Genomic DNA, 57,671 nt, shown 5'->3' on the forward strand with positions numbered 1-57,671 from the left:
CCAGCTTTTGGAAGCCCTTGAAAAAGGGTGACCTTAAGTGAGCTTTCATTGCTCTTTGCAACTTTTTCACGCAGCTCCACTTTGGTTTCGTTTTTATCTATAGTCTCAATTCTACCTAAATAATCCTGTCCTTTGAGATCATTTATAAGGATTTCATCCTGTTCTTTCAGTCTGAGCACACGGCTGAGATGTTTATGGTCATCTCCTCTGATATAGGCAAAAACATCATCCAGTTCCTCCGTGAAGAACTTATGCATGAGACACCTCCGCAATGATGCAGACCCACTCTCCTTCATATCTTACTTCTTTCACCATGAATCCATTTTCCTTCAGGCCATTTCTGACCATCTCTTCTTTTTCACGGATTATTCCTGAAGATATGAACACACCATCTGCGTGAAGCTTCTTCTTCACATCGGGAATCAGCACTAAAATAATCTCTGCGATGATATTTGCTACGATGATGTCTGCTGTTCCATCCACCACATCCATAAGATTACCATGAAGAATTTCCACATTGCCAAGGGAATTGTATCCCACGTTTTCCTTGGCAGAATCTACCGCCACAATATCAAGATCCACCCCTACCACTTTCGAAGCACCAAGTTTGGAAGCTCCGATGGCTAAAATACCCGATCCTGTACCGATGTCAAAGACTGTAGTATCTTTTTTCATATAGTCTTCTACGGCTTCCAGACACATTCTGGTTGTCTCATGGGTCCCTGTACCAAACGCCATGCCAGGATCCATATGCAGGATGATTTCATCTCCCTTAGGCTCGTACTCTTCCCAGAGTGGTTTCACAACAAAACGTTCTCCGATCTTCGTAGGTTTATAATATTTCTTCCATTCATTCGCCCAGTCATTCTCATTGACTTCTTCTGAGAAAATTTCATACTCATGGAACTCTACGCCATAAGATTTGGCTTCCTGAACTTTCTCTTCAATCTCTCTCACAATTTCAGCGACATCCACATCTATGTTGAAATAAGCCCGGACCACCGCTTTGTCTTTTCCATACTCAAAAATATTGATGTCTGCAAAGTCCCAGGTCAGAGGACCTTGTTCCCTGCCTAAAATATCACTGGGGTCTTCGATGGATACCCCTTTTACATCCATTGTGTAAAGAACCCCTTGAATAAACTCCAGATCTTCTTCCTGAAGAACAATTTTGATTTCATTCCATGTACTCATTCTATTCTCCTATCGCATTACGCTCGCTCTATTCACCCGAAAGTTTTTTCAAATCCAAAAAAGACTTTCGGGTGCAGTACTTTACTTCTTCAATCTATTATATTACATTCTCACAGAATGAAAAGAAACACCTCAAAAAAAGCCCCAGGTTTTCCTGAGACTTTTCTGTTTCCGATGATCCTGACTAGAATATACCGAATTTCTTCTTGTCTTTTTTATCTTTTTTATCTTCTCTATTCTCACGGTCCACAATCTGGCCGGATGCTTCCAGGAACTGGTAGAGAGCTTCTTTTTGTGCATCATTGAGTTTCTTCGGCACATCCACAATGACATTCACATACTGATCTCCTCGTGCTCCACTTCTGGAGTTTACCATCGTTACTCCTTTGCCTTTCAGCCTGAAGAGAGTTCCTGATTGAGTTCCAGATGGAATATCATAGGATACATCACCGTCAATCGTTGGAACACGCACTTCTTTTCCAAGTGCTGCCTCCGCAATATTGATGTGTGTGTCCACATAAATATCATCCCCTTTACGGATAAAGAATTTATGTGGTTTCACTTGGATGACAACATGAAGATCCCCTGAAGGACCTCCCTTTGCTCCCTTGTCCCCTTGCCCTCTTAACGGCATCACATTCCCTGTGTCTACTCCTGCAGGTACTTTTACACTGATTTTCCGTTTCTGACGAACTTGACCCTTTCCACGGCACTGTTCGCAAGGTTCAGTGATGATTTCGCCGGTACCGCCACAAGTTTGGCATGGAGCTTCCTGAATCATATTACCGAAGAGTGTCTGTCTCTGTACTCGGACAGTTCCCTGCCCATGACAGGTTTTACAGGTTTCTTTGGATGTTCCTTGCTTCGCCCCGCTGCCATGACAGACATCGCAGTCCTCGGTTCTTGTGATGTGTATATCTTTTTCCACACCGAAAACAGCTTCTTCAAAGCTGAGATCCATACGGTATTCGAGATCCGCACCACGTCTTGGTCCTGTCCTTCTTCTTTGTCCACCGCCAAATCCTCCACCAAAGAACGATTCGAAGATGTCTCCAAAATCTCCAAAGTCCTGAGCATTGTATCCAGCTCCAGCTCCACCAGCATTAAAGTCAGTTGTACCGAACTGATCATATTGCGCTTTTTTCTGAGGATCAGAAAGAATCTGATACGCCTCGTTTATTTCTTTGAACTTTTCTTCCGCTTCCTTGTCCCCTGGATTTTTATCTGGATGATATTTAATCGCAAGTTTTCTGAAAGCACTCTTAATCTGTTTTTCATCGGCACCTTTTTGAAGCCCAAGGACTTCATACAAGTCTTTTTTCGCCATTCTTACACCACCTATTAGTATGCACTGCCTTCAGCCAAGGCATAGAATACGGATTACAGCTGAATAAGGGAAGAGCAGCATGTGCCCACCCCTCATCCAAGTACTAGAGTATTATACCCTCTTTATTTGTCATCCTCAACCTTGAAATCTGCATCTACCACATTATCTCCCTGAGGACCAGCCTGTCCTTGCTCTTCGGCACCAGGGGCTCCCTGATTCTGAGCTGCTTCTGCCTGATAAATCTTGGAAGAAACTGCATAGAACTCATTGGTCAGTTCTTCTGTAGCTTTCTTGATGGCATCCATATCGCTGCCATCTTTGATGTTCTTCAGCACTTCAAGCTTTTCAGTGATCTTTGCCTTATCTTCTTCACTGATCTTCTCTTTCAGTTCTTCCAGAGTCTGTTCAGTCTGATAAACGGCCTGATCCGCATTGTTCTTGATTTCTACTTCTTCTTTCTTCTTCTTGTCTTCTTCAGCAAATCTTTCTGCTTCCTTCACTGCCTTATCGATTTCATCATCGGACAGATTCGTTGATGCAGTAATGGTGATATTGGCTTCTTTATTTGTTGCCTTATCTAGAGCAGTTACCTTTACGATACCATTGGCATCAATGTCGAAGGTAACTTCAATCTGTGGAATCCCTCTCTTTGCAGGTGCAATTCCTGAAAGTGTGAATCTTCCAAGAGTCTTGTTGTCTGCTGCCATCTGTCTTTCCCCCTGCACAACGTGAACTTCCACAGAAGTCTGTCCATCTGCAGCAGTGGTGAAGATCTGGCTCTTCTTGGTAGGTATTGTAGTATTTCTTTCAATGATTGGTGTAGCAACACCACCATAGGTTTCAAGACCAAGAGTCAGTGGAGTGACATCAAGAAGAAGGATATCCTTCACCTCTCCAGTAAGAACACCAGCCTGAATCGCAGCACCTAGTGCAACAACCTCATCAGCATTTACTCCCTTAGAAGGCTCTTTTCCTGTGAAATCCTTAATGGCATCAATAACTGCAGGAATTCTTGTGGATCCACCTACTAGTATTACCTTATCGATATCGTTCAGTGTAAGTCCTGCATCATTCAGGGATTTCTTCATAGGCTCGATGGTAGCCTTTACAAGGTCTGCTGTCAGCTCATTGAACTTCGCTCTTGTCAGAGTCATATCGATATGCTTTGGACCTGTTGCATCCGCTGTGATAAATGGCAGATTGATGGAAGTGGTCATGGAAGAGGAAAGTTCTACCTTTGCCTTCTCTGCAGCTTCCTTCAGTCTCTGAAGCGCCATTTTGTCAGATCTTAAATCGATGCCATTGCTCTTTTTGAACTCATCGGCAATATGATTCATGACTCTTTCATCAAAGTCATCTCCGCCAAGCTTTGTGTTACCGTTGGTGGAAAGAACTTCGAACACGCCATCTCCAAGATCCAGGATAGAAACGTCGAAGGTTCCGCCTCCCAGGTCATAGACAAGAATCTTATGAGCTTCATCCACTTTATCCAAACCATATGCTAAAGATGCAGCAGTTGGCTCGTTGATGATTCTAAGGACTTCAAGGCCTGCAATCTTACCCGCATCTTTGGTAGCCTGTCTCTGGGAGTCATTGAAGTACGCTGGTACTGTAATGACAGCCTGAGTTACTTTTTCGCCCAGGTACGCTTCAGCGTCCGCTTTCAGCTTTCCAAGGACCATAGCAGAGATTTCCTGTGGTGTGTAATCTTTACCATCAATGTTGAACTTCTTATCGGTTCCCATGTATCTTTTTGCTGAAGCAATGGTCTTATCTGGATTTGTGATTGCCTGTCTCTTCGCAACCTGACCCACAAGTCTCTCTCCATTGGCCTGGAAAGATACTACAGATGGTGTTGTTCTTCCACCTTCTGAACTTGTGATGATCACTGGATCTCCACCTTCCATCACTGCAACTACTGAGTTTGTTGTTCCTAAGTCAATGCCTATTACTTTTGCCATTTTATATTTCCTCCTAATTTGCGACCTTAACGACGCTGTATCTAATTATTTTTTCTTCTCTCTGATATCCCTTTAAGAAAACATCAACAATTTCTTTCTCTGAATAGCTTGGATCCTCCACATGCATCACTGCCTCATGAAGGTTTGGATCAAATGGAGTTTCCGTAGAAATCTCTGTGACCTTAAGTTTCAGAAGTGAATCCTGAAACTGAGTCAATGTCATCGAAACACCTTTTTTCAGTGCTTCCACATCCTGAGCCTCTACTTTAAGGGACATTTCCAGATTATCCAGAACTGGAAGAAGCTCTTTCACAACATCTACGATGCTGTCTGCATAAATCCCTTCCTTCTCTTTCTGAGTTCTCTTTCTATAGTTGTCATATTCAGCACTGATTCTTGCAAGCCTGTCTTTCAATGCACTGTTTTCATTTTCCAGTTTCTTGATGCTTTCCAGCATTTCTTTTTTCTTTCTGAACAGTTCTTTCATATCTATCGTATTCTCAACTTTTTCTTCAGTAGGCTGTTCACTGGATTCCGCTTCATTTGCTTCCTCCTCTAAAGTTTCCGTGGGATTCTCCTCATGAACTGCTTCCTCTGTCTTCAAATCCTCAGGAATCTTATTCTTATCCTCCGTCATTTACATCCTCCTCATTGAGCTTCTTTTTGAGCTCTTTCTTCACATTATTTATGATAGACACAACCTTCTGATAATCGAGCCTTCTCGGGCCGATCAGATTGATGGTGCCAACATTTTCATCATTGATTCGATAACTTGTGGTGATGATTGTAAAATCTTTTGCTTCAGGAAGCGCCAGCTCATCGCCTAAGGTAATCATCATTTCCTCATCCAGATCTTCCATATCATGAAAGAGAAGCTCTGGCTGCTCCAGAAGTCCCAGAAAATCCTTCATTTTGTTGATGTCTGAAAACTCAGGATAGTTCAGAATTTTTGAAGTTCCATCCACAAAATACTGATCTTCAGAAGCTTCTTCGTTCAGACTGTCATACACAGCAGACAAAATCGACAGAAACAGCTCATCATATCCTTCCAGATCATTTTTCAAGCTGTTGACAATATGAAGATTGATGTCTTCTATGGTCATATCTTTCAGCTTCAGATTCAGGAGATTACAGATGTTTGTCAGCACTTCCGGTTCTGGTGTGTGATTCAGCTTGATGAGCTTGTGTGTGATGGATCCATGGTCCACCATGATCACCGCAAGAATTGTATTTTTCTCCACTTGGATCAGCTGAATATTTTTCACATGTGCTTTTGAAAGGCTGGGCTTCTTCGCAACAACTGCCAGATTCGTCAGTTCTGAGAGCATCATCGCTGTCTGCTTCATAATCTTATCCATTTCAAAGGCAGCCATGGTGATGATTTTATCTTCAATAAAACGCACCTCATCAGGACTTAAAGATTCCAATGTCATGAGCTTGTCAATATACATTCGGTAGCCCTTTGCAGAGGGAACTCTGCCAGAAGAAGAGTGCAATTGGTCCAAATACCCCAGTTCTTCCAAATCTGCCATCTCATTTCGGATGGTGGCGGAACTGATACCTAACTTATATTTTTTCTCTAAGGTTCTAGAACCCACAGGCTCTCCGGTCATAATATAATCTGTGACAATCGCCTTCAGTATTTCTAGTTTTCTTCGATCCACTTCTGTTGACACTCTAACTCCCCTCCTTTTATTAGCACTCATAAGAGTCGAGTGCTAACAGGTACGTTATTAAAATACCACCTCCTTGGAGATTTGTAAATACCTTTTGCTAATTTTAACTTAGTTTTAATGTGCTTTGTGGGCTGTCCTCTTTCCAAGACGTGCTAAAAAAGCTCCCTGTCGAGGCCATCACCATAGTGAATCCCTGCAGAGAGCTTTTTTTAAATTTTCCTGTCTTTTTTGTTTTTGATGACTTTCTGCCTTGTGAACTCTTCGCGTTCCTTTTCTTCCAAAGCTTCTGTAATAAACTTGATATTCTGCTGAAATTCAGGAATCACGATATTTTTCAGTGCATTCGCACGCTTCTGTGATTTTCTGATTGCATTCGCTAATCGGTAGACTGAGTTTTCAATATCAGCAAGTCTTACGGATAACTCCTTCACTTCTTGAAACATTCTATACGCATAGTCGAACTTTGTATTCGCTCTTTCCATACCATAAGTGAGCTTCATTTGTGGCTTCTCGTGAGAAACCATAGGTATTTCAACCCCCATGACACTTCGGTAGGTAACAGATATACCATCATCTATAGGTACCATTTCAGCGAGATCAGAGATGATACCAAGTGTAGTGTTGGCCTCTTGCAATGCGATATAGGCTTTGTTGAACGTAACTGAAATCTGGTCTCTCAAACTCTTTATTTCATCCAGATGAATCATGATCTCCCTGATGAGAATATTTCGTTTTCGATCCATGAGTTCATATCCCAGTTCTGCCAGAGAACTGGATTTCTTCAGTGCGATGAGATTTCCCTTTGTTGGAAAAACCTGATTATTAGCCATAATTATTCACCATCCATTGCTAGTTCACGGATGATAGACCTTTCAGCAATCTTAAATCTTTTCATGCTCCGTTCTCGATTATAATACTGATCGAGGACTTCAGAATCAATTCTATCCAGCTCCTGTTTAGGAAGCATCGAAAGCAGATCCCATCCAAGCTCCAGAGTTTCTAAAATATCTCTGTTTGTATTCATTCCCTGGTTAAGGAACTGGCCTTCAAAGAGTTTACCAAACTCCATATACTGCTTATCCAGATCACTTAACTCATCTTCACCAATAACAGATGCTAGGCTTCGTGCATCTTGTACTTTCGCATAACATGCAAAGAGCTGGTTTGCAACAGAAGAGTGATCTTTCCTGGTATAGCCATCACCTATGCCGTCCTTCATCAGTCTGGATAGAGAAGGCAGAACGCCTACAGGCGGGTAAATCCCCAGCTGATTCAAATCTCGATCCAATACAATCTGACCTTCAGTAATATACCCTGTTAAGTCTGGAATTGGATGGGTAATATCATCATTCGGCATCGTTAGGATCGGAATCTGGGTTACAGATCCTTTCGCATTTTCAATAATCCCCGCTCTCTCATAAAGAGATGATAAATCTGAGTACAGATATCCCGGATATCCTTTTCTTCCTGGAATCTCTCCTTTACTGTTGGAGAACTCACGAAGAGCCTCACTATAAGAAGTAATATCCGTTAAGATAACCAGGATGTGCATATCATGCTCATAAGCAAGATATTCAGCTGCAGTAAGAGCACAACGAGGTGCAAGAATACGTTCTATGATTGGATCATTGGAAAGATTCAGGAACATCACCACATTTTCCATTACACCGGCTTCTTCCAATGACCGTTTGAAGTAATCCGCAACATCATTCTTCACACCCATGGCCGCGAAAACAACCGCGAAGTTTTTTCCATCTCCTTCGGATATTTTCGCCTGTTTCACAATCTGAACAGCCAGCTCATTATGAGGCATTCCTGAACCTGTGAAAATCGGCAGTTTCTGTCCACGGATAAGAGTGGTGAGAGCGTCAATGCTGCTGATTCCTGTATTGATATAGTTTCTTGGATAGATTCTAGATACAGGATTTAGTGGCAAGCCATTAATATCCATCATTTTATCGGCAAAAATCTTACCAAGGCCATCAATAGGCTTACCCGATCCATTAAACACTCTACCAAGAATCTCCTTAGATAAAGGCAGTTCCATCGGTTTACCTGTGAACCTTGAAGTGGTATTTTTCAAAGAGAGACCATTGGTCCCTTCAAAAACCTGGACAACCACACGTTGCCCATCTATCTGAACGACACGGCCTGTTTTCACCGTACCATCCTTCATTGTAATTTCTACTAATTCTTCATAACCAACATCCTTCACATTGTCTAACACAATGAGAGGACCGTTGATTTCGCTAAGTCCCAAATACTGAAGGCTCAACTGCTTTCCTCCTTTCGACTGCTATGCTTTAGCGACAGCTTTGTCAATGATACCGTAGTACTCATCAAGTTTTCCAAGATTATCGTTCGGCACATCATATTTCATTCGCGTTACATTTTCAAAGATACCCGTCTGTATCAGCATATTCAATGATTTATCTGAGCTGATGAATTCTTTGGCTTTTCTGTTCAGATAAAGGATTACTTCCATCATCTTCAGCTGTTTTTCTAAAGGTACGTAAGTATCATCTTTATGGAACGCATTCTGCTGAAGGAATCCAACTCTAATCACCTTAGAAATTTCAATAATCAGTTTCTGATCATCCGGAAGAACATCACTACCAATGAGCTTTACAATCTCCATAAGTTTGTTTTCTTCCGCAAGAAGAGTCATAATTTCATTCCTAAATGTAAGAAACTTCGGTCCAAGGTTTTTATTGTACCATCTGGACAAATCCCCCGCATATTCGGAATAAGACAAATTCCAATTGATTGCAGAATAATGTCGAATATAGGCGAGCTGCTTATCAAGAGCCCAGAAGCATCTGACAAACCTTTTTGTATTCTGAGTTACAGGTTCTGAAAAATCGGCACCCTGAGGAGATACTGCCCCAATGATGGATACAGACCCTTCAGAGTAATTTGTATTTTTCACATACCCAGCTCTTTCATAGAACTGTGAGATTCTGCTTGGCAAATATGCAGGGAATCCTTCCTCTGCAGGCATTTCTTCAAGTCTTCCGCTGATTTCACGAAGCGCTTCTGCCCAACGTGAAGTAGAATCCGCCATCATTGCCACATGATATCCCATATCTCTGTAGTATTCCGCCAAAGTGATTCCAGTATAGATACTTGCTTCACGAGCGGCCACTGGCATGTTTGATGTGTTGGCAATGAGGACTGTTCTCTCCAAAAGAGGTCTGTTGGATTTAGGGTCAATCAGTTCTGAGAACTCTTCAAGAACTTGAGTCATCTCATTTCCTCTTTCACCACATCCCACATAAACAATAATATCTGCATCACACCACTTTGCCAGCTGATGCTGTGTCATAGTTTTTCCTGTTCCGAAACCACCTGGTACCGCAGCTGTTCCGCCTTTAGCGATGGGAAACAGAGTATCAATGACTCTCTGTCCTGTAATCAGCGGTATCGATATTGGAAGTCTCTCTTTTACAGGTCTAGGAGTTTTGATTGGCCACTTTTGAACTAGTGTCAGTTCATGAACAGTGCCAGTTTCATCCTTAAGCTTCAGTATGCAGTCATGGATCTTTCGCTTACCATTCTCTGCCACATAAACTGCAGTTCCATAGAGATGTGGTGGTATCATGAGCCTATGTTCAATCAGGTTTGTTTCAGGCACGGTCGCAAAAATCTGACCCGGACTAAGTTCTTCCCCTTCTTGAATCTTCATGGTAACATCCCATTCTCTATGGGTATCCAGCGACTCCACATTGCTTCCCGGTTCAATAAAAGCACCGGACAGCTGAGAAATATCCTTCAGTGGTCTTTCTATACCATCAAAGATATTCTTAATAATACCAGGTCCCAATGTTACAGATATCGGCATCCCCGTTGGAAAAACAGGCTCACCTGGTTTTAGACTGGTTGTACTCTCATACACCTGAATCGTCGTGAATTTATTAGTAATGGAAATTACTTCTCCCATAAGTTTCTTATGGCCAACATAAACCATTTCCAACATTTCAAAATCAGAAGAATCTTTCACAGTGATTACAGGTCCATTAATTGAATATATTAGATTTTCACTCACTTAATCACCTCTTTGCATTACATGCAACACCTACATATCAGTTTAGAATCAGTTCAGAATTTGCATAGAACTTATTATGCTGCTCTTTGAGCTTTGCATCATAGGTTTCATCAATGAATATATTTTCTTCATAGAACTCAATGATGAAGCCACCGATTTCAATATCTTTCTTCGCCTTCACCTGAGCTTCTCCTTTAAAGCATGCAATAAGTTCTTCCGCATACTTCATGTCTTTTTCTGATATCAGCAGATTTGCTTTTGAACCATGTTCTGCACTGACCGCCTCGATCTTAGCCTTCATCTTGCTAAGATACTCTTCAGTAGCTGTATATTCCTTCAATTTTGACTTTAGTTCGCCAAACAGCTCACCAATCAGCTCATTTCTCACACGCATCAGCTTTCTCTGATTCTCATCAATGAGTTTACTGATGGCAATCGCATGTTCACTTTCTATACTCTTAACTTCATGCTCCAAATACACTTCAGTATTCTTCGCTTCATAATCCTCAATTTGCTTTATGCTTCTATTCTTGATCTTTTGAATCTCATTTCTGGCATCATCCATTTCCTTTTGAGATAATCTACCGATTTCATTTCTAAAATAGGTTTCCAGCTCTGCGATTGTATTATATTTCATATTCTTCACCTCATAGTTTCACACCAATTGCATCACTAACATACTTGTCTATGGTTTCTCCAATCTTGTGTTGGCCATGACGGTCTGGTATTTCAACGATCAATGGTTTGAGCTGTCTTAGTTTTAATTCAGAAATAACATCTGCGCAGGTTTCAATGAGTTTCGTTGTAATAAGGACTATGGCAATATCATCCTGATGCATTGCCTTTTCCAGCTCTTCAAGCACTTCACGACGTTCGTGAACGACAACACCTTCAATTCCTGCCATCCGCATCCCCATTTGAGTATCAATATTGTCACTTATTAGAAAAAATCTCATGAAAACCTCCTTATCTTACAGCTTGTTAATAATAAGAATAGAGATCAACAATCCGTAAATCGCAACACCTTCACCAAGGGCAACGAAAATCAGAGATTTACCAAAGTTCTTTTCATTTTCAGAGAATGCACCGATAGCCGCTGGTGCTGCTGCAGCAACTGCGATACCAGCGCCAAGAGCGGACATTCCTGTAGCAAGTGCAGCACTGATAAAACCTAATCCCTGTGCGATGGTTCCTGTGATGGATTCGCCAGCGGCTGCGGTTTCTTCAGCTGCAAGTACGGAAAAATCTCCTACGGAGAAAAGCACTGAGCCAATCACTACAACAAAGAACATCACAATATGGGTAATCAGCCTGGTCTTCGCGGACTGAGCATTCAGATTGCCTTTAAACACCTTGATTAAAGGAAGAGAGATTAACACAATAAGTACCATTGGAACTAACAATTCGATCATATTTAACATTTTTTATCCTCCACTATAAATATTCTTTCAAAGTTTTAAACGGAATTCCATCACCAGTATAGTATCTGGAGAACATTTCATAAAACTCCAGTCTTAGCACCTGAATACCTACAATGAGGCCCTCCAGCGCCATTACGAAAATATTACCAAAAATAAACACAATAGGTCCCGCATTTCCAGTCATTTCCATAAGGCTTGATACAACCAGCATCATACCTGCATGGGAAAGCACAAATCCAGCTACTCTCATATAAGACATAGTGTTTGTGATATAGGAGAGCAGAATTTCAAAGAGCTCAAAAAACGCTTCTGTGAAAAATCCGCCAAATCCAGTTGGGAACATGGCTTCTCCATGCACCTTTCTTTCAATTGCTTCCTTCAGGAACATAAGCAGTAACGGTACCCCTACAAATAGAATCAACGTTACGGTATTAAACGGATTTGCTATACCACCAAGCATCAAGCCTGCTCCGATGATCACAAAGCTATAAAATACCAGTCCAGCCACACCATTATGCGACAGGAACATTTCCACTGTATGCTTTTTCTTATAATTCACATAGATATTAATACCTATGGTAGAAATAATCAGAACAGAACCAATTGCGATAGCAGAAAGCAGCAGTGTCATTGTAAAACCAGGATCCATGGTATGGATTGGTTTTCCTGGCAGACCCAGTACATTGATAAAGAACGGATCTAATAGATGTTCATTACCAAATACAGACCCATACAGTAATCCGAATACCGCAGAAGAAATACCAATACGTATACCCACAGCACCCAATTTCATGCCCTTGAACTTATACATGACCCATCCAAGGAGAGAAAGCACAAGCCCTTGTCCGACATCACCAAACATAATTCCGAAAAGCAAAGTGTACGTCAGTGCAACAAACGGGGTAGGATCTATCCCTTTATAATCTGCAACTCCATACATCTCAACAAACATGCCAAAGGGCTCTGAAAACCAGCCATTCTTTAACTTGGTTGGTGGAGTAAGTCTTTTATCATTGTTTGCTGGCCGTACTTCAATCTCAACAGAAGGTATACTCTCAAACAACTTATGAAGATGATCCAGGTCATCTTTGGCCATAAACCCAGTGATAGAAAATCTTCCGCCTAAGCCCACCACAAACCTTCTTGCTTCAAAAATCATACTGACTTTCGTAAGCACTGCAGTGAATAGCGAATACCTGTCTCTTGTTCTTTCAATAAGCTCTTGTTCACTATCTTTAAGTTTCAGCAAATCCTTATTTAAACTTTCGATTTCCTTCAGTAAATTCTCCTCAGCCTCTTCAGGTGTTCCATGTACAAAATCAGGTATATGGATTCTGTCAAAGTATAAAGAAGAAAATACGTTGTCCACCTCACGTTCAAACTCATTGGTTGTAATGTAAATACCCCAGCTGTAATTGCTGTCCTTACTGAATGAATTCCAAATAAATGGTCTGTTATCATAAAACTTCAGCTTTTCTTCACTGTCTAGAGGCAGTCTCCCGACTCTACTTATGAGATAACGGCATGAAAACAAATCATCAAGTGAAATATCCAATGATTTGATGTTTCTGACTTGTTTTAATGCATCTTGGTCTTCCTGAATCAGCTGTTTGATTTCATTTTCATTCGAGGTAATCTCCTCAAACTTATGGTATGTTTTTTCAATAAACCGCTCAATTCTGCTTAAATCGCACTCCTGTACATCTACTTGTTTCGGCTCGATTTCAAGATGCATCTTGTCGACAATTTCGTTGATTCTGTTCAACATCTTTAAATATGGATTGTCATAGTACATTGATGTCAAACCATGCACAGCTCCTACTAGCTTAGAAGCAGGCTCTGGATGAAAATTGTCAAGTTCAATGAATTTTGCAAGAACTTCATCTAAATGCTCATTATCCGCAAAAATATTGACCAGTTTCATTTTAGCAATTGCCATACTTTTTCCTCCTTCCTTAGTAAATCAGCAGACTTTCTACTTCACTCCTTTGAGTTCCATATCTAACTGCCTCAATAATATTCGTTATATTTGAGATTTCCAATTCCATTAATATCACATAAACGGTATAGATGACTGGAGAGTCTATGGAGAATCTCATATATCTTTTCGCCAAATGATATTTTATTTGATCCGAGTAATACTCTATGTAAGTATACTCTTTGTCATCAACATACATATTGTACTTTGATGACTCTAAAACTCTCAGCACACTTTCTGCATCAGGCTGAGCAATGAGATGTTTTATAAACGTATCACTCATTCTGGATTTCATTCGAACCATCGTTTTTTCAATATACTCATTGGAAACCTTGAAGAATTTCTTCATTCGGTATATTTTGACAATATTCATCAGTTCGATCTGCGTTTTATAAATATCCAACAGCTCTTTTTTTACTCTTCCACTGAAGTTCTTCTCAATGATTTTAAATACACTCTGATAATATGCGCTGAAAAGCTCTTGTTCGATCGCAGGTAAGTCCAGCTTCTCTTCCTTCTTATCGATGTATTTTTTAAGCACGGCTCGGTATGGAGTCCCCTGTAATATATCTAGAATATCCTCAAATGAAGATGTTTCAGATATTTTATCTATATCATAGGAAAAATAATCCGAAAGAGCCAATGGAATCTCTGAAATGAGTGTGGTATATTGAACATCCTCATGTTCTTCATCCTGAATGATTGCTCGAAGTATCAACAGGATGACTTCAATCTCTCGTTTCATAATATTCAATCTATAAAACTCATGATTTGTCAGCATAGAGAACTTGAGAAGTCTTTCAATCTTTTCATACATGTTCTGTCTGATCAGCTGTTCCAGCTGTCCGCGATGTATACGATTTTCATAGATATCCCGCATCGTCGAACCATACTCTGTCTCATTTTTGAGGTAACCCGCTATTTCAGGCACTGTGCTTTTCCTAAGGAGTTCATCATAATCTTCTTTCTTCAGTCTGTGCCCATACATTGATTTTGCTTTAGCGGCAAGAGCAGGACTATTCACAATCCCCATGTTTTTTCTCCCTCCTCCTCATCAGCTAGCCGTCAATACAGTTTTCAAATATCTCCTTCAGCCATCGCTCCCGGTTATATTTATACTGATTCCTAAGTTTCTCTAAAGATTTTTCGTACTTCACCGATGTCTGAATCACTTTATCATTATACTCAGCCTGCAACTTTTCTTTTAGTTCCATCAAATGCTGCTCAGTATTTCTTTTGTATTTTTCCTCAATTAAAGGTCTCTGGTTTGCAACATACGCAGGAACCTCATCCAACTCTTCTTTGATCTGCTGAAGTTCATTTCTTGCTGCTTTATCCAGTTCCACGATATCCTTAATGAGTTTCTTCATGATTTCCCTCCTTCCCTAAGACTAGTCTGATAATTAACAAATTATCATTTCTTCAACTTTTTAACTGGCTGCTCAAACAAAAGTCTAACTAATACAATGTGCCACAATTTATTTTCAAAGTCAATTTTCATAAAAATCATATTTATTTTATTTATTGCAGTTTATAAAAAGAAAACGTTTAGAAAAAGCATCTTTTTCACAAACTTCTCGCTTTTTTTTATGTTGTAACTCACAACTGTTAAAAATTATTTTATTTTACTAGTTTTTCAATCCATAACGCTCTGAAATACTCCTACACTCATTTCAGCCGTGAAACTTCTTTAAATCCTTTTGTTTTTAAGAAATCCACTTCATGCCTGAACTCAATGAGCGCCTCAAAAGGATGAATATCTTCAAAATTGATCTTATACAATGTTTCCCTGTCCAGAAGGACAGAGAGAATGAGCTCTTCCGATTTAAGTCCTGAAACACTATTCATTCTCATTTCGTGTACGTGCAGAAGTATCTCCTCTTGAGAAACCAGATGAAACACATTTCTTCCAGTACGCAATGCCAGAGCAGCAACAAATTGGCTGACAATACTATAGTAGTCCGTTTTTGAGTATTCTCTTCTCGAGAGTTTTCCCGTTGGAGTTAAGGTAATGTACTCCTTAGGCACCACAGACTCTGGATTGATGGTGATATCCACATTCAAGCGTCCATCCGAATCCAGAGAGCAGTCCAGATCTTCAATAAACTCCATGTCCTTTTCCAGCTCTATCTTTTTTAGAACTTCAACTGGAGAAGCCTCTTTCATATTCAACAGTTCACTGGATATCCTCTTATTTCTCTCCCATTTTGAAAGAAGGTCCTTGTCTGCAGTCTCTGCATGATTTAGTATCTCTTCCGAATCGTACCGATATTGTTTCCCGGAAAAAATCCTCTTAAAAAACCCTGGCTTGTTCTCTTTAATAATCCTCTTGGCTTCTCTTACATACGGTCCATCTTCTCCTGGTTCAAAGAGCTTGCTCTCTCCTGAACTGAGATTTCTTCCGATATCTATTGGATAATCCGCCTCATGATGCAATGTGACAATATATTCAAGATCTTCGTTGAACTGTCTGACTTCCTCTTCGTAGGAGAAGTTTCGTGATGCGGTATTCAGTTTTTTCTTGTCTCCTGCAGTGTTTATCAGTTTCTTTGCATTAATTGTTTTGCTGTAGGATAGTCCTGTACCAGGAATACCGATTGTTGTTCTAGCCTGACCTTTTGTATTGAAGCTCTGTCTAAACCCTCTTCTTCCTGCAGAAAGACTCACTCCTGACTTACCGATGTTTAAGCTGAGAAATTTCCCAATACGTATTCTCTTTCTGAAATTAAATCCCATATTCCACCTCGCCATAATAAAATAACACGTTTCTTTATCTCCATACCTGTAAGAACTCTATCGTATTCAAAAAAAACCATGAAAATCCTAGAAGGATTACATCATGGCTCTTCACACTCTTACATTCATCATCCGTTAAGATGAATATCCTAATTCCTCTTTTTGTCCTTTAAATGGATGGTTGCTCTCATCCTTTTCCAGTTCTATCTGCTCTTCAAGAAGAGCTTTTAATGCAAGCTTCTCCATTTTTTCTCTTTGCAGCTTTTCTTCAAGAATCAGCACATCATCCATGGTCACACTTTCCCACCGATTCATGATGTTGAAAAGATTCACTACATCTTCTTCATTATATTTTAGAATCTTTTCCACTTTCTCTAGAGGCATTCGATCGAAATACCCCTGGTCTTTGATGATTTTCGAGAATGTTTTAGCAAGAGTCATCCCTGAGATCAGTTCTCCACCACGGTCTATCTGATGGAGTTTTTCAAGATTCTTCAACCCAATATTCTTCTGGAATTTGTGTTCATATTCCTTCTGAAGATCAATAAGTTCGAACTCATCTTCAAAACTGTATAAAATATCATACTTCTGATACAAATGGTTGATCACTAAAAAATCATTATTTCCGGAAAAAGTTACCAGATACTGTTTCCCATTATTTTTCTGATTGATAAAATATTCTTTTGTCAGTTCCAGGATAGCTCTGGCATCTCTTTTGTTCTCAATCATATACTGGGTGGTTATGACAGCTTTTTCTGCTTCGTCATAGACCGCTGCCCCAAATACACCAATGGCAATGGGCTCTTTGTATAAATAATGTTCAAGATCAAAAAATATGGCGTTTCTAATAATTTCTTTACCATGAAATTTCAACGTCTGTTCACTGCCTTGCACTGCCACTGGAATGACTTCCTGCTGTTTCAGCAATGTGCATCCCTCATTTCTTAGTCTAATACAAGTTCCTCAATCTTTACCCGATAAATCAGGTCTTTTCTCTCCACTGCGACCTCCGCCTTGTGTTTCACCTCTGAATCGTTCAGAACCAGATTCACAAGCTCCTTGGTCGGATTCACTAAAACGGGATGTCCTACCAGCTGAAACATGGAGAAATCTCCAGCTGTGTCTCCATAGGCATAGGAGGCATCCAGATCAATATCATACTTTTCCTTGAAATCATAAATGGCCTTCTGCTTTGATTTGCTGTCCCACATGGGAATGACTTCTCCCGTATAACGCTCTTTGTCATCCATGGGATAGATGGAACCTCTGTAATCATCGAAATCATGAAGCTTTGCCATTTCTTTTACAAGCTCAATCGGACTTCCTGAGATTGTCAGCACTTTGTGCCCTTGGCTCTTGTGCCATTTGATGCGGTTTCTGGTGAAGAGATAGTTTCTTAAGCCCATATCCCGCACCACATTATGAATGATATGCTCAATAAAACTCCGATGGTATCCCTTGATGGCCTCGGTATAAATCGTCGCCATACGAAGAAGATAATCATCATAGGAACCCACCCTGCGGTCATACTGGTCGTAATAAGGCTTGACCTCTTTATACCACTCCTCTTCCCGGATAATCTCGCTCCGGATCATTCTTTTGAACAACTCTTTCATAAATACTTCTCGATATAAGGTTCCGTCAATATCAAAAAATGCTGCTGTTTGCATATCATTGACCATCCTTTCACTAAAAGATTAGAATCTCAGTATCGCTTCTGTCAGACCCTCCAGGCTGCTGACCCACTTATCCGCCTCAAGAATCGGTCTCTCACTCACTGCCACAACCCTCATTCCTGCTCTTTTTCCTGATAACACTCCTGCTTTTGAATCTTCAAATACTGCACACTCTGCTGGGGACAGTTTAAGTTCACCAGCAGTTTCCAGGTAAACTTCAGGATCTGGTTTTGGTGCTCTAACCCGGTGTCCGTCAATGACCACATCAAAGTATTTCTTCAAACCTGTCAGCTCCAGAATAATAGATGTGTTGTCACTGGTTGAAGCGATTGCAGTAATAAGACCTTTGAATTTCAGAAGCTCCAGGAACTCTTCCACACCAGGAAGAATATCAGAATCATCAATATCCGTCACATGCTCCAGATAAAGATTGTTCTTTTTACGGAGTATCCGCATTTTCTCCACTTCGCTCATCTCGATATTTTTCATTTTCAGCAGAATTTCCAGGGCTCTAAATCTGGCCACCCCTTTTATCTGCTCATTATCTTCTGCTGTAAAGTCTTTCCCTAAATCCTGCAGCACTTTTTTCCATGCAAGATAATGGAATCTGTCCGTGTCGACCAAAACTCCATCCAGGTCAAAAACGACAGCCTTGATCCCCATAATGTACCTCCAAAATAGTAGAATTCCGCGGTAAAATCACCGTTTTATATAACTTTAATCATACCACAATCTTTTATGAATTACACTATAGGGTTGTTTTGTCAATGCTCTTTCACCCTTTTCCTGGTCTTATGGTCAGGAGCTATGTATCGCTGCAACACTTGACTGGTTTTATGATAAAATGAAGTAACAGACTGAACAGGAGGAACTTTTCATGAAAAGTCTTTTGACCTTCTCTAGAGAAACAGGCAGTATGGGAGATCAGATTGCAAAAGGGCTGGCTCATGATCTTGATATTTCTTATTTCAACCGAGAGTATGCTCTACGGAACTGGCTGCCTGAGATTGCGACAAAACATGAACTCCATATGCTGGAAGAAAGCCCTGGTTATTTTCTGAAATCCTCTGCCTCCGGCATAACGTTTCAAGAATTCATAGAAAGAAAACTGAACTCTGCAGTTTCTGAAACTCCTGCCATCATCAGCGGACTTGGCGCTCAGATTATTTTTCGCAAGCACACCTCAGCAGGACATATTAAAATCCATGGAAGTATAGCTAGAAGAACTCAACGGCTTATGAAGGAACATAATCTTATTGAGGATGATGCAAAACGAATCTTGGAGCTTACAGACAGGAGGCATAAGAAATATATCCATCTTCTCTACCATGAAGACTGGTCCAATTCTCTTCTTTATGATCTGATCCTAAATACAGACAATATCACATTGGAAGAATCTCTCTCCATCTTGAAAAATTACTATCATCTGGATCAGCCTGCTCCTGAATCATTAAAAAATGGTACAGTGATATTCAAGAACACCTCCGAGGAGGAGTTTGCCAAGGTTTTGGATCTTTACGACTTTGAATGGGACTATGAGCCTCGAACCTTCCCCTTGGAGTGGGATATTGAAGGCAATATCACCAAAGCATTTTCTCCAGATTTTTACCTGCCCAAATTTGATACCTATATCGAACTCACCGTTATGAACCAGAAATATACCCAGGACAAAAAGAAAAAACTCAGTCTTATGAAGAAGCTTTATCCTAAAATCAATGTCAGCATCGTCTATAAGAATGATTTTCACAATCTCTTAGAAAGATTTGCCAAATGGGAGGCAATTGATGAGTAAGTTAGGAAAAATCCTCTATACAGAGGATGAAATTGAAAAGAGAATCAAAGAAATGGCATGGATCATTCAGGAGGAATATCCACCAGAAGAAGACCTGGTTGTTCTGGCCATATTAAAAGGATCTGTCTACTTTCTGAGTGATTTCACCAGAGCACTCAAAAGACCGGTCCTCCTTGACTTTTTATCCATTGGAGTGAAAAGAGATACCGAAAGAAATCGAATCATCACCTATGTAAAAGACCTTTCCATTCCCATCAAAGGAAAACATGTGCTGCTCTTGGAAGATGTCATCGGAACTGGCCTTACTTTGGGTACGATACTGCAGCATATCGAATCTTTTTCTCCAAAAAGCCTGAAAGTGCTCACCCTGCTTGATAACCCCAAGAAGCGGCTATTGAACGTTACGGTGCACTACAGCCTATTTACCATGCCTGATACGTTTGTGGTAGGTTATGGACTGGACTATGAAGAGAAGTACCGAAATCTTCCTGATATCTATGAATTAAAGATGCGTTAGGCAGAAATAAAAGAGAACTCCCGATTGAAAGGAGTTCTCTTTTTAATTCAATGGAAAAGCTCCAACGAACCTTTCTCAACGTTCATCTTTCTTTCCACCATTTTCTTTGTTTCCTAAAAGTGGTTCCTGCTTAATGATTTCATCTGCTAAGGTACTTGTTACTTAAATCTACTAATGGTCTTTTTCATCTCTGCATGCAATTCACTTAGATTTTTTGGTTCTATGTGTATTTGGCTTCAATGTATTGGACTAATGGTAAGTCTATGGTCTCTTTCTCTTTTCAGGTATAGCAGATTAACGATCTACGGTGATTAAGCGGATTCTTTTATTCTGTTTCTAAAGATGGGTTCCATTGGATGTCTGTTTTAGGTATTCCTTGGAGCTCATCTTTATATTAACAGAATTTACCGAAAAAACAAAACCCCGCCATCTTCAAAGAAGTCTTTTGTTCTTACTCAATCTCTTTCTCTCTTAATCAGACCTCTGTTTTCGCATTTTTAATCTTTTTCATGCATTATTATACATCACTCTGCCGCTTTTACAGCGCGCAGCAGTTCACCCACACTCCAGGCCTGAGCGAAACATCCTTTGGATTCATTAGGTTCCAGACCATTGAATATTTCCGCAATCTGGCCTAAGCATCCTTCCTGAAGCGTTCCTTTCAAAAGCACCAGATCCCGTCTGACTTTTGCTTTTGCCTCTTCACTGAACGCATACACCTTCAGATAAGATAGGTAATACGCCCCCAATGGAAACGCCCAGACCGTTCCTTGATGGTAGGCCATATCTCTGTTCCATAAGGAACCGCCATAGGATGATTTAAACTCAGGATCTTTTGGTGAAAGCGAGCGAAGTCCATAGGGGGTATATAGTTCTGCATAGACTTTTTCTACCACTAGTTTTTCTTTATCTTTAGGTAAGATGCTGTATGGTAAAGAAACAGCCCAAATCTGATTCAGCCTGACTTGCTCATCGGCAGAAGTCCCGGATAGAACATCTTTGAGGCACTGCTCTTTCTCATTCCAGAACTGACTTAAAAAAGATTCCTTCACTTTCTCTGAAAGATCTTCGTAGGCAGTGTCCTCATCCAGTTGCAGTAATCTGGAGAAAGAAGCTAAAATCTTCAGTGCATTATACCAGTAGGCATTAATCTCTACAGGTTTCCCGTGCCTTGGAGTCGGTAGAACGTCTTGGATTCTGATGTCCATCCAGGTCACCTGTTCCAGATTCTTGCCTGCAGAAATCAGTCCGTCTTCCTCCATTCTGATATGGAAATCAGTGCCTTTTTTATACCATTCGACAATCTCTTTCATTTCTGGATATGCTTCCCGCACAAAGTCCAGATCAGCAAACTGGTCATAGTACATTTGAACAGCATAAATAAAGAGCAGGGAGGCATCCACCGTATTGTACATAGGTGCTTCATCCCCTTCTGGGAACATATTGGGCATAATTCCTTTTCTCATATACTTCATGAAAGAACGGAATATATTTTCTGTGTCCTCTTTTCTTCCTGTGGCAATGCAGCATCCCATGACGGCAATCATCGTATCTCGGCCCCAATCGCCGAAGAATGGATATCCCGCTAGAATGGTTTTCCCGCCAGTTGAATCTCGGTCTACAACAAAAGCATCCGCTGCAAGAACAAGTTCCTCTGCCAAGGCTGAACGCACATTGGCTTTTTTCAGCAGCTTTTTTTTTCTTTCGATCTCTTTTCCCATGATTTCCGAAGGTGACTCATGGATCTTTTGCAGCCCGTACATCACATAAGCTTCCCGGACTTCTCCCGGCATGAGCTCATAGACATAGGAGTGCGTAGAAAATGCGCTTCCTACAGATTCCCTTTCATCTTTTGCATCATCTTCAAAATACAGGTCTTTTTGCCAGGAAAGCTCCTCCAGCTGTACCTGGCCGTCTGTTTTATACATCAGGCTGTAACCATTACTTGACATATAGCCCTCTTTCATCTCGAGAGTCTGCCCCTGTAAAGGCATGTCGCCTTTTTTAGTGAACCTGAACCATGGTTTCAGACGGATTTTGACAGGTTTCTCACTGCGATTCACAATACTGTAGGAAAGCAGCAAAAGATTCTCTTCATGTTTCATGACAACTCTCTTCTCAAGCTCCACTCCAAAAACCCGATACCGATAGGTTGGAAAATCAGCCATCTCAAAACTGTCCTGATATCTGAACCCTTCTGAATTTTTCGTGTAACCAACAAACTCCTGGGAAAGAAGGCTGCACTCTTGTTCTTGGACTGTAACAATCTCTTCCATATTGGAGATGAACTGAACCCAATGATTGGGAGCTTTCACTGATGCCATCAGAAGCACCTGCTCATTCCTTGAAGCTGAGCCTGAAATGGACAAAGAAGAATACCCTCCTCTCTGGTTCGTCAAGAGATAATATTTTTCTTGAGCCCTTCTAAGACTGCTAAACTGACTTTTTCCATAAAAATAATTCACAAAACGCCTCCTGTAATGGGTTATTTTTAAATCCACAACTAGATTTATTATATCAGAGCTTTATAAACGACAAAAGAAGAAAGGAATGCTGTTCCTCTCTTCTTCTGCACCTTGTATCAGAACGGATCCGTTCTGTTATAAAATCATTTGAAAATCTTTTGGACTCATCATGAGCATTCTGCTGATGAACTGCTCCTTTTTATCCACAACAATGTCTTTAAATTCTACTCCATGTTCCATGAGCCAATGGGTGCGCTGAATCACAAAAGCATCACTGCCCACGAGGTAAAAAATGGGGGACTCATTTGAAAGCACATTTTCAAGAACCTCATCCAGCCCATTTCTGCCTTTCAGCCACGTATGCTTGACACTGTCATCAGCCATGGATTCAAATTCCTTCTGATAAAGGAAACTTCCACCAGCATCCACATTGATCTGATATACTTCTTTGATCCCCATTGGATTGAAGTGGTGCTGCAAAATAAGCGGCCTCATGGTTGCTATGCCTACCCCCATGGAAAGAAGAACCAGAGGACGGTTTTCACGTCTCAGTGCCATTCTGGACCCAGGTTTAAACACAAGAAGTTCCTGTCCTTCTTTCATATTGAACAGTGTCTCTTTAAACACAGAAAGCTCTCCGCGTTTTCTGGTGGTGAACCCTATCTTCCCTTCTTCAGGTAACGTCATGATGGACATATGCCTGACAAACGTACCTTTTGGGGCATTAAAATCATACCCCTCAATGCCAATATGTGCATGGGAACCTTCCTCCCAGTTAAAATCCTCCGGCATTTCCAAGAGAAATGTCCATGTATCTTCCGATTCTATCAGGATATCGGTAATTTTCAGTCTATACTTTACCATTCTGCTCTTCCTTTTACGTTATTTGATTGTATGCAATCTAATTTCTCAACTTTTATTATACAACTCATATCTCACACTGTCAAAACTTAACAAAGTCCATGAGCGAAATTCATATGGCGCATTCTCGATCTCATGCAGAATTACATCAAATACCATCCTGGGATTTTTTTCACAAATAGAATGGCGTAGAAAAACAGCCCCCTGACGACAGGAGGCTGCTTTTCTATTGAAGATCCAGCAGGTTTTCTTTGTATTCTTTATAGGCAAGTCTCAATTCATCCATCTTGTCGTACATCAGCTTTTGGGTCTCGGAAAGTGTGTCCCACTCTTTTTGCTCCACTGCCTGACGCATATAGTTGAATACGCCTTTTCCTTTGTCCGTGTTTTTCATCAGTGAAATCTTCAATCTCTCCACTTTATCCCAGTTGGCCCGGTCATCAAGGAAAACTCCATCTTTATGGAACTTCTTGAAACTTCGGATCTCCTGTATGAAGGTTGGAATAATCCTATGATCTATTTCTGTATACCATTTATATAATAGACCATCAATGTAGCTGTCTATGATTTTTTCACTGAACACATTCTCAGCTTTTAGTATTTGTGTTTTTTCTGGATACTGGAAAAATCCCTTGATGTTTTCATATACAGTTTCAGGAGCAACACCAAAATATCTCTCTCTTTCTTCATCCGTAAAATCATCAAAGACATCTTTTTCCGTTCTGTAAGCCCTTCCTTTTCCTAAGTAGTCAAAGGACTCTTCCGGTGTTTTGGATAGTTCTTTCAGCAGCTCTTCAGGCTCTTTCAGAACAGCATAGCTGATACCATCTTTCATGGCCATAAACATGGAAGCCATGCAGAGATATGTGTTGGTATGGGGATTTGGTGCTCTTAGTTCAAATCTTGTGGCAAGAGGATTTTTCTCATCTCGGATAAGACCGATCAGAATCGTTCTGTTTCTTGAGGGCACCGCAGGTTCATATCCCAGGGAGCAAACGATACTGATGGGGGCTTCGTATCCTTTTTTCAGTCTCTTGAAAGCTTCATTGGATGAGGTCACAAAGGGATTGATGACCTCATAATTTTTCAATACGCCCATGATGGCTCCATACCCGATGGAACTTAGAAAATCTTCTCGTGTACTGTGGAAAAGATTCACTCTTTTTCCGTCTTTCAGCTTTACCGCAGCACTGAAATGGGTGTGTTCTCCACTGCCCGCAATTTTATCAAGAGGTTTGGCCAGAAAGGTGACTTCCAGACCGTATCTGATGAAAACTTCCCGCACCAGATTCTTGACAAAGAGCTCGTAGTCGGCAGTCTGTTTTGGTGAAGAGAACTTCCAGTCGATCTCAAGCTGCTCTAAAACCCCTTCAAATCGTCCATGATCATTCAACTTCGCTCGCACACCTCCCACTTCCTTATGTCCCATTTCAGGTTCAATCCCATATCTGTCCATAAGAATCAATGTTTCCTCAAGAGCACTCCTCACTGCACCTCTTGTTTTGCTCCAGTACTGTTCCTTCAGTTCCTGTGAAGTGCTGAGGGCTTCAATGTCTCCAGATGTGTTGGGCGACTTCACCCAAAACTCCAGCTCTGTGGCTGTGGTGAGGCAGACTTCATCGATATCCTCGGCGGTGAACCCGAATTCTTTCTGGAGTGAGGGCGATTGAAACGCTTCCAGGATATCCTTCTTCATGACAGTTTCAGCTTCCTGCAGTATATGTCTCGAGTCAACCGCAACTCCATCATGATAGAGGAAGCACGGGATTTTCAGAGTGCCCACAGGCTTTCCAGTTTCAAGATCCATAAGAGTTTCATTATACTCAACGAACCAGTTGACAGATGGATCTGCTTTCATATCAACTTTCGCATTGTTCAGTGTGGCAATCTTCGGAAGAAATACAGAGGACCCGTCTGTCTGAGCGGCAAAACCGTAGAGAAATGTGTCCAGATCTTCCAGAAATAAACGCACCGGTATTTTTGTATCTGTTTCATGTCCAATCAGGTCAACGGCTGCCAAAGAAACAAACTGCACCTCTGGATGGCTGTTGAGGGTTCTTGTCAGATGCTCCTTGGTCAGTTCATGAGGTTTTAGTGTATAGAGCAGGTCTTTTCTCATATTTCACTCTCCTAGCAAAAAATTTAACAACGTGGTTATCTTATCACAGTAAAACCAGCGTGGTAAATAATCTGAGCGCAATTGTGAAGAACGAAAGAATAATAGCACCTTTGACTTTATATTCGTCAGAATAGAACGATTTCAGCATTATAAAAAAAAGTGAGAAGCGCTCCATATCTGTCGCTTCTCACGGATTCTGTCCAGTATGTCCATTCTTGTATTGCTCTTTCTTCAAGATCCTGAACTTTCGTATTTGGTTAGACCCTTCAGCCAGATCTGATACGCCACCAGGATGCTGAGGATGCTGACGAGGATCGTCATACCGATGCCTTGCATAAAACCAGCCTTCCCTAAAAAATAGGCCCCTGGATAGTATCCTGTAAAAGCAAAGGGAATCACAAAAGTCAGAAGTCCACGAATCACTTTGGGATAAATGGTCATGGGGTATTTCGTAAATGTGGACATCTGGTATGTCATATAGAGATACGACTGGGCAAACTTGATCCAGAAGGAAATGCTCGAGACCGCAAGTTTGATGGCCGTGTAAATAATGGTGGCAAAGAACACAGCAATGATAAAGAGGATGACTTTCTCCAGTGTGACTTCCATGCCAAGATGCACACCACTGTATCCGACCAGGAAGCTTCCTATGATAATCTCACCGAATCCATCTGGCTGAAAGCGTTCAGACAGCAAGTGAAACAAAGGATTGATGGGTCTGAGTAGATATTTGTCAAATCCACCTTCCAGAAGAATCCGCCCACTTAATATCCATAGATTATCCGTGAAAACATGATCGATGCCCCTGGGAATCTGAGCAAATCCATAAATAAAGAGCACCTCATGAAAGGTCCATCCAGATAAAGCAGGAATACTTCTGAAAATCAGCTGAATAAAGACCACACCTGAAAACTGAACCAGAATAAACCCAACCAGGCCAAAAATAAAGTCAGCACGATACTCGATCAATACCTTGATGTACTGCTTCAGAAACTGCAGATAAAGTTTACTATATCTTCTCATTTCAACCTCCTAGTATGGTTAAAGACTTAACCACCGCTTTCCAGACAGTCCTGGACAGCAGCACCATAGCCATCAGCCAGAACAGCTGCAGGAGGATGAAATAGACTGTATTCTCTAAAGAGAGCTTTCCCAGATAAATCATCACTGGTGTGTAGATGATAGAGCTGAAAGGAAGAACCTGGATTATTTTTTGAACCAGTTCAGGGAAAAACACCAAAGGAATCAGCGCACCGGAGAGGAGCTGTGACAAAGCACCCATGATCTGACTGACTCCCCACATATTGGTCACCTTGAATGAAAGAAGACCAAAGGTATAGCTGAAATAAAAATTGATCATCAGACCAATACCAAGACTCAGCGCAAAGAGAGGCAGCTGTTGTATGTAGAGTATTCCAGTCGACTGATAAAGCAGAACATTGACCACCAGAAAAGCTGCAACAAAAATCACGATGAAATTGTACAGCACTCCTCCCAGCGCCTGGAAAAGCATCCTCATCTCATAGCTGATGGGTCTGATGAGATTGATGGCAATGGTACCGTCTTTCACTTCCCTGGAGATGTCAAAAGAAATATCGACCGATGTCATCAGCCCTGTTAAAAACGAAAACATAATATAGGCATACATTTCCTCCAAGGTAAACCCATTGAGAATCTGATCCGGTGAGCTGGCAAAGATCGCTTTCCAAAGAAAGAAACTCACCATAAGCATCAGCCATTCCCCCATCATGAAGATGATCACATTGGCTTTGTAGCTGAGAAGCATCTGGAATGTATTGAATGTAAAAGGGAGATACATCTTAAGCTTCTTCACCTCTACACCTCATTCCTGTATATTCTTTTCACGATATCTTCTATGGATACTTCCTTGATTTTAAAGTCTGTCACATCCAACGTCCCCATTACATCTTTCAGTATCTCAGTGCTGGACAATTGGTTTTTATTGTATTTAATGTTCAAGCGGTTTTCTTCCGCTGTTACAGCACATCCTTTTCTTTCCAGCTGTGAAGCCATGGACAGCTTTTCCAGCTGGATGACCTCTTTGGTGATGAGCTCTATTTCAGCCTGTGAGCCAAAAGTTTCCTTGATATGTTCAAGATTGCCGTCATAAAGCATCCTGCCACGGTCAATGATGATGATTCTGCTGGAGAGCTCTTCAATATCCATCAGATCATGGGTTGTGAGTATGATGGTTGTCCCGTATACTTCATTGATCTTCTTGATGGCTTTTCTGACATTTTCCTTCACCACCACATCGAGACCGATGGTGGGTTCATCCAAATAGATGACTTTCGGATTGTGAATCAGTGCTGCAGCCAGATCTCCTCTCATTCTCTGTCCCAGAGAAAGGGTTCTCACTGGCTGCAGCATAAAGTCATTCAGCTCCAGCACTTCACTGAGAAATGTCATCTGCTTCTTGTACTCTTCATCCGGAACTTCATAAATATCCTTTAGCAATGTAAACGTCTCTGATAGAGGAAGATCCCACCACAGCTGCGTCTTCTGTCCAAAAACCACACCAATATCTCTTGCGTTAATCTGCCGGTTCTCATAAGGCACTCGTCCGTTGACAGTCACAGTACCTGCTGTAGGCGTAAGAATCCCAGTCATCATCTTGATTGTGGTTGATTTACCTGCCCCATTTGCACCAATATATCCGACGATTTCTCCTTTGTTTATTGTAAAACTGATATCATCTACAGCTTTGGTCACGGTATATTCTCTAGAAAAAAAGGATTTAATGGCGCCTTTGAACCCAGGATACTTCTTATTGATCTTAAACTCTTTTGTCAAATTTTCTACGGTGATCATATCTTTCACCCCTTTCTCAAATGTCAGGAACTGAATCTATTGTATTTAAAATCTGTGGTTAACTGTCTGAAAATAGGAGCCATCTAAAGCAGCCCTTCGCTGAAGAAACCGTCAAAGAAGACACAGCTTTAAAAAGCTGTGCCTATCTTATCTTTTATTACATCTCTTCTACGGTTTCAATACCAAGAAGCGCCAGAGCATTCTTGATGACTACCGTTGTAGCTTCCACCAGCTGGAGTCTTGCATTTTTAACACTGGTCTCTGCTGAATTTATTGGACAGTTGTTATAGAACTTATTGAAATCCTTGGCTACCTGAAGCACATATCTCGTTATGACAGAAGGCTCGTATTTTTCCATAGCCAGGGTTACTGCATTGGAAAAAGATGCTAGGGTTTTAGACAGTTCAAACTCTTCTGTGCCCGTTAGCACAGTTAAATCCGCATCATGACCCGTGTCATTTTTTCTTAGAATACTCTTTGCTCTTGCGTAGGTATACTGAACATATGGTCCGGTCTCCCCATCAAAAGAAAGTATTTCATCCCAATCAAATATGATATCCTTCTCTCTGCCGTTTTTCAGGTAGGTGAAGATGATGGCTCCAATGCCGACTTTACGCGCAACATCTTCCTTCTCTTTCAGATTCGGATTTTTATCAAGAATAATCTTCTCCGCTGTAACCACAGCTTCTTTCAGGAGATCATCCAGCAGAACCACATCCCCCTTTCGGGAAGACATCATTTTACCTGGAAACTTCACCAGACCAAACCCTACATGCACACAATCCTTAGCCCATTCAAACCCTGCAAGTTCAAGTGTTTTGAAAACCTGTCTGAAATGAAGGGACTGTGGTGTGCCAACAACATAAATATTCTTATGAAAATCATAGGTTCTTTTTCTGTATATAGCCGCAGCAAGATCTCTTGTAGCATAGATGGTGGCTCCATCCGCTTTTTTGATGATGGTAGGCGGCATATTATACTCATCCAGCATAACCACCTGAGCTCCGTTGCTTTCTGTAAGAATTCCTTTTTTTTCCAGAATATCCACAACCTCATCCATTTTATCCCCATAAAAACTCTCGCCAGCATATGAATCGAACTCGACGCCCAGTTCTTTATAGACTCTTTCAAAAACCATCAGTGAAAGTTCTCTGAACTCCTTCCAGAGTTTTACCTCATACTCTTTTCCGTCTTCCAGATTCTTGAAATGGGCTCTGGCTTCATCATTCAGGCTTGGCTCTTTTTCCGCTTCTTCATGAAACTTCACATAGATTCTGTTCAGCTCTTCAATCGGCATCTCTTTCAGTTTTTCAAGATCCACCCATCGTTCGTACCCTGAGATCAGTTTTCCGAACTGTGTGCCCCAGTCCCCCAGATGATTGATTCTCTCGGTCTTATATCCTTGAGATTTAAAGATTCTGGAAAGAGAGTTTCCGATTACTGTCGTAAAAAGATGCCCTACATGAAATGGCTTCGCAATATTTGGAGAGGAGTACTCTACAAGAACCGTTTTTCCCTCCCCTGTGTCCGAGTGTCCATACGCTTCACGTTTTGAGAGAATTTCGCTTACAGCGCCTGACAAAAACTCGGTTTTATCCAGGAAAAAATTCAGATACGGTCCTAAAACCTCAATACGTTCCACTTCTTTAATCTGAAGCTGATCCTTCAGTTCGCTGGCAATGGCATTCGGTGCTTTTCTTAAGGTCTTTGCCAGGGAGAAACACGGAAAAGCATAGTCTCCCATCTCTGGTCTCGGTGGAATCTCCAAAAGTCTCATGACATCTTCCTGCCCGATATTCAGCACACTGCTGATCTTGTTTGCTATGACTGCTTTGTAATCCATCGTTCTTCCTCCTTGTTGGTCCCAAAGGGACGCTCTGACTTCTATATCCATCTATATCTTATCCATTTTACTACAGTACGCTTCATTCGTCCATACTCTGGGTACTGGCCACTGAAAAGAAGTCCGGATTCTTGCCTTGCGTCTTCTGTAAAATTTACACAGAACTGCTTCTTGTAAAATCTATTGTAGTATAATGAGTACACTAGAAAAAAGCGAGGGAAAAGAAATGGAAAAATTCGCATTGATTTATATAGGTGGAAATACAATCCGTTATGCTCTTTGGCAGATTAAAGCTGATCAAAGCTACATGCTTCTTGAATCCTATAGAGAAGATCTGAAACTAGGACAAAACACCCATGTAGAGAATGTCATAAAACAAGAAAAAATAGAACACCTGCTCACCATACTGAAGCACTTCAAGGAATTTTCGGACTCCGTATCAGCAGATAAAATCCTGATTGTCTTTTCAGAATTTTTCCAGAGAATTGAGAACACGTCTGACATCCAGCAAAGAATCATTGAAGAGATTGGGGAGGAGATCGTCAGCTTAACCTGTGAAGAGGAGCTTCATTATGATTATCTGGCGCTAACTCATTCTATGAACCTTACCAGATCTCTCATTGTGGATATCAGCGGAGTTTCCACTCAGATCGGATTTGTGGAAGACGGTATTCTAAAAGATCGGTACCATATTCCTGTTGGACCCGTTTCATTGACCGAAAAATTCAGCCTGGAGAATCATATTCTAAAAGAAAACCATATCGGACTGGAAAGACATCTCATTGAAGAGATCCGGAAAATACCTTGGTTGAAACGCTATACTTATGAGGATATGGTCATTGTCGGAGGATCCGCCAGAGCAATCTCTAAGATTGACCGAAAAAAACGAAGATATCCCTTGGATATCATTCACGAATACACCCTGGAAAATCAGGATATCCATTGGCATTACAAATCTCTTATGTCTAAAAATCTGTCTCAGAGAATTCAAGTGCCTGGTCTGGATAAAGATCGAGCAGATATCCTGCCCTCCGCTTTAGCCATCGTCGACTTGCTGCTTCAGGAAACCGGCATTGAAAAGATCCGTGTCAGCGGATCAGGAATCCGCGAGGGGTTCCTGCTGGAACATATTCAAAAGAGGTTTGGCATGCTGTCCCCTATGCTGGAGCAGTCCATCTCCAATATCCTCAGCAGACATTCCGTTAACAAAACAAAGTCAAAGAATCTGTTTGCACTCACTTCAGAGCTCTATGAGTCTTTAAATGGTGTGCGCAAGGATTGGAAGGATGCACAGGACATACTGTTGGTAAGCTCCAGACTTCGGGATGTTGGTCTTTCTGTAAGATACTACAATCATGATAAGCACAACTTCTACATCATTATAAACTCTGAACTTAGAGGCCTCGATCACCGTCAGATCATTCTTTGTGGACTTACCGCCACTTTCACCAATGGCATCCATAAAGAAGCTCCTCTCCTTCAGTACGGTCAGATCATCAATAGAATGGACCTGGAAATGGTTTATGATATCGGCATCTGCTTAAGCCTCGCAGAAAGATTGCTGCAGTCTGACCAAAAGGAGCTCCATCTCAAAAAATGCAGCATTCTCGAAGATACCATTGAGATACTGCTGTCGGCCTCAGATGACATACACTTTGAGCTCCATGACGCATCAAAGCTCAGCTCCGTATTTTATGAGCTTTATAAAAAAAATCTGATCTTGTCATATGAAAAAAATAGTAAGTATCATGCTGATTAAGGAGTTTTTCATGGATTTTTTACCATTGACATTAGATGCAAAGAATATTTGGGACAAGTTTTTAGACCCGTTCCCTTATAGAAATTCAAGTTATCAGTTCACGAACCTTTATCTGTGGCGTAAATTTAATAATACAATGTACTTCGCTTCAGAGAACTATCTTTTCATCAAAAAAGGTACCGAAGAGCCCTATTTTATGGCTCCAGTCTATAAAGACGTTCTCCATGCAAAAGAAGCCTACGATATGCTCTTTACACACATGGAACAGAATGGTCATGATAAGGTATTAAGAGATGTGGAAAAGTCACAGCTGGAAGATCTCAAGACGATGCCCTTCACCTTCACCTATGAACTTCATAGGGATCAGCAGGAATATATTTATAGTGTCGAACAACTAAGAACATATCAGGGAAAAGCACTTCATAAAAAGAAAAATCACTTTAACCAATTTATAAGAAATCACGAGTACACTATAAAACATATAGAAGATTCAGTCAAAGAATGTATCGAGCTTGCAGAAAAGTGGTTTGAAGAAAATGAGTATTCTCCTCAACTGTACCACGAACTTCTTGGCATCCGTGATCTGTTACAGAACATGGCTTCTTTCGACCTGAAGGGAATATCCGTGTTTATTGATGGTATATGCCAGGGGTTCACGATTCTTGAAGTGATTCAAGATGAGGTGATACTAAACCATATTGAAAAAGCGCAGAAAACCTTCAACGGTCTTTATGCCTTTCTTGCGAAAACTGCTCTGGAAGAGTTTGGAGATGGAATCCTCTACACCAACCGAGAACAGGATTTAGGCATTCCTGGACTAAGAAAATCCAAAGAATCCTATATGCCTCTGTTTTTGGAAGAAAAATATATTGTGCGATTTACGTAATCATGTTAAACGAGGAGTGATTTTCATGAAAGTAACATTTGGTGGAAACGAAGTCCATCTTTATGGCACACAGCTCAAAGAAGGCGATCTATTGCCTGACTTTATGCTGACTGATTTATCGCTGAAAGATGTGGACTCCAGAGACCTCAGTGGTCCTAAAATAGTACTGACTTTCCCTTCTGTGGATACTTCAGTCTGTTCTCTGGAATTATTGACTTTCAATGACCAGCTGGAGAATCTGCCTTCTTACAAAGTATTCGCCGTTTCCATGGACCTCCCCTTTACCCTGAAAAGATGGGTCAAGGAGAATGCAGGCGACTATATTACCATGCTCTCGGACCATAAGTTCAGAGTTTTTGGTGAAGTCACAGGAACCTATGTGGAAGAGCTGGGCATCCTGGCCAGAGCTGCATTTGTTCTAGATGAAGAGAACCGTGTAATCTACGCTGAGTATCTGCAGGAAATTGGTCATGAACCCAATTATTCAAAGATTCTGGAAGAAGCGAAAAGAGTATTTGAATCATAATAGAAACACCCTGATGTGATTTTTCACACCAGGGTGTTTCTATTGTAGCAGCATTTTCGTTTCATACTCTTCCAGTTTTCCTGGTAGTTTTTCAACCATCTCTTCTAAATACCTGCTGAGCAGATAATAAACAGCTGCATTCGAAGCGGTGAGATCGAAAGAGGATTTGCCGAAAAAGATTCCGTCTTCATCGATGCGTAAATACACCGCATCGATACGTGCCAAATCCTTCTCTGTCTCAGCAGTTGCTTCTGTAAACATCTTCTCATTGTCTTCATAAAACAGCTTTACATACTTTCTTTCTGCTTCATCCAGAACCAGACGAAGCTCCAGAACCTTTCCAGGTACATCAAGATATTCAATGAATGCGTTCTTATAATATCCCTTTAGAAATCGATCCAGATCTTCTCTTATTTCTTCAACACTCATCATTCTTTTGCTCCTCCTGAAGCTTGAAAATGCCGAACTTGATTTTCACTCCAAAAGAGCTGAACTTCTCTTCATATTCTGTTTTTATATTCTCATTGAATCCAGACTCCTCGAGATCAAAGGTCCGGTACATCTCACGAAATCCCTCTTCATTAAAGTAGTCCAGAGAAGCCGCAAACAGATCATCATCATCGGTTTTAAACCAGACTTCTGTACCAGGCCTGATAAAGCCCTTATACTTTTTAAGAAATCTCGGATGCGTCAGCCTTCTTTTATTGTGGCTGGCTTTAGGCCACGGATTGCAGAAATTGATATAGAGTTTCGAAACTTCATTTTCAGTGAAAATTTCATCTATCCTTTCAATAAACATTGGGATGATCCTAACATTGGTCAACCCAAGCTCATTGATTTTCCGTAACACGAACACCAGCACCTCATCTTTTAAATCGATGGCAATGTAATTGATGTCAGGGTTTTCCTTGGCAAGTGTGCTGATGAACTGTCCTTTACCACAGCCAAGCTCCACATGAATCGGATGATCATTGCCAAATATTTCCTTCCATTTTCCCTTCTGTTCAAAGGGGTTGAGAATGGACTTCTCATCTTCTGCCATTTCTGGTCTGGCCCACCATTTTTTTCTTAATCTCATTTCATCACCTATCTAATTTTATTCCTTAGTGAAGTATACCCTACTTTCAGCATAATTTCATTATTTTGTTCGCATTCACTTACGTATCTATTATTCATGAAATTTGATATCCATCATTTTTCTATTGCACTCTTGCCGGTATACTGGATACAGAACAACATTTCAGGAGGTTAAAATGAAAGAAAAACTTGCTCCCATTCATTTCATCCAGCACCAGAGAATTCACCTTCAGGAACAGCTAGAATCTTACCTTGCTGGAAAATTCGGTATGGAAAAGAAACTGAATGACCTGGAAAACCATCATGGTACTCCTTCAACTGATGTAATGCTCTCAGATCAGATTGATCATGACAATATCCATGGCTGGCTGGAGGGCCATCTGATTGCTAATGAAAAAAGACTCAGTGAACTGCTGGCTGAAATAATGAACGATACAAATCTGTCCGCATTACATGAGGCATATAACGGCTTTGGACACAATCTGGGAGCCACTTTAAAACCTAGTGTTTCTGTACAAAACGGAGAGGAGCTGTATCAGCTGCTCCAGTCTGTTTTGTTGGACGGAATGCCCTGTGACAAAGTAAATAAGCTCGTAGATGCCAGTGAGCATCATCTGGTCTTTTCGAGCCTCAAGGATCTTCATGCTCCCTATTATGAAAATGCTGGACTTTCCCCCGCCCTTTACCATGAACTACGTAAAAGCTTTCTAGATGGTTTTCTAAAAGAGCTCAACCTTGGTACATACTCCTATTCTCTAGAGGAAGGCGCCATCATCCATAAAGTGGTTTTATCGTAAAAAAACTTTATCCTTAACAAACAATGCATCTCCTCCATGTGTACCATAGGTGGGAGATGCATTGTTTTTGGATTTAATGTATCCATTTGGATATAGTGAAGGGAACCATACCATATAAAATAACAAGAAAAGGATGCTTCTAATTTTACCTGTTCTTCTTTGCTTCCTGCCATCAGGCAGTATTCTCCCTGCTTTATGAAGAAGTCAGCACCTCTATGCATTCTTCTTTACTTAGGAATCTTTTGTTCTATCGACTACAAAAGAGTGGAATTTATAGAAAATCCTCTCTCATCGGGCTGAATACATCCAGAAGCACACCATCTTCCAGCGCTACTGTCCCATGAGGCACACCCGCAGGCATGAGTAAGCTGTCACCTTTATACACTACGCTTTTTTCCTCACCAATGGTAAACTCAAAAACTCCGTCCAGGACGTATGTTGTTTGTGTATGGGGGTGCGAGTGCATTTCTCCTACTGCACCTTTTGAAAAGGTGATTTCACACATCATCATCTCCTGATTGTAGGCTAGAACCTTTCGTCTGATTCCTTCACCGCAGACTACTTCCTTGACTTGATCGTTCTTTATAAACATCACATACTCCTCCTCAAAATCTATACTTCATTATACCGTGTATCATCATCACATTACAGTGGACTTCTACATTTGAAGTTATTGAAAACGGACAAAATCTTTGGACGATTTATGCAAATCTTCATTCAACGAAATCGTTGTCATGTAATCGTTTTGAAAATGCTCCATTTAGCTTCAATCCCTTTCAAACCCTTTGAAATGAACGTTTATACACATAATTGCATAAAGATTTTTATCCCAAATTAATGGTAATATAAAAACTTCTGATATATAATGAATTGTAATTACACGGAGGTGTTCATATGAAAATTGAAATCATTGGGTTTCCAATGTTTTATGGTTGTGACCGACCTGGCGTTGAATTTGGGCCAGACAAATTAAGAGAAGTAGGCCTTGTAGACCTCTTTAAAAAGAACAATGAGTACGTAATAGACAGAGGAAATATCGAAGTAGATCAGGTGGATCCTTCAAAGAAGTATGCTTCACATACATCCATGAAGTATCTGACTGAAGTCGTATCTGGAAACGAAAGACTCGCTGAGACCGTTCAAAATGCGATTCAGGAAGGAAATCTTCCCTTTGTTGTCGGAGGAGATCACTCCTTGGGATTAGGTTCCTTGGCTGGCGTCAAGTCTGCTACAGAAGAGGATTTTGCAGTGATTTGGATCGACGCGCATGCAGACCTCAACATCACTGAGACAAGTCCATCCGGGAATATCCACGGAATGCCTTTAGGTGCTTCTGCAGGACTCGGCGATGAACTGCTCACAGAACTCTATGTGAAAGGTCAGAAAGTAAAACCTGAAAATATTTATATCCTCGGCCTGAGAAGCGTAGATGAAGGGGAAGAGGTCATCATTAAAGAACATGGGATTCACACCTGGAGAATGACCGACATCAGAGAGAGAGGCATGGAAAAAGCCATCCAAGAACTGCTGCATAAAATTTCAGAGAGCGGAATCCAGCACATCCATCTGTCTTACGATATTGATTCCCTGGATGCTCGACACGTTCCCGGAACAGGAACCCCTGTGGAGGACGGTTTAGAATTCGAAGAGAGCAAACAGCTGGTCTCCTCCATCATTGGAACAGGCCTTGTAAAAAGCATCGATTTTGTGGAGTTCAATCCAATCACAGACCGAAACAACCTTACATTGAACTCATCAGTCAGTATGCTCGAGACTTTCTCAGAAGCTCTTGGCAGAATAAATTCATAAAAAAAGAAGCTCTTGGGATAAATGCCCAAGAGCTTTTCTTTACGCTTTATACAACACGATGAATCCACTTCTTGCTTTTATAGCGAGGCAAACATATCAGAAGTTTGACCATTTCCTCAAAAAAGCTCAAAACGAACACTCTTTCTACTGGCAGCTTCAGCACCAGAGCTGCCAATGATACCAGCGGAACCCCAACAAGCCACAAACTCGCCGTTTCTGCAAAAAGAGAATACCTGGTATCTCCCCCGCCACGGAAAAGTCCCACTACAAAAAGAACATTTAAAAATCTGACAGGAACAATAAAAGAAATATAAGTCAGCAGCTTGTATGTCGTGTCCCTCGTGCCTTCTTCCAGTCGATAGAGCGAGAGAATTGGATTTTTGGACACCGTTAAGAGAAGTGATGTGATTATCCCGATCAGGAATGTAAGCCTGATAATTTTACTTGCATATACCTTTAACCGCTCCACATCGCCTTTCCCAATAAGATTTCCCGTTATTATCGCTGCCGCATTGCAGATACCAAAAGAAAACACATAGAAAAGCTGGGTTATCGTATTCTGAATCTGAATTGCAGCAAATGAAGATACCCCCAGTTTTGAATAGGAATAATTGTAGACCACAATGCCAAGGGACCAGAATGTCTCATTCAATAGAACAGGTGCAGCAACCCTCAGGAAATTCGAGATATTTGGTTTCTTAAACGATGTGAGCTCTTTAAATGTTCCATTCAAAAGATTGCTCTTCAGAAAAACAATATAGAAGAGCACTGAAAACTCAATGATTCTCGCTATTAGCGTGGCAAGAGCAGCTCCTCTAACTTCCAATCGTGGGAAACCAAAAGCTCCATTAATCAAAAGATAGTTGAGCACCGTGTTCGTCCCTAATCCCAGGATACTGGAAAACATAGGTACAAAAGCTTGACCTGTTGATCGAAGCGCAAAGATCATTGTCACAGAAAGATTACTCAAAATATAACTGAACCCAACGATTCTAAGGTACTCTACAGATGCCTTAAGAACCTCTGGATCCTCAGAGTAGAGTCCCATAACTCTTTCTGGAATGATCACAGCAATGATTGTAAAAATGCCCGCAATCAGCCCACCTAAAGCCATGGTCATGCCCATGTATTTCTTGAAACTCTTGTAATCACCACTCCCATGAAACTGGGAGAAGAAGATGGCGCCTCCACTGTTGAGACCAAATGACATCAGAGTAAAAAGAAAGAAAAGCTGGTTCGCTTGTCCAACAGCAGCGATCGATGCTTCTCCAAGATTGCCAATCATCAGATTGTCCACCATATTCAAGGAGGAGGACAGGAAATTCTGCACAATGATCGGGATAGCAATGGTCAGGAGTATTTTATAAAAATGATTTTGATTATTCATATTTTTCTTTTCTAATTCCAACATATGTTTTCACCTCACGCTTGTTTAGTATACTAGATTAACCCGCATTACGAAACATCAAATCGAAGAAAATCTATTGAAAGCTTGTGATTTCTACACTATAATCAAATTAGGTTATGATTCTATAACACTTATTTGAATTAGGAGGGAATATGATGAAGAGTTACGTTTGTATAGTTTGCGGATATGTTTATGATCCAGCAGTAGGCGACGAGGACAACGGAATCGCTCCAGGAACAAGCTTCGAGGATCTACCTGAAGATTGGGTATGTCCACTTTGCGGAGTTGGCAAAGACCAGTTCGAGGTTGAAGAGTAAAATCCCTTTAAGCGCCAGGCAATTGCCTGGCGCTTTACATTGCTCAAAAATATAAGCAGGGGGAACCAAGTTATGATTCCTCCTGCTTTATCTCTAGCCTATTTTATGTAAAGTAGTGCTTTCACTACGATGATCTGTTTTTTCAACATAATCCTGTCCAAGTTCATGATGCAGTAATGCAGTAAGTTCCAACGTCCTTTTACGGTCCATCTGCTCTACCCCTTCCAACTTGTATTTAATATTCATCACTTCATATTTATTTTCACCCATCGTATGATAGGGCAGCAGCTCGATCTTCTCTACATTCTGAAGCGTCTTTATTTTTTTCGCCAGTTGAACAATATGCTCTTCACTGTCTGTAATACCCGGTACCACAACATGTCTGATCCACATTTTGGTTCCTGCATTTTGAACGGCTTCCAAAAACTTCAAAGACTTATCTTCTTTCTGACCAGCAATGAATAAGTACTGCTTCGGGTCTTCATGTTTGATGTCAAACAAAACCAAATCCGTGTACTTCAAGATTTCCTCATATTCGCCAAATCCGTAGCCCGCTGTATCCAGAGCCGTATGGATACCAAGCTCCTTACACGCTTTAAGCGATTCTAAAAGAAACTCTGGCTGAAGAAGAGGCTCTCCACCCGAAAAGGTAACTCCACCACCCGATTTTTCAAAATACGGACGGTACCTTTTGATCTTCTTTATAAGGTCGGAGGCTTCTACTTGGGTTCCTCCCCCCATAGTCCAGGTATCTGGATTATGGCAATAGAGGCATCTTAGTTTGCATCCCTGTAGAAACACCACAGTTCTGATTCCTGGTCCGTCTACAAGACCCATGCTTTCTATTGAATGGATTCTGCCTTTCAAAGTCCTCACTCCTTTAAGTATTTGATCAGTTTAAACTACATAGCTTCGTGGAAAGTTCTTGAAATGACTTCCATCTGCTGCTCTTTTGACAGTCTGTTGAAATTAACTGCATATCCTGAAACTCTGATGGTCAGAGTTGGATATTTTTCTGGATGCGCCATGGCATCTTCAAGCTTTTCTCTGTTGAATACATTGACATTCAAATGATGCGCATCCTGTGAGAAATACCCATCAAGTACAGATGCCAGATTGTTGATTCTTTCATCTCCAGACTTTCCAAGAGCATCCGGAACAATCGAGAATGTATTGGATACACCATCTTCACAAGTGCTGCAGTATGGAATCTTCGCTACACTGTTCAGCGATGCCAAAGCACCTTCCAGGTCTCTTCCATGCATTGGGTTTGCTCCTGGCGCAAATGGCTCTCCTGCTTTTCTTCCATCTGGTGTAGCACCGGTTTTCTTACCGTACACCACATTGGATGTGATGGTCAGAACAGACAATGTGTGTTTTGCATCTCTATAGGTCTGATGTCTCTTCAGTTCACTGGAGAATTTCTCCACCAGGCTGACTGCGATATCATCCACACGGTCATCATCATTTCCATATTTAGGGAAGTCCCCTTCGATTTCAAAATCCACTGTGATTCCATTTTCATTGCGTTTTGGCGTTACTTTTGCATATTTGATCGCTGCAAGTGAATCAGCAGCAACTGAAAGTCCTGCGACACCAAATGCCATGAGTCTGCCTACTTCTGTGTCATGAAGCGCCATCTGGCCAGCTTCATAAGCATACTTGTCATGCATATAATGAATAATATTCATGGTATTCACATAAAGTTCCGCTACATATTCAAGAACCTTATTGTAGTTTTCCAGTACTGTATCATACTCCAGTACTGCATCTGTAATTGGTGTGAGACCTTCGATGACTTTCTTTCCCGATTTCTCATCAACACCACCATTTAGAGCGTATAGAAGTGATTTTGCCAGATTGCATCTTGCTCCGAAGAACTGCATCTGCTTCCCGATGGACATTGCGGACACACAGCATGCAATTGCATAGTCATCACCATATAGAGGTCTCATGATATCATCATTCTCATACTGAATGGAATCTGTCTGAATGGACATGTCTGCACAGAACTTCTTGAAGTTCTCAGGAAGAGACTGAGCCCATAGAACTGTCATATTTGGTTCTGGAGCTGTTCCAAGATTGATCAGTGTATGCAGGAATCTAAAAGATGACTTGGTCACCAGTGGTCGTCCATCAAGACCAACACCACCGATCGCTTCAGTTACCCAAGTAGGATCTCCTGCAAACAGATCATCATATTCTGGCGTTCTCAGGTGTCTGACCATTCTCAGCTTAATGACAAACTGATCGATGATCTCCTGGGCTACTGCTTCATTAATGGTGCCATTACGTAAATCTCTTTCGATATAGCAGTCCAGGAAAGTACTTGTTCTTCCGAGAGACATAGCCGCTCCATTGTTTTCTTTTACAGCTGCCAGATATCCAAAATACACAAACTGAACTGCTTCCTTTGCATCCTTCGCTGGCTGAGAAATATCAAATCCGTAAGAAGCTGCCATTTCTTTCATTTCGTTCAATGCTCGAATCTGTTCATTGACTTCTTCTCTCTGTCGAATTAATGCATCCAGCATGGGTCCCTTAAGGTTTTCAAGATCCTTTTTCTTTTCAAGGATCAGACGGTCTATTCCATAAAGAGCTACTCTTCTGTAATCACCGATGATTCTTCCTCTTCCGTATGCATCTGGAAGTCCTGTGATAAGACCAGTACTTCTAGCTGCTCTCATTTCCTTATTGTATGCATGGAAAACACCTTCATTGTGTGTCTTTCTATATTTAGGAAACTCTTTCAGGATGGAGTCGGATGCCGTGAAATCATAAGCTTCCAGCGACTGTTCTACCATTCTGAATCCACCGTAAGGATTAATGATTCTCTTTAATGGTGCATCTGTCTGAAGACCTACGATGGTCTCTGCTTCTTTGATAATGTATCCTGGTTTGAAGTTATTGATCCCTGCAATGTTCTCTTCGTCTACTCCAAGAACACCTTGCTTAATTTCTTCAACGATCAGCTGCCCAGCTTTTTCCCATACTTTCTTTGTGTTTTCAGTAGGGCCTGCTAAAAAAGATGCATCTCCTTCATATACTGTGAAGTTCTTCTGAATAAAATCTCTAACATCTATTTCATTTGTCCAGTTGCCTTCATTAAATCCATTCCATTGAGTTATCATCTTATATCCTCCTAGTTTTTATAACACATTTAACTTTTTAACTTAATCTGTTTTCTCTTACAAATGTATTATACAATAGGTTCACCTTTTTGTTAATACCTAGTCAATAAGTTTTTCCTCCGATAATCTTGCTTTAATCGAAAAACATATTGACAAACGCTCTGTTTTATGATTATTATAACAAATACCCTTTATATTGATACAAAATTAGTACAGTAATCTATATTTCATGATTGTTATAGTTATTTTGTATCACTTTTCAGTACAGCTTGATAAAAAATAATTATTATTTTATTACAACTTTTTTCACTTTAACCTCATTCTATAACTCATCACACACAAATCATAATAATCTTTCCATCCTTATTTTGATCCAATTCTTCATCTGACCAAATACCCACTGTTATAAAATATCATTTAATTTATAGTACAGAAAATAGAATGTGTTGTATAATTGTATTGAAAAAAGGAGAGACCTCATCGATCTCTCCTTTTTTTACTTCAGTTATTCCTTTATCATCTCAAATAGCTGCGATTGGGATATCCAGCATTCCTTGGCAACTCTTTTTTTACCATCTTTCTTTGCTTTTTCTTTCCTTAAGGTGCTCCTAAGGATATTCTCACCAAGACTCACCATATGCCGTCTTATGGGAGATTCAATCTCAATGATTGTAAACCCGGCTCGCCGAGCTAATCGATGGAGAAGTGTAATGCCTAAGACAGCTTTATATTTTCTGTTTTCTGGTTTTTCCATATGTTTGCCGATTAGTTTCAACTCTTCCGCAAGCATCGTGAAAAGATTCCCATAACTTGTATCGAGGTTCTTCAAGTTCGTGTTCACCATATGAATTTCATAGTAACAGTCACCACGCTTTATTACTGTGCCATCCTCTATGACTACATTCTTTCCTCTGTATACTTTGGGAACCAAATATAAAAACCCAATATCGCTTCCTGGAACACGCTTCCACCCCAGCATTCTGACTAGACTTGCATCATAAAACCCAATTACTTTTTTCAGTATATCCATTCTCTCTCCTACACTCTTACAGCCGAATCATGTTCAGGAACAACAAACTCATACCCCATTTTCTGCAACTCAGGCAAAGCGATCTCCAATGCGTTGATCGTTCTCTGTGGTGCATCTTTTGCACCTCTTCCGTCGTGAAGGAGCACGATATCTCCAGGTCTGACTTTGTTCAGTAAAGTCTTTTCAATATACTCCTCATCCACATATTTACTCCAGTCTGATGCATGAAGCGACCATAATACAGGCTTAAAATCATACTCATGTATGAATTTTGAGGAGACAATATTGACTAAACCCCAGGGCGGTCTATATAAATTTACCGTAATCCCCATCCCCCGTAACACCTCAATGGAATCATGAAAATCCTTTTTCATCGCTTTATAGGAACGAATTGGTGCCCCAATATGTTTATTTGCATGAAGACCAATTACATGCCCTTCTCTGACAATTCTTTCAATGATGTCCGGGTTCGCCTTAACCTTTTCACCTAGCACAAAAAAGGTGGCTCTTATCCTATACTTCTTCAAGAGATCCAGCAGCTGTGGCGTATATCTCGGATCCGGTCCATCATCAAACGTCACCGCTATCCTCTTCCCTTCTACAGGAATCTTTTTCAGAACGCATTTAGAAAAATACCGGAAATAAATATTGGGGATAATTGAGTAAACCACAAACAAATAGAACAAAACCGTATCCATTTTCATCACCCATCCTTCTCCGCACTTTGTGTACGGTCACCACTATAATTATAGCCCTATTTACAATAAATGCCACATAGAGTTATTTACCCGAAAAAATTAAGCAGCCAACGGCTGCTTAACTGCACAATCGTGCGCGAAAGTTATTTGACCTAGTCTTTGACCCCACACTCGCCTGCTGGAGCTTTTGCTACCCGGACTTAACCTCTCACTACTTACCCTCTCATTTCTGGCAGGACTTACTTCTAAGCCGCACCATGATTGTCAGTGCTTTGACTGACTTACGTGGATCCTTTTGCCTGCGACTGGCATGGACTATCAGGGGTATCCCCGAGCAACTACAAACATAACTTTCAATTTTACATTATATCAATCTGAAGGAAGATATTCAAGAGCTGTATGAAAAGGAGCGGCTCATATCAGTTTGAAAACAGTCAAAAAATATGGTTGAATCCCTTGATTCTCCAGAAGCTTCACACATTTCCCTACTGTGCTTCCAGTGGTGAAGACATCATCAACTATCAGTACCCTCTTCCCTTTCAAATGCTCCATGGAGTCATGACGAAGCTTTATCTGATCCGCATTATCTTTCCGGCTTTCCATATCCAGTTTTTTTTGCTCCGTTTTAGAAGGTCGAAAGAGTGCCCTCCACGGAACTCCAATTTCTTTCGATAGTCTTTCCGCCATGAATGCACCATGATCAAACCCCAGATTTTGAGCAGAACGGTAAGAACTTGGGGCGAATGTTATAAGTTGAAAAGAGCTGATGAAGTCTCGTTGAGCGGAGAGCAGAAGGTTTACCATATCATTTCCTGCATAAAAAGATCCTTGTTTCTTATATGCCATCAGCAGAGCTTTTCCTTCCTCATTATATGCAAGGATGGACATCCCCTTCTTCATTTCCAGTAACCCCTCCTCCTTTAAGAACACCAGCTTCTTCTTGCAAGAAGCACAAAGACCATCCGTGAACTCCTCACAGATCGGACACTTGTCATAAGGAAACAGCAGATTCTGAAAAAACTGGGCAATCCTATTCAAATCCTTCTTCCCAAAGTATCTTATTGAAATGTCTTGTCAGTTCCTTTGTCCTCTCCATATCTCTTGTTATATGTTGACACAACATGATTACTTCTCCATTCATTTCTTCATAGAATCCTGTTCTCAAACAGAGGAAGAGAAGTTCTCTATAACTGTATCTGGAAGAATCCGAACCATGGATGATGATTTCAAAATTGGTTTCCACATCCAAATAGTCGTCCAGATCATCTGTAATGAAAATATACGGTTTTTCAGGGTCCTTGACCAGTTCCTTCATGGTCTTCGTACCGATCTCATCCACATCAAAAATACAGCTTTCCAGTGATTCATCAACCTTTGAAAGAAATCTGGCAACTTTTCTTTTGACCTTCTTATCAGCAGTAAGAAAAAGAACTTTTTTCTTCTCATATACAAACCAGAGAAGGTATTCATATACCGAAGTAGGCACAAATTCATCAAGATTCAGTCGTGTCTCAATTACTCTTGGCTCAGAAACAAATCCACTTCGCCCTGCCATTGGAACTTCCAGTACATCCATTCCCATGAAAACTGTTTCGAAAGAATAGGCAACCACCTTTTTGCATCTTGGAAAAATAAATCCAATCAGATGCTGCATTTCAGGCTTTTTATGAATCGGAAATGAATTGACATCATCATAAACCACAAGATCATACTGTTCCCTGATTCGTAACGCTTGGAAATAATCACAGATGACCAGTGATTCCTTCTCATTGATTTCAAGATCCTGGTGCAGCGAAATGGAAGTAAATCCCAAGTTTCTCATAAATTGGGAAATAAGCACATGTTCTTTCGTTTCTCCGGTGATGTAAAGAACCCGTCCTCCATCATAAAGAACCTTGTTCACCAGCTCTTTCAATGGTTCAATCCCCATATAGGGAACTGTTTTGATGTTTATTGCTTTCTGTTCACCTTCCATATACCAATGCAAGAGCTGCTTCTTCTTATCAACTTTCATAAAGACCTCCACTTTTTTCTATTCCGTTGCCAAAACATTATAGAACTCTATCGTTTTGTTTCATTCCCCATTCATCGTGTCCGATTTTGCTTAGGCTACTTTCGTTTGATATAACACTCCAAGGGCGTAAATTCCCATACAACGCATGGTACATAGTAACAGCTATTTTTCAGGTGATTATGCTGCTAATCCATATCTTGAAAGATTTATGCTGGCGTTATAATCCCGATCTATAACACATTCACATTCCTCACAGATATAAGTCCTTTCTGATAGTGACAGTCTTGTTTTACATGCCCACACTCACTACAGGTCTTGGATGATGGATGCCAGGTGTCAACCTCTACAAATTCTATCCCATTAAACTCACACTTATACTTCAGCTGCCTTCTGAACTCGTATAAGCCTTGCTTCCCAATAACCTTTGCTAAGTGTCTATTACTCATCATACCTCTAATATTAAGAGTCTCCATAACAACTCGAGATGGTTTGGTTTTCACACTCTCACTTGTCGTCTGGTGCAAATAGTTATTTCTTATGTTATGTTATAGTCACTGTTATTCTACCCCTACATTATCCATGACACTCATGATTCTATACTTAAGAGATGTATGCCTATCGTAAGTTTTTGTATTTTTAATCATATAAGACAATGCTTTCTGAGATCCCACCAAAACAATGAGTTCTCTAGCCCTCGTTACAGCAGTATAGATCAGGTTTCTGCTCATCAATAGAGGAGGCCCCATAAAAAGCGGGACAAGAACTACCTTAAACTCACTTCCCTGACTTTTATGGATGGTCACCGCATAAGCAAGCTCCAGCTCATCTAAATCCTGAGATTCAAACTCCACAATCTTATCCTCATCAAAAAGCACCGATACGGTATTATCTTCCTCATTAATATCTGTAACATAACCGATATCTCCATTAAAGATACCTTGTCCTTCAGGTGGTTCCCCAAAAGTCCGTTTTACTTTTCTCCACTTAATCATATAGTTGTTTTTCGTTTGCATCACTTTATCACCAATCTGCAAATCAGTGAAGCTATACTTTTTCCTTCTTGGATTCAGTGCTTTTTGGAGTACCAGATTGAGGTTATATACACCAAGCTCCCCTTTTCTCATTGGAGTGAGTATCTGAAAGTCCTTAACACGGTCCCACTTTTCATTGAACTTTGGAAGTCTTGTTGTCACAAGCTCAATCACCTTCTGTAATGAGTCTTCAGAATCATTTCCTTGTATAAAGAAAAAATCACTTTCTTTCGCATTCAGGACAGGCATTACTCCCGTATTAATCCTATGGGCATTTGTTGTGATGAAGGATTCTTTCCCTTGCCTGTAGATAAACTGAAGCTTAACGACAGGGAAAGCCCCGCTGTCAATAATATCCTCCAAAACCTTACCCGATCCCACAGAAGGGAGCTGATCCACATCCCCAACAAGAATCAGCCTTGTCTTAGGCTTGATGGATTTCAGAAGATTATTCATGAGCATCACATCAATCATAGACGCTTCGTCAATAATAACCACATCACAATTCAATGTCTCATCTTCGTCGAAAAGCACCTCATCTTCCTCTGTGGAAACACTTAGATCGATTAGACGGTGAATGGTTTTCGACTCACGTCCTGTGGCTTCCGACATTCTTTTGGCCGCTCTGCCGGTGGGTGCACCCATCAGCACTTTTTTGCCTGCACGTTCAAAAATGTTCAGGATGCATTTGATGATCGTAGTTTTCCCTGTGCCAGGACCGCCGGTGATGATTTCAATACCATTTTCTGCAGCACCCGTAATCGCTTCAATCTGCTTGTCATGAAATGAAATGCCATTCGTTTTCTCAAAATCATGAATATAGTCTTTCACAGGAATATCCAGAGCTTCAACACCCTCTAACAGAAGACCAAGCATATGTTTTGTTACAGATATCTCCGCATATAAATACGGCATAGTAAAAACACCTTCCACCTCATCAATTCTTTCCAGCATCAGCTTGGATTTCATGACTTCATGAAGAATATTCTCTTCCAGCTCCTCTCTTCCGACTTCAAGAATACTTTGCCCTTTTTCAAGAAGCATCTCCTTGGGAATAAAAGTACTGCCTTGAGCACAGTACTCATTGATGATATACTTTATGCCACTTTGGATCCGAAAGGGCGAGTCTAAGGTGATTCCCAGATTTCTTGCAATCTTATCTGCTGTCTTAAAACCAATGCTTGGCACCTCATCCGAAAGTATATACGGATTCTCTTTGACCTTTGCCACAGAATCATTTCCAAATACCCTATAAATCTTAAGCGCCTGTTTGGGTGTGACTCCGTAACTTTGGAGGAACACCATGATGTTCTTCACCTCACGCCCTTTGATATACGATTCGTAAATCAGCCTGACTTTCTTGTCTCCGATGCCATCCAGCTCTTTCAGCTTCTCCGGCTCGTTTTCAATTATACTGAAAATCTCAGCACCAAACTTCTCCACTAGTTTTTTTGCAGTGATGGGACCAATCCCCGCAACAGCTCCTGAAGATAAATACTTTTCGATACCCGCCATGGTGCTGGGAACAATTTCCTCATAAGACTCACATTTGAACTGTTTCCCGAAGGTTGCATGGAGGACAGATTCACCATGCAAGACCAAAGTTTGCCCTACGGATATATAGGGAAATGTCCCCAACGCTGTATGCACCTCTTGCTCATCCTCAATCTTGATGATGCAAAACGCACTCTCCTCATTCTGAAATACTATGTCCCGGACTACTCCTTCTAAACGCTCCATAAAGATTCACTAGTTCCTTTCAAATCATTCATAGCTTTATCATAATCGATATGAGCGTCAGTTTCCACTTTTTGCAGACAACCCTATTATGGGATAAAACAATAAAGTTATTCACATGAATAAAGTTTTATTTGAAAAATTCTGATGTATAATAAAGTAAACCACATAATGGTTTAAACAGAAGTTAAGAGGTGTACACATGATATTTAAGGACTTTAACGTCATATTTACAGATCGGATTGAAAAAATGTCCATACAGGTCATGGAAGGGAAGATCGTCTCGATGAATCCTGATTTCAGCGATGATGATGAGATCATCGAAGGAAATGGCCGGTACCTTTCTCCAGGATATGTGGATATCCACATTCACGGAGCGGGAAACCACGATACGATGGAAGGCACATTTGAGGCATTAGAGACCATTTCAAATACCATCGCAAAACACGGAACCACAAGTTTCCTCCCCACTACAATGACCGTTTCTGTAGAAGAAATCCGTAAAGCAGTAGAAGCAATTAAAGAGGCCAAAGGAAAAGTCACTGGTGCAACCATTGCAGGAATCCATCTGGAAGGTCCCTTCATCAGTGAGCATGCCATAGGGGCACAGAATCCCAATTATGTAATCCGCCCATCCAAAGAATCTTTCCTTGATATGGTGGGAGAACATATTGACCTGATCAAGAATATCACCATGGCTCCAGAAGTGGAAGGAGCTCTTGCACTCGCCCCTTATCTACGACAACATGGTGTGAATGTTTCCATGGGACATACTGTTGCAAATTATGAGCAAGCCTTGGATGGAATCCATCACGGGTTTAATCACTCCACACATCTGTTCAATGCCATGAGTCCTTTCACACATCGAACTCCTGGTGTTGTGGGCGCAATTTTTGATACAGATGTCACCACAGAAACCATTTCCGATGGTATTCATGTGAGTTACCCTTCACTGAGAACGGCGTACAAGGTGAAGGGATCTGATAAGACCCTTCTTATTACGGATGCCATGATGGCATGCGGCATGCCTGATGGCACGTATTCTTTAGGCGGCCAGAAAGTGATCTCCAAAGAAGGTGCAGCACGACTTGAATCCGGTGCTCTCGCCGGTTCCATTCTGACCATGGATAAAGCCGTACAGAATGTATATAAGAATACAGCTCTTCCACTTTATGAAGTAATTAAAATGGCTTCATATAATGGCGCAAAGTTCTCGAGAATCGATAACGTAAAAGGAAAAATTGCATTGAACTATGATGCGGACCTTCTGATACTTTCAGAAGACCTCGAAGTTCAGCATGTATTTATCGAAGGAAGAAAATTTCTTTGAAGCATAAGTTAAAAATAGTATAAGACCATAGAAACATCCGCAGGAACAACCTTTCATTGTAACCTGCGGATGTTTTTTATGTGCTCCAACAGTCCCATTACTCATTACAGATGCCTTCTTTATCCCATCATTCCAGAATGCTGCATCAGAAAACAGTTGGATGCATTGGTTCTGAACACAGAAAGGAGTTGAAATCTTGCAAAATAGAAGCAGATGTTTAGAGAGAAAATCTGCAGTCAGTTTATTTATCGATGGCCTCTCACCTTACAAAACAGCATCTCATATAACACTTTAGGTAATCGAGAAAGAACCCTCGTTATTTGAATGAGGAGTAGTTCACGCAGGCAATCGATTAATTTGAAAATTTTATTGTATAACGATAAAAATATGTTATAATTCAGTAAGACTATTGATTTGATTTCCTTCTTCCATCTTATGTATCACACCTCAGTCTCGAGGGCACTCTCAGAATTCCCTCTAAAAACGATAGAGCTTAAACAATTCTGAATTATCGGCAAAAAAATATGATTGAAATCCTTTTGATACTAAAATGAAATCAATACAATGTATACTTTATTTAGAACATCAAAATATGTAAAGGAGGTGAATGGGAACATTCTTTGATGGATGTTCTCCTCACTATGAAATGGACAGAGACAGTCAAGAAGCAAATCACAGGATTAGGCAGCAGCGTCATTCGCTTTCCTGTTACAGCACTTCTATCCTTCACACTCATGTCTTTATTAATCACTTTGAATGAAATGAATATTGATGGTTCTGGAAACCAAGAGCTCATAGAGCGGCTTGCAATGGCCACAGCCATCGGTATGCTGTTCAGCATCTCCATGAAACATATTTATGAAGCCAAATTGGATAAGTACAACAGTATTCTTATGGTTTCTGCACCTACGGCAGTAATTACGTTTTTATACTATTTATTCTTTACGAAAGATATGGATCTCATTCGGGGTATCCAGTTTGCCGGTGCAATCGTAGCACTCATTATCAGTATTTTCTACAGCTTAAAAGTGCTTCATCCGAAACAAGCCTATGAAGCCTATGTAATTCGAATCTTCAGTGGATTATTCCTCACAGTTTTATACGCAGGCGTTCTTTTCTTTGGAATATCTGCCATCATTTTTACCATCAATTCACTTTTCGATGCAGATATTGACGGGAAATGGTTCTTCTACTTCTTCCTGATGGATACCTTCATTTTCGGAGCACTCATGTTTCTTTCAAAACTACCTGAAAGAGATGAATCCTTTGAGGATGCTCCATACTCCAAAGGATTAAAAGTACTGCTGCTGTATATTGTCATCCCTCTTATCACAATTTATACTGGCATACTATATGTGTATTTTGCTAAAATCCTTGTGACCTCTGAATGGCCAAGAGGACTTGTTTCAAATCTTGTGTTATGGTATTCCGTTGTGGCAGCGGCTGTAATCTTCTTTATTACACCAATTTTAGAGGAAAATAAGCTGGCCAAAATTTTCAGGACATGGTTTCCAAGAGTTCTTCTTCCCATTCTGGCAATGATGTTTGTCTCCATCGGGAAAAGAATTCACCAATATGGTGTCACAGAAAACAGATACTTTGTTGTGCTACTGGGAATATGGGTTCTTGGAATCATGGTCTATTTCATTCTAGTCAAGAACGGGAAAAACATCATCATTCCTGTCACTCTATCCATCATAGCGATTGTATCCGTATTCGGTCCTCTGTCAGCTTTCAACGTGTCAGCTTTCAGCCAGAATCAAAGATTTACAGCACTTCTTGAGAAAAACAATATGCTGGTTTCTGGAGAAATAACCCCTGGTACGAACGTATCAAAAACCGATCAGGAAAACATATCCAGCATCGTTCAGTATTTCGAAAACAGAAACCTGGATCAGATCAAGTATGTCCCTGAATCCTATACGTATAATGATTTTAAGACTGTCTTTGGTTTTGAGAAAACCTATGACTACTACACTCCGGATACCAGCTATTTCTATGTGAATACAGAGATCGAATCTTCTGGATTTACTGTAGGTGGATATGATTATCTCTTCTTTGTGAACAACTATATGGAACCAAAATCAATTGATCAGCTCACAGTTTCACTGAAGGATATGACCACATTAGTTCTAGAAAAGAACGGAACCACTCTTCTCGAAGAAAACCTCAGCGAACGGCTGGCAGCCATCGCTGAAGAGAACAACATGGCCAATAGCGGAAAAACCATCAGCAAAGAGGAAATCTCATTTGTTCTCGAGAACAATGAAGTTGAAGTAAAAGTCGTGCTCCGTGAAATGTCTGGAAGAAAAGAAACGGATGATAGCTACATATTTGACCAGCTCAGTCTAGTTCTTCTACTGAACCTTAAATAGATGAAAAAAACCTCATCCCTAGCGGATGAGGCTTTTTTATTCAATTTTTATGCCATTGGTCCTAAGAATGTGAAACGCACTCTCTGAAGCCTCTACACGATCATGCCCAGGTCCATCAAAAGTTGCTACAAGATCCTGAGGTACTGAAATCTCCTTAACAAGATTCTGCTCCGTTACGTAGGACTTCAATGCCAGTGCAAAGTTCAGTATGCAAATGTCCGTACAGCATCCAATTATAGAAATCTTTTCATAGTCATGGAGTTTTGCCATCAAATACATCCTGAAGGATTCAGCTTGGAAAGCATTTACAGAGTTCTTCTGAAAACTGGTATGGGCATAAGGCTGGAGTCTATCCACCACTTCCGCCTCCCTTGTCCCTTTGATGCAGTGGACCGGAAAATCATGAAACTCCGAAGAATCCACATCATGGGCATCTGAAACAAAAACAATATCCCCAGAATAATGCTCAAGATAGGTTCTGATTGGTTCAATGATCCTCTTCACATGTTTTGATGCAAGGGTCCCCTCCTCAGCAAATCCTTTCACCATATCAATCACAACAACCAATTTATTCATTGATTTCACCTCATCTTCACCTTACACCAAAGACTAGGAAAAATCATGAAAAAAAGACTCAGAATATGAGTCTTTTTTTAGAATTAAGCGGTGATCTCTTTCAGCGCAGCTTTGATATCCTCAACTTTATTCAGTTTTTCCCAAGTGAGATCCAGATCATTTCTTCCGAAATGTCCGTAAGCGGCAATCTGTCTATAAATCGGCTTACGTAAATCCAAATCTCTGATGATGGCACCTGGTCGTAAATCAAATACTCTCTTTACAATCTCAATGATTACTTCATGAGACACTTTTTCTGTGCCAAAAGTAAATACTTCAATAGATATTGGTTTAGCTACTCCGATGGCATAACTCAGCTGAATTTCAAGTTTATCCGCAACTCCTGCGGCAACAAGATTTTTAGCAACCCATCTCGCAGCATAGGCAGCAGATCTGTCTACCTTTGTTGGATCCTTTCCAGAAAATGCTCCACCACCATGACGTCCATATCCGCCATAGGTATCTACAATGATTTTTCTTCCTGTTAAACCAGAATCTCCTTGGGGACCTCCCACGATGAACTTTCCAGTAGGATTGATGAATATCTTTGTTTCTTTATCCATAAGGCTTTCTGGAATTACGGCATTGATCACCTGCTCTATAAGGTCTCTTCTGATCTCTTCCTGAGTAACATCAGCTCCATGCTGCGTGGAAACAACAATGGTATCCACTCGGACCGGTTGGTCATTCTCATCATATTCTACCGTTACCTGAGTCTTTCCATCAGGACGCAGATACGTAAGCGTTCCATTCTTTCGAACCTCTGCAAGACGTCTTGCAAGCTTCTGAGCAAGATTGATCGGCATAGGCATAAAGTCTTCTGTCTCGTTGGTCGCAAATCCAAACATCATGCCCTGATCTCCAGCACCTGTTTGAAGCAGCGCATCTTCCTGTCCTTCTCTTGTTTCAAGGGAAGAGTCCACACCTTGAGCGATATCTGGAGACTGTTCATCTATAGATGTAAGCACGGAGCAAGTCTCCGCATCAAAACCGTATTTTGCTCTCACATATCCAATCTCTGTGACAGTTTTTCGTACGATTTTCGGAATATCCACATAGCACTTTGTTGTGATTTCTCCCATGACCATGACCATCCCCGTAGTCACTGCTGTTTCACACGCAACTCTTGCATCTGGATCCTGCTCCAGTATACTATCTAAAATAGCATCAGAGATCTGATCACAGATTTTATCTGGATGCCCCTCAGTAACAGATTCAGATGTAAATAATCTTTTCATATTTTCCTCCTTGTTTTTGGTGCAAAATAAAAACCTCTTCACAATAAGAAGAGGTGTCATGTATCTACAACTCTCTTATCTTGCAACCATATGTTGCAGGAATTGGCACCACGCATTTCACTGCAGGTTGCCGGGTTTCACAGGGCCCTTTCCCTCCACCTCTCTTGATAAGAGTATTCAATTTTTTTCATAAAAAAAGACAGCAATCATAACAATTGTGTCTTTTGTGGTGGAGGAGAGTGGATTCGAACCACTGAAGCAACTTGCAACAGATTTACAGTCTGCCCCCTTTGGCCACTTGGGTACTCCTCCCTATTGTGTACAACTGCCTTTTTATACTACAACAGTCATACGGTTTTGTCAATAAAATTATCGCATCAAAAAGGATAGTGGTGGAGGAGAGTGGATTCGAACCACTGAAGCAACTTGCAACAGATTTACAGTCTGCCCCCTTTGGCCACTTGGGTACTCCTCCCTAACCTATTCCTTTCAGCTGCCAGTAACTGAACTGACAAAGATTAGTATATAGCCTGGAAGAGGATATTTCAAGGGTTTTTTGAAAAATAAAATCAAAAAATTTCTACTGCAGAGCCATTTTCAAGGTTTTCAAGCACCATAACCTATGTTGCTCAATTGGTTTGAAGAAAAAAATACTCTCTGAAATCTCAGAGAGTATCCACATTATTTTGTGCCGAAAAGTCTGTCTCCAGCATCACCTAAACCAGGAACGATATAGCCGTTCTCATTGAGCTTCTCATCAATGGAAGCAATGAAAATATCCACATCAGGATGCTTCTCTGAAAGAACTTTGATTCCTTCTGGCGCAGCCACAAGACCTACGAACTTGATGCTCTTGGCTCCACGTTTCTTCAACATATGAATTGCATCCACTGCAGATCCCCCTGTTGCCAGCATTGGATCCACCACAATCACATCACGTTCTTCGATGTCCTTAGGCAGCTTGCAGAAGTATTCAACAGGCTGAAGAGTGCTCTCATCACGGTATAGACCAATATGCCCAACTTTTGCAGCAGGCACAAGTTTCAGCATACCATCCACCATACCGATACCAGCTCTTAAAATTGGAACAATGGCAAGCTTCTTGCCCGTGATGGTTTTGCAGTGAGCAATGGCTACCGGTGTTTCAATATCCACATCTTCCATCGGCAAATCCCTGGTTACCTCATAAGCCATGAGAGTTGAGATTTCTTCCACCACTTCACGGAACTCTTTGGATCCGGTATTTTTGTCGCGGATGATTGCCAGTTTGTGCAGGATTAAAGGATGATTGATTTCTGTTACTTTACTCATTAAATGTTTTCCTCCTCAGATATGGTGTATTGTTCTTCCAGCTTAGAAATTTTGTCGATTCTCTGCTGATGTCTTCCTCCTTCAAACTCGGTACCCAGGAAGATATCAACAATATCCAGTGCAAGGCCCGGTCCAATAACGCGTTCTCCCATGGTCAGGATATTTGCATTATTGTGCTCTCTTGTCGCATGGGCACTGAATGTGTCATGAACCAGAGCAGCGCGAACCCCTTTGATTTTATTCGCTGCAATACCGATTCCTATACCAGTACCACAGATAAGAATACCATACTCGTGACTTTTGTCCACCACAGCGTGTCCAACTTTCTGGGAGATGTCAGGGTAATCACAGGATTCCCTGGAATAAGTCCCAAAATCTGTCACCTCAATCCCTTTATTTTCCAAATGTTCCTTAATCAGATTCTTTAGTCCGAATCCACCATGGTCTGATCCTAACGCAATTTTCATCTTCTTACCTCCTGTATTTTTCAAAATCCGGAATATTCTGTATCAGCCTACGGATTTCACTAAATGTTTCCACATAATGCCGCTCACTCATCCCATAGGGATCAATGACGTCTCCAGACTCTCCAGCAAGCTCTTTTAGTGTAAAGACTCGATCCCCGCCATAACGCCGTTTAATCTCTCTCTTCTGAGCTTCTGTCATCGTCACGATGTAATCCGCTTCAGATATATCAAAATCTCTCAGCTCTTCCGCATCGCGTTCTACGACGAAGCCGTACTCTCTTTCAAGTACATTCTTTGCCTCATAAGACAGCGTACTGCCCCTGTGAACAAAAAGCCCCCGGGATACAGCTTTGGCTCTTTTATACGTTTCATTAAAGATGACTTCTGCCATGGGACTTCTGCACGTGTTTCCTGTGCAGACAAACAGTACATTCATTTCTTACACCTCAATTATATGGAATGATGCAGCCTTCTTCAGCCGGTTCATAATGGCTCTGGACACCCCAACTTCCTGAAACCCTTCCGATAATATCACATCCACCTGTGCATCGTCGAATCTTCGAAGTCCTTCAAAGAGATTCCTCGCCACTTCTCCCAGGTCACTTTGGGTACCCATGGATACAAAAGTAATGTTTTTTCCATTATACACTGACTTTCTCTCTATGGGAGCAAAAACTCCCACGGTTTTCCCATTTTTTATCATTTCATCAATCTGCCTGAGAATTTCATTCTCCACCTTTTGTGTTTCACCACGGAAAATTGTCATCGGTGCTTTGGGGGCATAATGCCGGTATTTCATCCCCGGTGCTTTGGGGGCCTCCTCTTCTTCCACTCTGGTTTTCGCTTCCTCATAGACGACTTCTTCATCAATTCCAAGAAGATCCTCATACGTAATGTACCCTGGTCTAAGAAGTCTTGGTGGAGAGACACTGTAATCTACGATGGTGGACTCCAGTCCAACAATAGAACTTCCATCTCCTATGATCATATCCACTTTACCATCAAGATCTTCCACACATCTCTCATAATTTGTAGGACTGGGACGACCTGAGATATTGGCAGAAGGCGCTGCAATGGGATGTCCGAGGGCTCTAATAAGAGCTCTGGCAACTTCATTGGAGGGCATCCTGATGCCAACACTGTCCAGTCCTGCACTGGTCTCCAAAGGCACAATCTCCGTTTTCTTGAGAATGATGGTTAATGGACCAGGCCAGAACGCCTTCATCATCTCTTGAGCCTTTGGCGGAATTTCCTTTGCGTATGGAGAAATCTCCCAATCCGCCACATGAATAATAAGAGGATTGTCCTGAGGTCTTCCCTTTGCTTCAAATATTTTTTTCACGGCGGAAGGATTCAGTGCGTCAGCTCCCAGACCATATACAGTTTCAGTCGGGAATGCCACAGTGCCGCCACTTTGAAGAACTTCACCTGCAGTCCGAAACACATCCTCTTCCAGTCCTTTTTTTAAATTTACCTTCTTTGTATCCATTTTTACTCCTAAAAATGGGGACAGTACTACTGTCCCCCCTCATTAGCTATTTCTATTACCCATGGCTTTGAGTTTTTCAGCCTGGTCGAACCGAATCAGGGAATCAAGCATTTCATCCAAATCTCCGTCAAGAAAAGCATCCAGTTTATAGAGCGTCAGATTGATTCTGTGATCTGTTACTCT

Annotated in this window: 54 protein-coding genes, 2 tRNA genes, 1 pseudogene and 1 riboswitch (2 of these 58 cut by a window edge); of the genes and pseudogenes, 10 read left to right on the plus strand and 47 right to left on the minus strand. The window is 40.9% G+C overall.

The features are described 5' to 3' along the window. The 19 genes from BM243_RS03515 to pgmB all read right to left on the minus strand — a co-directional run. Positions 1 to 257, minus strand: the 5' end (the start) of a protein-coding gene (locus tag BM243_RS03515; RefSeq protein WP_074910373.1) for an RsmE family RNA methyltransferase. It extends 478 nt beyond the left edge of the window; the window shows 257 of its 735 coding nt (coding positions 1–257); it begins with the start codon at positions 255 to 257; its stop codon lies beyond the left edge, outside the window. Further along, positions 250 to 1,194 (minus strand): 50S ribosomal protein L11 methyltransferase, encoded by a 945-nt coding sequence (gene prmA, locus BM243_RS03520; RefSeq protein ID WP_074910375.1) that lies wholly within the window; start codon positions 1,192 to 1,194, stop codon positions 250 to 252. The genes BM243_RS03515 and prmA overlap by 8 nt, the downstream gene beginning before the upstream one ends. A 184-nt stretch (positions 1,195 to 1,378) precedes the next feature. Then, positions 1,379 to 2,521, minus strand: a complete 1,143-nt coding sequence (gene dnaJ, locus BM243_RS03525) for a molecular chaperone DnaJ (RefSeq protein WP_074910378.1) — start codon at positions 2,519 to 2,521, stop codon at positions 1,379 to 1,381. 122 nt (positions 2,522 to 2,643) lie between these two features. Then, complete coding sequence (dnaK, locus tag BM243_RS03530; RefSeq protein WP_074910381.1) at positions 2,644 to 4,482, minus strand: molecular chaperone DnaK; 1,839 nt, start codon at positions 4,480 to 4,482, stop codon at positions 2,644 to 2,646. A 13-nt stretch (positions 4,483 to 4,495) separates the two neighbouring features. Then, positions 4,496 to 5,119: a nucleotide exchange factor GrpE gene (gene grpE / locus BM243_RS03535; RefSeq protein ID WP_074910385.1), complete on the minus strand. Its 624-nt coding sequence runs from the start codon at positions 5,117 to 5,119 to the stop codon at positions 4,496 to 4,498. After that, the gene (gene hrcA, locus BM243_RS03540) at positions 5,106 to 6,158 is read right to left on the minus strand and encodes a heat-inducible transcriptional repressor HrcA (protein WP_177213448.1); all 1,053 of its coding nucleotides are present in this window, start codon (positions 6,156 to 6,158) and stop codon (positions 5,106 to 5,108) included. Before hrcA ends, grpE begins: the two co-directional genes overlap by 14 nt. Before the next feature lie 209 nt (positions 6,159 to 6,367). Next, positions 6,368 to 6,988, minus strand: a complete 621-nt coding sequence (locus BM243_RS03545) for a V-type ATP synthase subunit D (protein ID WP_074910391.1) — start codon at positions 6,986 to 6,988, stop codon at positions 6,368 to 6,370. A gap of 2 nt (positions 6,989 to 6,990) precedes the next feature. Beyond that, positions 6,991 to 8,433: a V-type ATP synthase subunit B gene (locus BM243_RS03550; RefSeq protein ID WP_074910394.1), complete on the minus strand. Its 1,443-nt coding sequence runs from the start codon at positions 8,431 to 8,433 to the stop codon at positions 6,991 to 6,993. Between the two features lie 21 nt (positions 8,434 to 8,454). Continuing rightward, positions 8,455 to 10,203: a V-type ATP synthase subunit A gene (locus BM243_RS03555; protein ID WP_074910397.1), complete on the minus strand. Its 1,749-nt coding sequence runs from the start codon at positions 10,201 to 10,203 to the stop codon at positions 8,455 to 8,457. 37 nt (positions 10,204 to 10,240) lie between these two features. Continuing rightward, a complete protein-coding gene (locus BM243_RS03560; protein WP_074910400.1) occupies positions 10,241 to 10,840 on the minus strand; it encodes a V-type ATP synthase subunit E in 600 nt (199 codons plus the stop codon). Positions 10,841 to 10,850: 10 nt separating this feature from the next. Further along, positions 10,851 to 11,159, minus strand: coding sequence for a V-type ATP synthase subunit F (locus BM243_RS03565; RefSeq protein ID WP_074910403.1), 309 nt, complete (start codon positions 11,157 to 11,159; stop codon positions 10,851 to 10,853). Between the two features lie 15 nt (positions 11,160 to 11,174). Then, positions 11,175 to 11,624 carry an ATP synthase subunit C gene (locus tag BM243_RS03570; protein WP_074910405.1) on the minus strand — a complete coding sequence of 150 codons (450 nt, stop codon included), beginning with the start codon at positions 11,622 to 11,624 and terminating at the stop codon, positions 11,175 to 11,177. Between the two features lie 13 nt (positions 11,625 to 11,637). After that, positions 11,638 to 13,563 carry a V-type ATP synthase subunit I gene (locus BM243_RS03575; protein ID WP_074910407.1) on the minus strand — a complete coding sequence of 642 codons (1,926 nt, stop codon included), beginning with the start codon at positions 13,561 to 13,563 and terminating at the stop codon, positions 11,638 to 11,640. A 16-nt stretch (positions 13,564 to 13,579) separates the two neighbouring features. Then, on the minus strand, positions 13,580 to 14,635 hold the full coding sequence (locus tag BM243_RS03580; RefSeq protein ID WP_074910410.1) for a V-type ATPase subunit: 1,056 nt from the start codon (positions 14,633 to 14,635) through the stop codon (positions 13,580 to 13,582). Positions 14,636 to 14,660: 25 nt separating this feature from the next. Further along, complete coding sequence (locus BM243_RS03585) at positions 14,661 to 14,972, minus strand: hypothetical protein (protein ID WP_074910412.1); 312 nt, start codon at positions 14,970 to 14,972, stop codon at positions 14,661 to 14,663. Positions 14,973 to 15,270: 298 nt separating this feature from the next. Beyond that, positions 15,271 to 16,338: a DUF4236 domain-containing protein gene (locus BM243_RS03590; RefSeq protein WP_074910416.1), complete on the minus strand. Its 1,068-nt coding sequence runs from the start codon at positions 16,336 to 16,338 to the stop codon at positions 15,271 to 15,273. A 135-nt stretch (positions 16,339 to 16,473) separates the two neighbouring features. Further along, positions 16,474 to 17,265, minus strand: a complete 792-nt coding sequence (locus BM243_RS03595; protein WP_074910418.1) for a ribonuclease H-like domain-containing protein — start codon at positions 17,263 to 17,265, stop codon at positions 16,474 to 16,476. Between the two features lie 17 nt (positions 17,266 to 17,282). Continuing rightward, positions 17,283 to 18,008, minus strand: coding sequence for an HAD-IB family hydrolase (locus BM243_RS03600; protein ID WP_074910421.1), 726 nt, complete (start codon positions 18,006 to 18,008; stop codon positions 17,283 to 17,285). A gap of 27 nt (positions 18,009 to 18,035) precedes the next feature. Then, positions 18,036 to 18,677, minus strand: coding sequence for a beta-phosphoglucomutase (gene pgmB, locus BM243_RS03605; RefSeq protein ID WP_074910424.1), 642 nt, complete (start codon positions 18,675 to 18,677; stop codon positions 18,036 to 18,038). A gap of 214 nt (positions 18,678 to 18,891) precedes the next feature. Between pgmB and BM243_RS03610 the strand changes: the two genes are divergently transcribed. Then, positions 18,892 to 19,806, plus strand: coding sequence for a cytidylate kinase family protein (locus tag BM243_RS03610; RefSeq protein ID WP_074910426.1), 915 nt, complete (start codon positions 18,892 to 18,894; stop codon positions 19,804 to 19,806). Next, positions 19,799 to 20,323: a hypoxanthine phosphoribosyltransferase gene (hpt, locus tag BM243_RS03615; protein WP_074910430.1), complete on the plus strand. Its 525-nt coding sequence runs from the start codon at positions 19,799 to 19,801 to the stop codon at positions 20,321 to 20,323. The genes BM243_RS03610 and hpt overlap by 8 nt, the downstream gene beginning before the upstream one ends. Positions 20,324 to 20,847: 524 nt before the next feature. Here hpt and BM243_RS03620 read toward each other — a convergent pair. The 7 genes from BM243_RS03620 to argS all read right to left on the minus strand — a co-directional run bounded on the left by BM243_RS03620 (position 20,848) and on the right by argS (position 30,443). Then, the gene (locus BM243_RS03620; RefSeq protein ID WP_074910434.1) at positions 20,848 to 22,788 is read right to left on the minus strand and encodes an amylo-alpha-1,6-glucosidase; all 1,941 of its coding nucleotides are present in this window, start codon (positions 22,786 to 22,788) and stop codon (positions 20,848 to 20,850) included. Between the two features lie 135 nt (positions 22,789 to 22,923). Beyond that, complete coding sequence (locus tag BM243_RS03625; protein WP_074910437.1) at positions 22,924 to 23,652, minus strand: ferredoxin reductase domain-containing protein; 729 nt, start codon at positions 23,650 to 23,652, stop codon at positions 22,924 to 22,926. A 223-nt stretch (positions 23,653 to 23,875) separates the two neighbouring features. Continuing rightward, positions 23,876 to 25,768, minus strand: a complete 1,893-nt coding sequence (locus BM243_RS03630; protein ID WP_074910440.1) for a type I glutamate--ammonia ligase — start codon at positions 25,766 to 25,768, stop codon at positions 23,876 to 23,878. A 231-nt stretch (positions 25,769 to 25,999) separates the two neighbouring features. Next, positions 26,000 to 26,791 carry an ABC transporter permease gene (locus BM243_RS03635; protein WP_074910444.1) on the minus strand — a complete coding sequence of 264 codons (792 nt, stop codon included), beginning with the start codon at positions 26,789 to 26,791 and terminating at the stop codon, positions 26,000 to 26,002. Between the two features lies 1 nt (position 26,792). After that, complete coding sequence (locus BM243_RS03640; RefSeq protein ID WP_242943498.1) at positions 26,793 to 27,602, minus strand: ABC transporter permease; 810 nt, start codon at positions 27,600 to 27,602, stop codon at positions 26,793 to 26,795. A 2-nt stretch (positions 27,603 to 27,604) separates the two neighbouring features. Next, positions 27,605 to 28,600 (minus strand): ABC transporter ATP-binding protein, encoded by a 996-nt coding sequence (locus tag BM243_RS03645; RefSeq protein WP_074910447.1) that lies wholly within the window; start codon positions 28,598 to 28,600, stop codon positions 27,605 to 27,607. A gap of 157 nt (positions 28,601 to 28,757) precedes the next feature. Next, on the minus strand, positions 28,758 to 30,443 hold the full coding sequence (argS, locus tag BM243_RS03650; protein WP_074910449.1) for an arginine--tRNA ligase: 1,686 nt from the start codon (positions 30,441 to 30,443) through the stop codon (positions 28,758 to 28,760). Between the two features lie 226 nt (positions 30,444 to 30,669). Between argS and BM243_RS03655 the strand changes: the two genes are divergently transcribed. Genes BM243_RS03655 through tpx form a run of 3 tightly spaced genes read left to right on the plus strand, consistent with a single transcriptional unit; the run spans position 30,670 to position 33,614 of the window. Beyond that, the gene (locus BM243_RS03655; protein WP_177213449.1) at positions 30,670 to 32,202 is read left to right on the plus strand and encodes a Ppx/GppA phosphatase family protein; all 1,533 of its coding nucleotides are present in this window, start codon (positions 30,670 to 30,672) and stop codon (positions 32,200 to 32,202) included. A gap of 10 nt (positions 32,203 to 32,212) precedes the next feature. Next, entirely contained in the window at positions 32,213 to 33,088 is an 876-nt protein-coding gene (locus tag BM243_RS03660; RefSeq protein ID WP_177213450.1) for a DUF2156 domain-containing protein, read from the plus strand. Between the two features lie 25 nt (positions 33,089 to 33,113). Continuing rightward, positions 33,114 to 33,614 (plus strand): thiol peroxidase, encoded by a 501-nt coding sequence (tpx, locus tag BM243_RS03665; protein ID WP_074910454.1) that lies wholly within the window; start codon positions 33,114 to 33,116, stop codon positions 33,612 to 33,614. A 39-nt stretch (positions 33,615 to 33,653) separates the two neighbouring features. Here the strand turns inward: tpx and BM243_RS03670 are convergent, their stop codons facing one another. Both BM243_RS03670 and trmB read right to left on the minus strand, forming a co-directional pair. Continuing rightward, complete coding sequence (locus BM243_RS03670; RefSeq protein WP_074910458.1) at positions 33,654 to 34,046, minus strand: hypothetical protein; 393 nt, start codon at positions 34,044 to 34,046, stop codon at positions 33,654 to 33,656. Beyond that, positions 34,033 to 34,692 (minus strand): tRNA (guanosine(46)-N7)-methyltransferase TrmB, encoded by a 660-nt coding sequence (trmB, locus tag BM243_RS03675; protein WP_074910460.1) that lies wholly within the window; start codon positions 34,690 to 34,692, stop codon positions 34,033 to 34,035. The genes BM243_RS03670 and trmB overlap by 14 nt, the downstream gene beginning before the upstream one ends. 175 nt (positions 34,693 to 34,867) lie before the next feature. Here trmB and BM243_RS03680 point away from each other — a divergent pair, with 175 nt between their 5' ends. After that, positions 34,868 to 35,488: a hypothetical protein gene (locus BM243_RS03680; RefSeq protein WP_074910463.1), complete on the plus strand. Its 621-nt coding sequence runs from the start codon at positions 34,868 to 34,870 to the stop codon at positions 35,486 to 35,488. A gap of 271 nt (positions 35,489 to 35,759) precedes the next feature. Here the strand turns inward: BM243_RS03680 and BM243_RS03685 are convergent, their stop codons facing one another. Then, complete coding sequence (locus tag BM243_RS03685; protein ID WP_074910466.1) at positions 35,760 to 36,080, minus strand: cupin domain-containing protein; 321 nt, start codon at positions 36,078 to 36,080, stop codon at positions 35,760 to 35,762. A 302-nt stretch (positions 36,081 to 36,382) separates the two neighbouring features. On the opposite strand from BM243_RS03685, the gene rocF reads away from it, so the two are divergent. Continuing rightward, on the plus strand, positions 36,383 to 37,297 hold the full coding sequence (rocF, locus tag BM243_RS03690; RefSeq protein ID WP_074910469.1) for an arginase: 915 nt from the start codon (positions 36,383 to 36,385) through the stop codon (positions 37,295 to 37,297). Between the two features lie 46 nt (positions 37,298 to 37,343). On the opposite strand, the gene BM243_RS03695 is transcribed toward rocF, so the two are convergent. Beyond that, positions 37,344 to 38,708, minus strand: a complete 1,365-nt coding sequence (locus tag BM243_RS03695; protein ID WP_074910472.1) for an MATE family efflux transporter — start codon at positions 38,706 to 38,708, stop codon at positions 37,344 to 37,346. Between the two features lie 152 nt (positions 38,709 to 38,860). On the opposite strand from BM243_RS03695, the gene rd reads away from it, so the two are divergent. Then, the gene (gene rd, locus BM243_RS03700; protein WP_074910475.1) at positions 38,861 to 39,022 is read left to right on the plus strand and encodes a rubredoxin; all 162 of its coding nucleotides are present in this window, start codon (positions 38,861 to 38,863) and stop codon (positions 39,020 to 39,022) included. Between the two features lie 93 nt (positions 39,023 to 39,115). On the opposite strand, the gene pflA is transcribed toward rd, so the two are convergent. The 8 genes and pseudogenes from pflA to recD2 form a co-directional block, all read right to left on the minus strand. Continuing rightward, a complete protein-coding gene (gene pflA, locus BM243_RS03705) occupies positions 39,116 to 39,889 on the minus strand; it encodes a pyruvate formate-lyase-activating protein (protein WP_074910477.1) in 774 nt (257 codons plus the stop codon). A 35-nt stretch (positions 39,890 to 39,924) separates the two neighbouring features. Further along, positions 39,925 to 42,153 carry a formate C-acetyltransferase gene (pflB, locus tag BM243_RS03710; protein WP_074910480.1) on the minus strand — a complete coding sequence of 743 codons (2,229 nt, stop codon included), beginning with the start codon at positions 42,151 to 42,153 and terminating at the stop codon, positions 39,925 to 39,927. A gap of 505 nt (positions 42,154 to 42,658) precedes the next feature. Next, on the minus strand, positions 42,659 to 43,183 hold the full coding sequence (locus tag BM243_RS03715; protein ID WP_074910482.1) for a YkoP family protein: 525 nt from the start codon (positions 43,181 to 43,183) through the stop codon (positions 42,659 to 42,661). An 8-nt stretch (positions 43,184 to 43,191) separates the two neighbouring features. Beyond that, entirely contained in the window at positions 43,192 to 43,887 is a 696-nt protein-coding gene (locus tag BM243_RS03720) for a polysaccharide deacetylase family protein (protein ID WP_074910485.1), read from the minus strand. A gap of 408 nt (positions 43,888 to 44,295) precedes the next feature. Then, the gene (locus tag BM243_RS03725; RefSeq protein ID WP_074910488.1) at positions 44,296 to 44,919 is read right to left on the minus strand and encodes a ComF family protein; all 624 of its coding nucleotides are present in this window, start codon (positions 44,917 to 44,919) and stop codon (positions 44,296 to 44,298) included. Then, positions 44,912 to 45,895, minus strand: a complete 984-nt coding sequence (locus tag BM243_RS03730; protein WP_074910491.1) for a DEAD/DEAH box helicase family protein — start codon at positions 45,893 to 45,895, stop codon at positions 44,912 to 44,914. The genes BM243_RS03725 and BM243_RS03730 overlap by 8 nt, the downstream gene beginning before the upstream one ends. Positions 45,896 to 46,072: 177 nt before the next feature. Continuing rightward, a pseudogene (locus BM243_RS03735) lies at positions 46,073 to 46,437 on the minus strand (RNA-guided endonuclease InsQ/TnpB family protein); the annotation flags it as partial. A 15-nt stretch (positions 46,438 to 46,452) separates the two neighbouring features. Beyond that, positions 46,453 to 48,666 carry an SF1B family DNA helicase RecD2 gene (recD2, locus tag BM243_RS03740; RefSeq protein ID WP_074910494.1) on the minus strand — a complete coding sequence of 738 codons (2,214 nt, stop codon included), beginning with the start codon at positions 48,664 to 48,666 and terminating at the stop codon, positions 46,453 to 46,455. A 199-nt stretch (positions 48,667 to 48,865) separates the two neighbouring features. On the opposite strand from recD2, the gene nagA reads away from it, so the two are divergent. Then, positions 48,866 to 49,993, plus strand: coding sequence for an N-acetylglucosamine-6-phosphate deacetylase (gene nagA, locus BM243_RS03745; RefSeq protein WP_074910497.1), 1,128 nt, complete (start codon positions 48,866 to 48,868; stop codon positions 49,991 to 49,993). 641 nt (positions 49,994 to 50,634) lie between these two features. Further along, positions 50,635 to 52,368 carry a DUF4153 domain-containing protein gene (locus BM243_RS03750; RefSeq protein ID WP_177213451.1) on the plus strand — a complete coding sequence of 578 codons (1,734 nt, stop codon included), beginning with the start codon at positions 50,635 to 50,637 and terminating at the stop codon, positions 52,366 to 52,368. A gap of 36 nt (positions 52,369 to 52,404) precedes the next feature. On the opposite strand, the gene BM243_RS03755 is transcribed toward BM243_RS03750, so the two are convergent. From BM243_RS03755 to prfA, 9 genes are all read right to left on the minus strand, one after another. After that, entirely contained in the window at positions 52,405 to 52,944 is a 540-nt protein-coding gene (locus BM243_RS03755) for a cysteine hydrolase family protein (RefSeq protein ID WP_074910503.1), read from the minus strand. Between the two features lie 83 nt (positions 52,945 to 53,027). Next, positions 53,028 to 54,221 carry a methionine adenosyltransferase gene (metK, locus tag BM243_RS03760; protein ID WP_074910506.1) on the minus strand — a complete coding sequence of 398 codons (1,194 nt, stop codon included), beginning with the start codon at positions 54,219 to 54,221 and terminating at the stop codon, positions 53,028 to 53,030. A 72-nt stretch (positions 54,222 to 54,293) separates the two neighbouring features. After that, a riboswitch (SAM riboswitch) is annotated at positions 54,294 to 54,395 on the minus strand. 53 nt (positions 54,396 to 54,448) lie between these two features. Further along, positions 54,449 to 54,533, minus strand: a tRNA-Tyr gene (locus BM243_RS03765). Between the two features lie 78 nt (positions 54,534 to 54,611). After that, a tRNA-Tyr gene (locus BM243_RS03770) sits at positions 54,612 to 54,696 on the minus strand. Between the two features lie 206 nt (positions 54,697 to 54,902). Next, positions 54,903 to 55,532: a uracil phosphoribosyltransferase gene (upp, locus tag BM243_RS03775; RefSeq protein WP_074910509.1), complete on the minus strand. Its 630-nt coding sequence runs from the start codon at positions 55,530 to 55,532 to the stop codon at positions 54,903 to 54,905. After that, positions 55,532 to 55,999, minus strand: coding sequence for a ribose 5-phosphate isomerase B (rpiB, locus tag BM243_RS03780; RefSeq protein WP_074910512.1), 468 nt, complete (start codon positions 55,997 to 55,999; stop codon positions 55,532 to 55,534). Before rpiB ends, upp begins: the two co-directional genes overlap by 1 nt. 4 nt (positions 56,000 to 56,003) lie before the next feature. Further along, a complete protein-coding gene (locus tag BM243_RS03785; RefSeq protein WP_074910515.1) occupies positions 56,004 to 56,435 on the minus strand; it encodes an arsenate reductase/protein-tyrosine-phosphatase family protein in 432 nt (143 codons plus the stop codon). Between the two features lie 3 nt (positions 56,436 to 56,438). Next, a complete protein-coding gene (locus BM243_RS03790) occupies positions 56,439 to 57,488 on the minus strand; it encodes an L-threonylcarbamoyladenylate synthase (protein WP_074910518.1) in 1,050 nt (349 codons plus the stop codon). Positions 57,489 to 57,530: 42 nt separating this feature from the next. After that, positions 57,531 to 57,671, minus strand: partial view of a peptide chain release factor 1 gene (prfA, locus tag BM243_RS03795; RefSeq protein ID WP_074910522.1) — the final stretch only. 942 nt of this gene lie beyond the right edge of the window; only the last 141 of its 1,083 coding nucleotides appear in the window; its start codon lies beyond the right edge, outside the window; the stop codon is at positions 57,531 to 57,533.

This window comes from Proteiniclasticum ruminis, assembly GCF_900115135.1.
Lineage (GTDB): Bacteria > Bacillota > Clostridia > Clostridiales > Clostridiaceae > Proteiniclasticum > Proteiniclasticum ruminis_A.

Bases quoted from the DNA above. Each gene is read 5' to 3' on its own strand.
- rpiB (WP_074910512.1), bottom strand. From the start codon at position 55,999: ATGAAAATTGCGTTAGGATCAGACCATGGTGGATTCGGACTAAAGAAT.
- BM243_RS03610 (WP_074910426.1), top strand. From the start codon at position 18,892: ATGAAAAGTCTTTTGACCTTCTCTAGAGAAACAGGCAGTATGGGAGAT.
- BM243_RS03785 (WP_074910515.1), bottom strand. From the start codon at position 56,435: ATGAATGTACTGTTTGTCTGCACAGGAAACACGTGCAGAAGTCCCATG.
- BM243_RS03645 (WP_074910447.1), bottom strand. From the start codon at position 28,600: ATGATCACCGTAGAAAATTTGACAAAAGAGTTTAAGATCAATAAGAAG.
- pflB (WP_074910480.1), bottom strand. From the start codon at position 42,153: ATGATAACTCAATGGAATGGATTTAATGAAGGCAACTGGACAAATGAA.
- BM243_RS03715 (WP_074910482.1), bottom strand. From the start codon at position 43,183: ATGGATATACTGAAAAAAGTAATTGGGTTTTATGATGCAAGTCTAGTC.
- BM243_RS03660 (WP_177213450.1), top strand. From the start codon at position 32,213: ATGGATTTTTTACCATTGACATTAGATGCAAAGAATATTTGGGACAAG.
- nagA (WP_074910497.1), top strand. From the start codon at position 48,866: ATGATATTTAAGGACTTTAACGTCATATTTACAGATCGGATTGAAAAA.
- BM243_RS03560 (WP_074910400.1), bottom strand. From the start codon at position 10,840: ATGAAATATAATACAATCGCAGAGCTGGAAACCTATTTTAGAAATGAA.
- BM243_RS03755 (WP_074910503.1), bottom strand. From the start codon at position 52,944: ATGAATAAATTGGTTGTTGTGATTGATATGGTGAAAGGATTTGCTGAG.
- BM243_RS03790 (WP_074910518.1), bottom strand. From the start codon at position 57,488: ATGGATACAAAGAAGGTAAATTTAAAAAAAGGACTGGAAGAGGATGTG.
- BM243_RS03655 (WP_177213449.1), top strand. From the start codon at position 30,670: ATGGAAAAATTCGCATTGATTTATATAGGTGGAAATACAATCCGTTAT.
- BM243_RS03730 (WP_074910491.1), bottom strand. From the start codon at position 45,895: ATGAAAGTTGATAAGAAGAAGCAGCTCTTGCATTGGTATATGGAAGGT.
- hpt (WP_074910430.1), top strand. From the start codon at position 19,799: ATGAGTAAGTTAGGAAAAATCCTCTATACAGAGGATGAAATTGAAAAG.
- BM243_RS03695 (WP_074910472.1), bottom strand. From the start codon at position 38,708: ATGTTGGAATTAGAAAAGAAAAATATGAATAATCAAAATCATTTTTAT.
- trmB (WP_074910460.1), bottom strand. From the start codon at position 34,692: ATGAGATTAAGAAAAAAATGGTGGGCCAGACCAGAAATGGCAGAAGAT.
- BM243_RS03625 (WP_074910437.1), bottom strand. From the start codon at position 23,652: ATGGTAAAGTATAGACTGAAAATTACCGATATCCTGATAGAATCGGAA.
- recD2 (WP_074910494.1), bottom strand. From the start codon at position 48,666: ATGGAGCGTTTAGAAGGAGTAGTCCGGGACATAGTATTTCAGAATGAG.
- BM243_RS03565 (WP_074910403.1), bottom strand. From the start codon at position 11,159: ATGAGATTTTTTCTAATAAGTGACAATATTGATACTCAAATGGGGATG.
- dnaJ (WP_074910378.1), bottom strand. From the start codon at position 2,521: ATGGCGAAAAAAGACTTGTATGAAGTCCTTGGGCTTCAAAAAGGTGCC.
- BM243_RS03685 (WP_074910466.1), bottom strand. From the start codon at position 36,080: ATGTTTATAAAGAACGATCAAGTCAAGGAAGTAGTCTGCGGTGAAGGA.
- dnaK (WP_074910381.1), bottom strand. From the start codon at position 4,482: ATGGCAAAAGTAATAGGCATTGACTTAGGAACAACAAACTCAGTAGTT.
- BM243_RS03670 (WP_074910458.1), bottom strand. From the start codon at position 34,046: ATGATGAGTGTTGAAGAAATAAGAGAAGATCTGGATCGATTTCTAAAG.
- grpE (WP_074910385.1), bottom strand. From the start codon at position 5,119: ATGACGGAGGATAAGAATAAGATTCCTGAGGATTTGAAGACAGAGGAA.
- pgmB (WP_074910424.1), bottom strand. From the start codon at position 18,677: ATGGGGATCAAGGCTGTCGTTTTTGACCTGGATGGAGTTTTGGTCGAC.
- BM243_RS03585 (WP_074910412.1), bottom strand. From the start codon at position 14,972: ATGAAGAAACTCATTAAGGATATCGTGGAACTGGATAAAGCAGCAAGA.
- BM243_RS03750 (WP_177213451.1), top strand. From the start codon at position 50,635: ATGAAATGGACAGAGACAGTCAAGAAGCAAATCACAGGATTAGGCAGC.
- BM243_RS03570 (WP_074910405.1), bottom strand. From the start codon at position 11,624: ATGTTAAATATGATCGAATTGTTAGTTCCAATGGTACTTATTGTGTTA.
- BM243_RS03600 (WP_074910421.1), bottom strand. From the start codon at position 18,008: ATGCAAACAGCAGCATTTTTTGATATTGACGGAACCTTATATCGAGAA.
- argS (WP_074910449.1), bottom strand. From the start codon at position 30,443: ATGGATTACAAAGCAGTCATAGCAAACAAGATCAGCAGTGTGCTGAAT.
- upp (WP_074910509.1), bottom strand. From the start codon at position 55,532: ATGAGTAAAGTAACAGAAATCAATCATCCTTTAATCCTGCACAAACTG.
- metK (WP_074910506.1), bottom strand. From the start codon at position 54,221: ATGAAAAGATTATTTACATCTGAATCTGTTACTGAGGGGCATCCAGAT.
- prmA (WP_074910375.1), bottom strand. From the start codon at position 1,194: ATGAGTACATGGAATGAAATCAAAATTGTTCTTCAGGAAGAAGATCTG.
- BM243_RS03590 (WP_074910416.1), bottom strand. From the start codon at position 16,338: ATGGGATTTAATTTCAGAAAGAGAATACGTATTGGGAAATTTCTCAGC.
- BM243_RS03630 (WP_074910440.1), bottom strand. From the start codon at position 25,768: ATGAGAAAAGACCTGCTCTATACACTAAAACCTCATGAACTGACCAAG.
- rd (WP_074910475.1), top strand. From the start codon at position 38,861: ATGAAGAGTTACGTTTGTATAGTTTGCGGATATGTTTATGATCCAGCA.
- BM243_RS03575 (WP_074910407.1), bottom strand. From the start codon at position 13,563: ATGGCAATTGCTAAAATGAAACTGGTCAATATTTTTGCGGATAATGAG.
- BM243_RS03680 (WP_074910463.1), top strand. From the start codon at position 34,868: ATGAAAGAAAAACTTGCTCCCATTCATTTCATCCAGCACCAGAGAATT.
- BM243_RS03635 (WP_074910444.1), bottom strand. From the start codon at position 26,791: ATGAGAAGATATAGTAAACTTTATCTGCAGTTTCTGAAGCAGTACATC.
- BM243_RS03545 (WP_074910391.1), bottom strand. From the start codon at position 6,988: ATGGCTAATAATCAGGTTTTTCCAACAAAGGGAAATCTCATCGCACTG.
- tpx (WP_074910454.1), top strand. From the start codon at position 33,114: ATGAAAGTAACATTTGGTGGAAACGAAGTCCATCTTTATGGCACACAG.
- BM243_RS03720 (WP_074910485.1), bottom strand. From the start codon at position 43,887: ATGAAAATGGATACGGTTTTGTTCTATTTGTTTGTGGTTTACTCAATT.
- rocF (WP_074910469.1), top strand. From the start codon at position 36,383: ATGAAAATTGAAATCATTGGGTTTCCAATGTTTTATGGTTGTGACCGA.
- BM243_RS03580 (WP_074910410.1), bottom strand. From the start codon at position 14,635: ATGGGGATTGTGAATAGTCCTGCTCTTGCCGCTAAAGCAAAATCAATG.